Annotated in this window: 53 protein-coding genes (2 of these 53 only partly in view); 25 read left to right on the top strand and 28 right to left on the bottom strand. The window is 66.7% G+C overall.

Features of this window, described 5'->3' with window-relative positions; all coding sequences use genetic code 11:
* From mutM to ASC95_RS26280, 4 genes are all read left to right on the top strand, one after another.
* Positions 1-420, top strand: the 3' portion of a protein-coding gene (mutM, locus tag ASC95_RS26295) for a bifunctional DNA-formamidopyrimidine glycosylase/DNA-(apurinic or apyrimidinic site) lyase (RefSeq protein WP_057300649.1). 399 nt of this gene lie to the left of the window's left edge; 420 of the gene's 819 nt are visible here — the last part of the coding sequence; its start codon lies off the left edge, out of view; the stop codon is at positions 418-420.
* Entirely contained in the window at positions 405-1424 is a 1020-nt protein-coding gene (mutY, locus tag ASC95_RS26290) for an A/G-specific adenine glycosylase (RefSeq protein ID WP_057300648.1), read from the top strand. The genes mutM and mutY overlap by 16 nt, the downstream gene beginning before the upstream one ends.
* 3 nt (positions 1425-1427) lie before the next feature.
* Positions 1428-1730, top strand: coding sequence for a hypothetical protein (locus ASC95_RS26285; RefSeq protein WP_057300647.1), 303 nt, complete (start codon positions 1428-1430; stop codon positions 1728-1730).
* 78 nt (positions 1731-1808) lie between these two features.
* Positions 1809-3566, top strand: coding sequence for a methyl-accepting chemotaxis protein (locus ASC95_RS26280; RefSeq protein WP_235538060.1), 1758 nt, complete (start codon positions 1809-1811; stop codon positions 3564-3566).
* On the opposite strand, the gene ASC95_RS26275 is transcribed toward ASC95_RS26280, so the two are convergent.
* The 6 genes from ASC95_RS26275 to ASC95_RS26250 form a co-directional block, all read right to left on the bottom strand.
* Positions 3563-4690 (bottom strand): FAD-dependent oxidoreductase, encoded by a 1128-nt coding sequence (locus tag ASC95_RS26275; protein ID WP_082568137.1) that lies wholly within the window; start codon positions 4688-4690, stop codon positions 3563-3565. The genes ASC95_RS26280 and ASC95_RS26275 overlap by 4 nt on opposite strands.
* 2 nt (positions 4691-4692) lie before the next feature.
* On the bottom strand, positions 4693-6414 hold the full coding sequence (locus ASC95_RS30210; protein WP_082568136.1) for a M56 family metallopeptidase: 1722 nt from the start codon (positions 6412-6414) through the stop codon (positions 4693-4695).
* Positions 6414-6800 carry a BlaI/MecI/CopY family transcriptional regulator gene (locus ASC95_RS26265; protein ID WP_057300646.1) on the bottom strand — a complete coding sequence of 129 codons (387 nt, stop codon included), beginning with the start codon at positions 6798-6800 and terminating at the stop codon, positions 6414-6416. The genes ASC95_RS30210 and ASC95_RS26265 overlap by 1 nt, the downstream gene beginning before the upstream one ends.
* A gap of 278 nt (positions 6801-7078) precedes the next feature.
* Positions 7079-7993, bottom strand: a complete 915-nt coding sequence (gene rapZ, locus ASC95_RS26260) for an RNase adapter RapZ (RefSeq protein WP_057300645.1) — start codon at positions 7991-7993, stop codon at positions 7079-7081.
* The gene (gene recN / locus ASC95_RS26255) at positions 7990-9684 is read right to left on the bottom strand and encodes a DNA repair protein RecN (RefSeq protein ID WP_056193824.1); all 1695 of its coding nucleotides are present in this window, start codon (positions 9682-9684) and stop codon (positions 7990-7992) included. The genes rapZ and recN overlap by 4 nt, the downstream gene beginning before the upstream one ends.
* Positions 9685-9693: 9 nt before the next feature.
* Positions 9694-10560, bottom strand: coding sequence for an NAD kinase (locus ASC95_RS26250; protein ID WP_057300644.1), 867 nt, complete (start codon positions 10558-10560; stop codon positions 9694-9696).
* 67 nt (positions 10561-10627) lie between these two features.
* On the opposite strand from ASC95_RS26250, the gene hrcA reads away from it, so the two are divergent.
* From hrcA to ASC95_RS26220, 6 genes are all read left to right on the top strand, one after another.
* Entirely contained in the window at positions 10628-11635 is a 1008-nt protein-coding gene (gene hrcA, locus ASC95_RS26245) for a heat-inducible transcriptional repressor HrcA (RefSeq protein ID WP_056193832.1), read from the top strand.
* A 453-nt stretch (positions 11636-12088) separates the two neighbouring features.
* Positions 12089-13240: a YhcG family protein gene (locus tag ASC95_RS26240; protein ID WP_057300643.1), complete on the top strand. Its 1152-nt coding sequence runs from the start codon at positions 12089-12091 to the stop codon at positions 13238-13240.
* 134 nt (positions 13241-13374) lie between these two features.
* Positions 13375-13560: a hypothetical protein gene (locus tag ASC95_RS26235; RefSeq protein WP_157256518.1), complete on the top strand. Its 186-nt coding sequence runs from the start codon at positions 13375-13377 to the stop codon at positions 13558-13560.
* Between the two features lie 42 nt (positions 13561-13602).
* Positions 13603-13989, top strand: coding sequence for a hypothetical protein (locus tag ASC95_RS26230; RefSeq protein ID WP_235538059.1), 387 nt, complete (start codon positions 13603-13605; stop codon positions 13987-13989).
* A complete protein-coding gene (locus ASC95_RS26225; RefSeq protein ID WP_057300641.1) occupies positions 13986-14747 on the top strand; it encodes a DUF1829 domain-containing protein in 762 nt (253 codons plus the stop codon). Before ASC95_RS26230 ends, ASC95_RS26225 begins: the two co-directional genes overlap by 4 nt.
* Positions 14748-14753: 6 nt before the next feature.
* Positions 14754-17258 (top strand): DEAD/DEAH box helicase family protein, encoded by a 2505-nt coding sequence (locus tag ASC95_RS26220; RefSeq protein ID WP_082568135.1) that lies wholly within the window; start codon positions 14754-14756, stop codon positions 17256-17258.
* Between the two features lie 297 nt (positions 17259-17555).
* On the opposite strand, the gene ASC95_RS26215 is transcribed toward ASC95_RS26220, so the two are convergent.
* From ASC95_RS26215 to ASC95_RS26200, 4 genes are all read right to left on the bottom strand, one after another.
* Entirely contained in the window at positions 17556-18113 is a 558-nt protein-coding gene (locus tag ASC95_RS26215; RefSeq protein WP_057300640.1) for a DUF1439 domain-containing protein, read from the bottom strand.
* A 163-nt stretch (positions 18114-18276) separates the two neighbouring features.
* Complete coding sequence (locus ASC95_RS26210; protein WP_157256517.1) at positions 18277-18588, bottom strand: hypothetical protein; 312 nt, start codon at positions 18586-18588, stop codon at positions 18277-18279.
* Positions 18589-18719: 131 nt separating this feature from the next.
* Positions 18720-19532: an exodeoxyribonuclease III gene (locus ASC95_RS26205; RefSeq protein WP_057300638.1), complete on the bottom strand. Its 813-nt coding sequence runs from the start codon at positions 19530-19532 to the stop codon at positions 18720-18722.
* A 4-nt stretch (positions 19533-19536) separates the two neighbouring features.
* A complete protein-coding gene (locus ASC95_RS26200; protein ID WP_057300782.1) occupies positions 19537-19722 on the bottom strand; it encodes a DUF3606 domain-containing protein in 186 nt (61 codons plus the stop codon).
* 204 nt (positions 19723-19926) lie between these two features.
* Between ASC95_RS26200 and ASC95_RS30970 the strand changes: the two genes are divergently transcribed.
* Positions 19927-20142: a hypothetical protein gene (locus ASC95_RS30970; protein WP_157256516.1), complete on the top strand. Its 216-nt coding sequence runs from the start codon at positions 19927-19929 to the stop codon at positions 20140-20142.
* A 9-nt stretch (positions 20143-20151) separates the two neighbouring features.
* Here ASC95_RS30970 and ASC95_RS30965 read toward each other — a convergent pair whose 3' ends face one another.
* The 4 genes from ASC95_RS30965 to ASC95_RS26185 all read right to left on the bottom strand — a co-directional run bounded on the left by ASC95_RS30965 (position 20152) and on the right by ASC95_RS26185 (position 23310).
* Positions 20152-20409, bottom strand: coding sequence for a hypothetical protein (locus ASC95_RS30965; protein WP_157256515.1), 258 nt, complete (start codon positions 20407-20409; stop codon positions 20152-20154).
* A gap of 117 nt (positions 20410-20526) precedes the next feature.
* Positions 20527-21357 (bottom strand): arginase family protein, encoded by an 831-nt coding sequence (locus ASC95_RS26195; protein ID WP_235538058.1) that lies wholly within the window; start codon positions 21355-21357, stop codon positions 20527-20529.
* Positions 21348-22610 (bottom strand): hypothetical protein, encoded by a 1263-nt coding sequence (locus ASC95_RS26190; RefSeq protein WP_057300637.1) that lies wholly within the window; start codon positions 22608-22610, stop codon positions 21348-21350. The genes ASC95_RS26195 and ASC95_RS26190 overlap by 10 nt, the downstream gene beginning before the upstream one ends.
* Positions 22611-22641: 31 nt before the next feature.
* A complete protein-coding gene (locus ASC95_RS26185) occupies positions 22642-23310 on the bottom strand; it encodes a methyltransferase (RefSeq protein ID WP_057300636.1) in 669 nt (222 codons plus the stop codon).
* A gap of 220 nt (positions 23311-23530) precedes the next feature.
* Here ASC95_RS26185 and ASC95_RS26180 point away from each other — a divergent pair, with 220 nt between their 5' ends.
* The 5 genes from ASC95_RS26180 (at position 23531) to ASC95_RS26160 (ending at position 28889) form a co-directional block, all read left to right on the top strand.
* Complete coding sequence (locus tag ASC95_RS26180; RefSeq protein ID WP_162250858.1) at positions 23531-24559, top strand: ABC transporter substrate-binding protein; 1029 nt, start codon at positions 23531-23533, stop codon at positions 24557-24559.
* Positions 24556-26028 (top strand): ATP-binding protein, encoded by a 1473-nt coding sequence (locus ASC95_RS26175; protein ID WP_057300634.1) that lies wholly within the window; start codon positions 24556-24558, stop codon positions 26026-26028. The genes ASC95_RS26180 and ASC95_RS26175 overlap by 4 nt, the downstream gene beginning before the upstream one ends.
* Positions 25994-26449, top strand: coding sequence for a response regulator (locus ASC95_RS26170; RefSeq protein ID WP_057300633.1), 456 nt, complete (start codon positions 25994-25996; stop codon positions 26447-26449). The genes ASC95_RS26175 and ASC95_RS26170 overlap by 35 nt, the downstream gene beginning before the upstream one ends.
* Complete coding sequence (locus ASC95_RS26165) at positions 26446-28035, top strand: hybrid sensor histidine kinase/response regulator (RefSeq protein WP_057300632.1); 1590 nt, start codon at positions 26446-26448, stop codon at positions 28033-28035. Before ASC95_RS26170 ends, ASC95_RS26165 begins: the two co-directional genes overlap by 4 nt.
* 128 nt (positions 28036-28163) lie before the next feature.
* Positions 28164-28889: a hypothetical protein gene (locus tag ASC95_RS26160; RefSeq protein WP_082568133.1), complete on the top strand. Its 726-nt coding sequence runs from the start codon at positions 28164-28166 to the stop codon at positions 28887-28889.
* A 22-nt stretch (positions 28890-28911) separates the two neighbouring features.
* On the opposite strand, the gene chrA is transcribed toward ASC95_RS26160, so the two are convergent.
* The 4 genes from chrA to ASC95_RS26140 form a co-directional block, all read right to left on the bottom strand.
* The gene (chrA, locus tag ASC95_RS26155; protein WP_157256529.1) at positions 28912-30237 is read right to left on the bottom strand and encodes a chromate efflux transporter; all 1326 of its coding nucleotides are present in this window, start codon (positions 30235-30237) and stop codon (positions 28912-28914) included.
* Positions 30238-30407: 170 nt separating this feature from the next.
* A complete protein-coding gene (locus ASC95_RS26150) occupies positions 30408-31112 on the bottom strand; it encodes a hypothetical protein (RefSeq protein ID WP_057300630.1) in 705 nt (234 codons plus the stop codon).
* Between the two features lie 141 nt (positions 31113-31253).
* Positions 31254-32405, bottom strand: a complete 1152-nt coding sequence (locus tag ASC95_RS26145) for a serine hydrolase (RefSeq protein WP_082568132.1) — start codon at positions 32403-32405, stop codon at positions 31254-31256.
* 30 nt (positions 32406-32435) lie between these two features.
* Positions 32436-32915, bottom strand: coding sequence for a VOC family protein (locus ASC95_RS26140; protein ID WP_057300778.1), 480 nt, complete (start codon positions 32913-32915; stop codon positions 32436-32438).
* 84 nt (positions 32916-32999) lie between these two features.
* Here ASC95_RS26140 and ASC95_RS26135 point away from each other — a divergent pair, with 84 nt between their 5' ends.
* Positions 33000-34061 carry a DUF3500 domain-containing protein gene (locus ASC95_RS26135; protein ID WP_162250857.1) on the top strand — a complete coding sequence of 354 codons (1062 nt, stop codon included), beginning with the start codon at positions 33000-33002 and terminating at the stop codon, positions 34059-34061.
* Here the strand turns inward: ASC95_RS26135 and ASC95_RS26130 are convergent.
* From ASC95_RS26130 to ASC95_RS26110, 5 genes are all read right to left on the bottom strand, one after another.
* A complete protein-coding gene (locus tag ASC95_RS26130) occupies positions 34048-35049 on the bottom strand; it encodes an NADP-dependent oxidoreductase (RefSeq protein WP_057300628.1) in 1002 nt (333 codons plus the stop codon). The genes ASC95_RS26135 and ASC95_RS26130 overlap by 14 nt on opposite strands.
* Positions 35046-35882 (bottom strand): oxidoreductase, encoded by an 837-nt coding sequence (locus tag ASC95_RS26125; protein ID WP_057300627.1) that lies wholly within the window; start codon positions 35880-35882, stop codon positions 35046-35048. Before ASC95_RS26125 ends, ASC95_RS26130 begins: the two co-directional genes overlap by 4 nt.
* A gap of 141 nt (positions 35883-36023) precedes the next feature.
* Complete coding sequence (locus ASC95_RS26120) at positions 36024-36629, bottom strand: TetR/AcrR family transcriptional regulator (RefSeq protein WP_057300626.1); 606 nt, start codon at positions 36627-36629, stop codon at positions 36024-36026.
* Between the two features lie 65 nt (positions 36630-36694).
* A complete protein-coding gene (locus ASC95_RS31535) occupies positions 36695-37774 on the bottom strand; it encodes a DUF6081 family protein (protein ID WP_057300625.1) in 1080 nt (359 codons plus the stop codon).
* Between the two features lie 374 nt (positions 37775-38148).
* Entirely contained in the window at positions 38149-40740 is a 2592-nt protein-coding gene (locus tag ASC95_RS26110; RefSeq protein WP_200960208.1) for a carbohydrate-binding protein, read from the bottom strand.
* 195 nt (positions 40741-40935) lie between these two features.
* Between ASC95_RS26110 and ASC95_RS26105 the strand changes: the two genes are divergently transcribed.
* Positions 40936-41394 carry an AAC(3)-I family aminoglycoside N-acetyltransferase gene (locus ASC95_RS26105; protein ID WP_200960211.1) on the top strand — a complete coding sequence of 153 codons (459 nt, stop codon included), beginning with the start codon at positions 40936-40938 and terminating at the stop codon, positions 41392-41394.
* A 42-nt stretch (positions 41395-41436) separates the two neighbouring features.
* On the opposite strand, the gene ASC95_RS26100 is transcribed toward ASC95_RS26105, so the two are convergent.
* Positions 41437-41691 carry a hypothetical protein gene (locus ASC95_RS26100; RefSeq protein WP_057300623.1) on the bottom strand — a complete coding sequence of 85 codons (255 nt, stop codon included), beginning with the start codon at positions 41689-41691 and terminating at the stop codon, positions 41437-41439.
* A 219-nt stretch (positions 41692-41910) separates the two neighbouring features.
* On the opposite strand from ASC95_RS26100, the gene ASC95_RS26095 reads away from it, so the two are divergent.
* Positions 41911-42339, top strand: coding sequence for a VOC family protein (locus tag ASC95_RS26095; protein WP_057300622.1), 429 nt, complete (start codon positions 41911-41913; stop codon positions 42337-42339).
* Here the strand turns inward: ASC95_RS26095 and ASC95_RS26090 are convergent.
* Together ASC95_RS26090 and ASC95_RS26085 are read right to left on the bottom strand one after the other, a co-directional pair.
* Positions 42336-42680 carry a thioredoxin family protein gene (locus tag ASC95_RS26090; RefSeq protein ID WP_057300621.1) on the bottom strand — a complete coding sequence of 115 codons (345 nt, stop codon included), beginning with the start codon at positions 42678-42680 and terminating at the stop codon, positions 42336-42338. The genes ASC95_RS26095 and ASC95_RS26090 overlap by 4 nt on opposite strands.
* Before the next feature lie 47 nt (positions 42681-42727).
* Positions 42728-47542 carry an NAD-glutamate dehydrogenase gene (locus ASC95_RS26085; protein WP_057300620.1) on the bottom strand — a complete coding sequence of 1605 codons (4815 nt, stop codon included), beginning with the start codon at positions 47540-47542 and terminating at the stop codon, positions 42728-42730.
* Between the two features lie 142 nt (positions 47543-47684).
* On the opposite strand from ASC95_RS26085, the gene ASC95_RS26080 reads away from it, so the two are divergent.
* Complete coding sequence (locus ASC95_RS26080) at positions 47685-48041, top strand: DUF2200 domain-containing protein (protein ID WP_057300619.1); 357 nt, start codon at positions 47685-47687, stop codon at positions 48039-48041.
* Positions 48042-48152: 111 nt separating this feature from the next.
* Here ASC95_RS26080 and ASC95_RS30205 read toward each other — a convergent pair whose 3' ends face one another.
* On the bottom strand, positions 48153-49634 hold the full coding sequence (locus tag ASC95_RS30205; protein WP_157256512.1) for a DUF1080 domain-containing protein: 1482 nt from the start codon (positions 49632-49634) through the stop codon (positions 48153-48155).
* A gap of 356 nt (positions 49635-49990) precedes the next feature.
* Between ASC95_RS30205 and ASC95_RS26070 the strand changes: the two genes are divergently transcribed.
* Complete coding sequence (locus ASC95_RS26070) at positions 49991-50806, top strand: ABC transporter substrate-binding protein (RefSeq protein WP_057300618.1); 816 nt, start codon at positions 49991-49993, stop codon at positions 50804-50806.
* A 168-nt stretch (positions 50807-50974) separates the two neighbouring features.
* Here the strand turns inward: ASC95_RS26070 and ASC95_RS26065 are convergent, their stop codons facing one another.
* Entirely contained in the window at positions 50975-51523 is a 549-nt protein-coding gene (locus tag ASC95_RS26065) for a hypothetical protein (protein ID WP_057300617.1), read from the bottom strand.
* Between the two features lie 187 nt (positions 51524-51710).
* Here ASC95_RS26065 and ASC95_RS26060 point away from each other — a divergent pair, with 187 nt between their 5' ends.
* The 4 genes from ASC95_RS26060 to ASC95_RS26045 all read left to right on the top strand — a co-directional run.
* Positions 51711-52454, top strand: coding sequence for a Crp/Fnr family transcriptional regulator (locus ASC95_RS26060; RefSeq protein ID WP_057300616.1), 744 nt, complete (start codon positions 51711-51713; stop codon positions 52452-52454).
* 129 nt (positions 52455-52583) lie between these two features.
* Positions 52584-54275, top strand: coding sequence for a gamma-glutamyltransferase (gene ggt, locus ASC95_RS26055; RefSeq protein ID WP_235538065.1), 1692 nt, complete (start codon positions 52584-52586; stop codon positions 54273-54275).
* An 89-nt stretch (positions 54276-54364) separates the two neighbouring features.
* Positions 54365-54964 (top strand): TVP38/TMEM64 family protein, encoded by a 600-nt coding sequence (locus ASC95_RS26050; protein ID WP_235538057.1) that lies wholly within the window; start codon positions 54365-54367, stop codon positions 54962-54964.
* A gap of 43 nt (positions 54965-55007) precedes the next feature.
* A protein-coding gene (locus tag ASC95_RS26045; RefSeq protein ID WP_162250856.1) for an MFS transporter crosses the window boundary here: on the top strand, positions 55008-55441 show its beginning. Its footprint extends 706 nt past the window's final position; only the first 434 of its 1140 coding nucleotides appear in the window; it begins with the start codon at positions 55008-55010; the stop codon falls past the right edge of the window.

Here is a 55441-nt window from a genome sequence, read left to right as displayed (position 1 = left end):
GAGCCTTTCGACGAGCGATTCGACGGCCTGCACCTGCATTCCGCGCTCAGCGGCCGGCGCGTGTCCATCAAGCAGGCGCTGCTGGCAGGCGACATCGTCGTCGGCGCCGGCAACATCTACGCCTGTGAGGCGCTGTTCATGGCCGGCATCGACCCGCGCCTGCCCGCCGGCAAGCTGAGCCGGCCGCGCGCCGACAAGCTCGCTGCGGCCGTGCGCACGGTGCTCGGCCAGGCGCTGGAGGCCGGTGGCACGACGCTGCGCGACTTTCGCGACGCCCATGGCGTCGCCGGCAGCTTCCAGATGCAGGCGCAGGTCTATGGCCGCGAAGGCGAGAACTGCCGGCGTTGCGGCACTGCCATCCGGCGCATCGTGCAAGGCGCACGTTCCACCTTCTTCTGCCCCCAATGTCAGAAGCGCTGATCAAGGACTTCGGCAAGACCGTCGTCGCCTGGCAGCGCCGCCATGGCCGCAACACGCTGCCGTGGCAGAACACGCGCGACCCGTATCGCGTCTGGCTGTCGGAAGTCATGCTGCAGCAGACCCAGGTCGCGACGGTGCTGGGCTATTACGAACGCTTCCTGGCGCGTTGGCCCAAGGTGACCGACCTGGCCGCGGCGTCGCTGGACGAAGTGCTCGCGCAATGGGCCGGCCTGGGCTACTACAGCCGGGCGCGCAATCTCCACGCCTGCGCCAGGGCCGTGGCCGATCTGCATGGGGGCGAGTTCCCAGGCACGGCTGCAGCCCTGCAGACGCTGCCCGGCATCGGTCGCTCCACGGCTGCGGCCATCGCGGCCTTCTGCTTCGGCGAGCGCGTCGCCATCCTGGACGGCAATGTCAAGCGCGTGCTGTCGCGCGTGTTGGCATTCAGCGGCGATCTTTCCAGCAGCGCCGCCGAGAAGAAGCTGTGGGACCATGCCACCGAGCTGCTGCCCGAGCGCGACGTTGACCGCTACACCCAGGGCCTGATGGACCTCGGCGCGACGATCTGCAGCACGCGCTCGCCCGACTGCCTGCTCTGCCCCGTGCAGCCCATGTGCCTCGGGCAGCAGGAGGGCGATCCGACGCGCTTCCCGGTCAAGACCAGGAAGCTCAAGCGCGGCCGTCGCGAGAACTGGTGGCTGTGGGTCGAGAGCGTCGAGGGCCGGGTCTTGCTGCAGCAGCGACCTGACACCGGTGTCTGGGCGGGCCTGTGGACGCTGCCGATGTTTGACGACGAGGCCAGCGCCCGAGCGGCCCTGCCGGGCGGCGAGTTGGAGACGCTGCCGCGGCTGCAGCACGCGCTGACGCATTTCGACTGGGTGCTGCACACGCTGCGGGCCGGGGCAGTTGAGGGTATGACTCCTGGCGGCACTTGGGTGGCGCGGGAGAAACTGGTTGATTACGCGCTGCCCGCGCCGCTGAAGAAACTGATCGAGGAACGCTGAACCATGAAACCACACATCAAGAGCGGCATCGAGTACGCGGTCATCACCCTGCTCGTCGCCGGCCTGTGCCTGTGGCAGATCATCAGCAGCACCCAGGACGGCGAGCCGCCGGCGTCCCGACTTGTCCTGCTCGGGCTGGGCCTCGTCGTGGCCGGCACCATGCATTGCGTTTTCATGATGCAGCTGGTGCGTCGCACGGGCCGGGCCTTCATGCCATGGTTCATTGCCATCGTCGTTTTCATGCCCATCGGCACCGCCGTGCTGCTCGCCTTGCTACTGGGCGAGGCCGAGCCGTCTGAAAGTTGACAAAACACCGGCTGCACACGCATTGCCTGCCCGCACCGAAACGGGCACAGTCCCCCGAACAACGACGAGGGGACAGCCGTGGATGCACTGAAGAACCTGCGCGTCGGAAAGCGCCTGGCCTTGGCCTTCGCGGTGCTGCTGGCACTGATGCTCGCCATGGCCGGTGTTGGCGCGCTGTTGACGAAATCGATCAACAACTACACCGAGTACTACCCCGAGAACATCCTGCCGTCGCTGCGTGTCATTCACCAGATTGACGGTGCGCTTTCCGATGCGCGGCGGTTCGAGCAGCAGCACATCCTTACAGACGACGACAAGCAGAAGAAGGACGTTGCCGCCCAGATCGTCAAGGCGCGTGACAACGTCCGCCAGCGGTTGAAGGACTATGAGTTGCTGGCCGCCGATGACGAAGACCGCGGGTACATGAAGAAGGTGCGTGAGGGCGCTGAAGCTTATTTCGCGGGGCAGGAGAAGACTCTCAAGGCGTCAGAGGAAAGTGCGGCCGATCCGACCCAGGGTACGGCGGCCCGGGAGTTGAACGGGACTGCCCGCGCCGTCTTTCTGCCGCTGCGTGAGAACGTCAGCAAATGGTGGGATTACAACGAGAAGCTGGCCGCAGCGACAGCGGCTGCCGCCGAGAGTGCCTACCGCCGTGTGTTGTTGATCTTTGGCGTTGCGTCGGCCGCGGCCCTGGTCATCGGCGTGCTGGCTGCCCTGTCCATCACGCGTTCCATCACCGGCCCCGTGCAGCGCGCTTCCGACGCGGTCAGGGCGGTGGCGGCCGGCGACTTGACACAGCGCCTGCAGAGCAGTTCGCGCGATGAGCTCGGCCAGTTGCTGACCATGCTGGACGAGATGACGCAGAACCTGGCGCGCATGGTGTCGGGCGTGCGCCTGGGCTGCGATCAGCTCAGCGTCGCCGCGGCCGAGATCGCCCAGGGCAATGCCGACCTGTCGGCGCGCACCGAGAGCCAAGCATCGAGCCTCGAGCAGACGGCGGCCTCGGTCGAGCAAATGGCCGCGCAGATCAAGGCCAATGCGGACAACGCCCGCCAGGCCGACCAGCTCGCCAACCATGCCTCCGAAGTGGCCGGCGCCGGCGGCACCGCGGTGGGCGAGGTCGTCACGACGATGGACGCCATCTCGACCTCCAGCCGCAAGATCTCCGACATCATCGGCACCATCGACGGCATCGCCTTCCAAACCAACATCCTCGCGCTGAACGCCGCCGTCGAGGCGGCGCGGGCAGGCGAGCAGGGCCGCGGCTTCGCCGTCGTGGCCGGCGAGGTGCGCTTGCTGGCGCAGCGTAGCGCCGAGGCGGCCAAGGAGATCAAGAGCTTGATCGGCGACAGCGTCACCAAGGTCGAGAGCGGCAGCGCCCAGGTGCTGGCCGCGCGCGAGACCATCGGCCAGATGGTCAATGAGGTGCGCAAGGTGACCGACCTGGTCGGCGAGATCACCGTCTCCAGCCGAGAGCAGAGCGAAGGCGTGGGCCAGATCAACGCGGCCGTCAGCCAGCTCGACCAGGCCACGCAGCAGAACGCGGCTCTCGTGGAGCAGACAGCGGCCGCCGCTGAGAGCATGCGCATGCAGACGGCCAAGCTGGCCGAGGCGGTGGCGGCCTTCCGCGTGGACGCGGGCGCTGCGGCGCCGGCGCCGCGCGGCGCGCCCAAGCCGGCAGCGCGGCCCGCCACGGCGCCCCGGGCTGCGACGCCCAAACCTGCGCCGCGCCCCACGGCTCAAGCCAGGCCGGCGCCGGTCAATACGGCGCCCGCACCGAAGCCCGTTTCCGCCCCCGCGCCCAGCCAGGCCGAGGGCGACTGGGAGACCTTCTAAAACAGGCCGGCGAGCCGCTGCACCGCGGCCTCGCTCTGGGCCCTGTCGGGGCGCAGATCGTCATTGCCGAAATCGTGCTCGCCCATGGCCGCGACGAGCAGGCCGTCACGCCGTGGCAGCACGACGAGGTTCTGGCCGCGGTAGATCAGCGCGTAATCCACCTCGGGCTGCGGAATGAGGCGAGCCGTCTGGCCGCGCACCGGCGTCATGCTGGTGTCGCCCAGCAGCTTGCGCGCCCCGTCGCCCGTGCAGTTGACGACGACGCGCTCGGGCAGGCGGGCGAAGTCGCGCGGCTGCCGGAACTCGCGCTGCACCAGTTCGCCGCCATCGCGGGCGAAGTCGTCCAGCAGCAGGCGCTGGTAGGCCGGGATGTTGAAGATGAGCTGCGTGAAGCGGCGCGCGTGCGGTTTGCGGAAAGGATGCTCCGCGGCCGAAAGCGCCTTGCCCTGCGGGCGCAGGTCGGCGATGCGCGACGACAGCTCCGGATAGTCGGGCTCGCCGATATGGCCGGGCAGGGCCTGATCGAAATCCTCGTCGGCGACGACATAGCCGTCATGCCATTCGACCGGTCCGGAGGGCAGGCCGAGATAGCTCTGGTGCACCTTGAAGGACGCCCTCGCCATGGCTTCCCAATCGGTCGTCCAGGCCTCGCTGGCGTTCTCGCTCGTGATGATGCGCGAGTCCGGCGTCCACAGCCCGGTGGCCGCTGAGGAGTGCACGCGGGGTGGGCGGTCCTTGGCGTAGAGCCTGACCTTGTAGCCGGCCTGCTGGGCGGTGCGTGCCGTCGTCAGGCCGATGGCGCCGCAGCCGATGACGGCGATGCGCTCACCCGGGCGAACGCCGCGCGACTGGATCAGCGCCAGCGCGCGCTGGGCCGAACCCCAGGACAGTGACCAACCGCTGCCACCGTGCCCGTAGTGGTGGACGACTGTCTTGCCGAAGCGTTTCTCTGCTTCGATGCGCGGCCCCTGCGCGCGAAAGGGGCGGATGCCGACGGCGATGTCGACGATGCGGTCCACGCTGGCGCGCATCGCAGCCGGTGGATTCGGTGCGGCGAAGTCCAGGCTGTAGCCGGGCAGGGCGAGGGCGGCGCTGCTGGCCGCAAGCAGATGACGGCGCTGCATGATCAGAAAGCCTGGCGGGCCAGCGACTTGCGGATCAGCGCCGCATCGCGCAGGCGATTGGCCGAGCCGTCGGCATCCAGCAGCACCACGGTGACCGGGCGCTTGCCGCTCAGGATGCGCATGGCCAGGCAGCGGCCGGCTTCCTCGGTGTAGCCGGTCTTGGAGACGCGGATGTTCCAGCCCTTGGCACCGACCAGCCGATTGGTATTGCGCACCTCGCGCTGGCGGCCGTCGACTGGCACCTTGGTCTTCTTGACGCTGGTGATGCGTTCAATTTCGCCGTAGCGCGCCGCCGCTGCGGTGATGGCCGCCATCTCGGTGGCCGTCGAGGTATTGGCCGGCGACAGGCCGGTCGGGTCGGTAATGGCCGTGCGCTTCAGGCCAAGGGCGCGGATCTTGGCCTGCATGGCCTTCTCGAAGCCGGCCTCGCCGCCGGGGAAGGTGCGCGCCAGTGCCGCGGCTGCGCGGTTCTCGGACTCCATCAGCGCCAGCTCCAGCGCGGCCTGCCGGCTCATCTGCGTGCCGACGCGAACCCGCGAGCGGCTGTGCTTGAGCGTGTCGACGTCGTCGCTGGTGATGCGCAGCTTCTCGTTCGGGTCCAGCTTGGCGTCGAGCACGACCATGGCCGTCAGCAGCTTGGTCAGCGAGGCGATCGGCACGGCGGTGTCGGCATCACGAGCCATCAGCACCTTGCCCGTGGTGTCGTCGATGACGATGACATGCTTGGCATTGACGGGCAGGCGCAGTTGTTGAACCGGCGGCGCCTCGGCCTCGATGGCCACCGGGCTGGGCGGCGGCTCGACCGGTTCGCGGCCCTTGGCCTGCACGACGAAGCTGGTCGCGGCGATCAGCAGGGCTGGCAGGGCCAGCTTCCAGCCAGTCGCCTGGGGGCGCGGCGCGAGCAGGCGCTCGATGCGGGCAAGCAGGTCGCCGCCGCGAGCGGCGAGCGCAGGGGAGGGGGTCATATCGGAGCAATCCATTTCAGAAAGGGCGTGCAGGGCCAGGGCCAGGCGGCGTGAATCACCGAGCAACTCGGCCGAGATCTCGTCGGCTACCAACTCGCGCTCATGACGCATGCGAGCCGACAGCCACCAGACGACGGGGTGAAAAAAGAGCAGGGCCTCGACGGCGCTCTGCAGCAGGTTGGCCGCGTAGTCCCAGCGCCGCACATGGGCCAGCTCGTGCGCCAGCAGCGCTTCGATCAGGTCAACCGGGAGGCGGGTCAGCAGGGCGGCAGGCAGCAGCACGCAGGGCCTGAACATGCCCAGGGCGATGGGGCCGGCCAGGTCGGGCAGCAGGCGCAGCGGGACGGGCCGCTTGAGGCCCAGGCGTCGAGCGAGGCCGTCCAGCCGCGCCTGCCATTCGGCCGGTGCCGGCGTGCTGCGCCGCCGCGCGCGGCCGACCCAGGCCAGGCCCAGGGCCAACCGCGCCAGCATCAGCGCCGTGCCCAGGGCCCAGGCGCTGACCAGGGCCGGCATCTGCTCAGCCAGTGGCGGCAGCTCGCCGATGAACTCGGTTTCGGCCGGTGCGAGATCCAGGCACTGCGCCAGCGGCAAGCCCAGGCAAAGCGCCAGGCCGGCCGCGCAGACGGCATAGCGCCAGCGTGCCGACGCGCCACGCATCAGCGCCAGCAGCAAGGCCACGGCGGCGCCCACGACGACGCCCTGCCAGACGAAGTTCACGAGGGCCCAGCCCCAGGCAATCATGGCGATGTCAAGGCTCATCAGGCTTCATCCCCCTTCCCGGCCAGCAACTGGCGGATTTCCGCGCGCTCCTTGGCGCTGACGTGGTTCTTCAGGGCGGCCAGCACCAGGGCCTTGCCAGAGCCGGCAAAGGCCTTGCTGATGAAGTCCTTCACCAGGGACTGCTGCAGCTTGTCCTGCGCGTGCACGGGAGCGTAGAGCTGCGGACGCTGGCTCTCGTCGCGGGTCAGCAGGCCCTTGCCGTGCATCACCTGCAGCTGGCGCAGCACGGTGGCGTAGGTGGCGTCGGGCCGATCGGGCAGCAGGGCCTCGTGCACGGCCTTGGCGTCGGCGGGGCCGTGGCGCCACAGCACCTGCAGCAGGTCAAGCTCGGCCGCCGTTGGTTTGGCGGAGGGTGTTTGGCTCATGGATTCAGAATATCTGTTCTAGAACTCATTATCTAGAAGTTTTGTTCTGAATTGTTCATGCGGGGCGAGCGCCGGGCCGCTCCCTAGCCGGCCCGCTCTGGCGATGTGCTCGTGGCTCTATGCCGCGAGCATCGCCGTCCCCTCGGGGGCTGAGGCCGGACACGGCAAGTCCTGTGGACTTGTCGTGCCTGCCGAAGAGCAGCCGCACTGTCGGCTGCGCGGTCTGCAAGACCGACCAGCCGCGCCGGCGTTCAGCGAGCGAGGCTGGGCGAGGGGCTCTACCTTGCATCCAGCTCGCGATGGCGCTTCAGCACATGGCCGTGGTGGCTGAATTGGCGCGCCAACATCTCGACGAGATACACGGAGCGGTGCTGGCCGCCAGTGCAGCCAATGGCCACGGTCAGGTAGCTGCGCTGGTCGGCCGCGAAGTTGGGCAGCCAGCGCGACAGGAAGCCGGCGATCTGGCCCATCATCAGCCCGACCTCGGGCTGGGCTGCGAGGTAAGCCGCCACCGGCGCATCCCGGCCGTTGAGCGGGCGCAGTTCGCGGTCGTAATAGGGGTTGGGCAGCACGCGCACGTCGAAGACGAAGTCTGCGTCGCTGGGTACGCCGTGCTTGAAGGCGAAGCTCTCGAAGACCAGGGTGAGCTTGGCGCCGACGTGCGGGCCGACGAGATCACCGAGCCAGGCACGCAACTGCGCCGGGCGCAGCTGGCTGGTATCGATGACGGTGGACTCGGCCTTGAGCCCGCCGAGCAGTTCGCGCTCCAGCTTGATGGCATCCAGCAACAGGCGGTGGCTGTCATCGGCCGCGCCTTCCAGCGGACCGAAGCCGGTGTCGCGATCCTCGCGCAGCGGGTGAGGCCGGCGTGTCTCGGAGAAGCGCCGCATCAGCGCCTCGTTGTTGGCGTCCAGGAAGATGGAGCGTACCGGCACGCCGGTGGCCCGCAGGTCCTTGAGCAGGGGCAGCAGCAGCGGCAGCGAACTCGCCGAGCGCACGTCCACCGCGATGGCGACACGGCGTTCGCCGCGTTGCTGCTCCAGCCGCAGGAAGTCCAGCAGCAGCTCCGCGGGCAGGTTGTCCACGCAGAAATAGCCCGCGTCTTCCAGCGCATGCATGGCCACCGACTTGCCGCCACCGGACATGCCGGTCAGCAGCACGACGTCGCCCTGCAGATCCGTGTCCGTGCTCATGACTTGGCCTTGCGCGGCTTGGTTGCCGTGGACGCGTCCAGCATCTCCTGCGCATGCGCCAGGCTGGTGGACGACAGGCGCTCGCCGCCCAGCATGCGGGCGATCTCGGCCACGCGGGCTTCGCCGGCCACAGGGCTGACGGAGCTGACGGTGCTCGTGCCCTGCAAGGCCTTGGCGACGACCAGATGACGGTCGGCGCACGCGGCCACCTGGGGCAGGTGGGTGACGGCCAGCACCTGGCGCTCGCCGGTTGCCGAATGGCCGAGCTGCTTCATCAGCCGGCCCACCGTCTCGGCGACGGCGCCGCCGATGCCGACGTCGATTTCGTCAAAGATCAACGTGCCGGGCGCGTTGTCGGTTGCGGCCTGGCTAGCCGTCACCGCAATGGCCAGCGCGATGCGCGACAGCTCGCCGCCCGAGGCCACCTTGGCCAGCGGGCGCGGCGTGCTGCCGGCATGGCCGGCGACCAAGAACTCGGCGGATTCGACGCCAAAGCTCTGCGGGCCGTCGGTGGGGTTCAAGGCGATGTCGAACTGACCGCCCGCCATGCCGAGTTGCTGCATCGCTGCCGTGACGGCGGACGCGAGCTGCGGTGCCGCCTTCTTGCGAGCTCGGCTGGCGGCCTGCGCCTCTGCGTCGAAGGCCTGGCGCGCGGCGGCGAGGGCCGCTTCAAGCAGCGTGGGGTCGCTGGCGGCGTCGAGCTGAGCCAGCTCGGTGCGCCATTGCGAGAGCAGGGCCGGCAGCTCGTGAGGCTGGCGGCGGTAGCGGCGCGCCAGCGTCATCCAGGCCGACACGCGCTCGTCCAGCTCAGCCAGGCGGTTGGGGTCGAGATCGGCCTTGTGCAGATAGGCCGACAGCGTGTGGCTAGCGTCCTGCAGCTGGGCCTGCACATCGCGCAGGGCCTGCACGGCGGGGAGCAGGCGGGCGTCGTGGTCGAGCACGCGTTCGAGCTGGTCCAGCGCACCACCGGCGAGGGACTGGGCGCTGGGCTCGGCCTCGTCCAGCGCATCCAGCGCCGACTTGGCCGCGTCGATGAGGGACTGGCCGTGCGACAGGCGACCATGCTCGGCGTTCAATTCCTCCCACTCGCCCTCGGTGGGCGCCAGGCCGTCCAGCTCGCCGATCTGCCAGGCCAGGCGTTCGCGTTCGCGCAAGGCGTCGGCCTGCTGGCTCTGGGCCTTCTGCAGCGCCTCGGCGGCCTGCTTCCAGGCGGCGTGGGCGCGGCCCAGCGGCGCAGTGTCCAGCCCCGCAAAGCCATCCAGCAGCTCGCGCACGGCGGCGGGGCGGGTCAGGCCCTGCCAGGCATGCTGGCCGTGGATGTCGAGCAGGTGGTCGGCCAGCTCGCGCAGCTGCGTCAGCGTGGCCGCGCCGCCGTTGATCCAGGCGCGGCTTTTTCCCGCGGCGTCGATGACGCGTCGCAGCAGCAGCGTGTCGTCGCAGTCGAAACCGGCCTCGTCCAGCCAGGCGCGCAGATGCGCCGGCGTGTCGAACTCGGCAGTGATCTCGGCCTTGGCCGCGCCTTCGCGCACCACGCCGGCGTCACCGCGGCCACCCAGGGCCAACTGCAGCGCGTCGATCAGAATGGACTTGCCAGCGCCGGTCTCGCCGGTCAGCACGGCAAAGCCGGGCTCGAAGTCGAGCTCCAGCGCGGGGACGATGACGAAATCCTTCAGGCTCAGGTGCCGCAGCATGGTCAGCCTCTAAACATACCAACGCAATTTGCGTCGCAGGGTCGCGTAATAGCTCCAGCCCTTGGGGTGCAGAAAGCGCACCTGGTGCTGGCTGCGCCGCACGGTGATGGTGTCGCCGTGCAGCAGGCTGGCGAGGCTTTGCATGTCGAAGTTCACCGACGCATCGCGCCCGGCGACGATCTCCAGGCGCACCTCTCCGAGGTCGGGCAGCACGATGGGCCGGTTGGACAGCGTGTGGGGCGCGATCGGCACGATCAGCCAGCCGGCAATGCTGGGATGCAGGATGGGCCCGCCCGCTGACAGCGCATAAGCCGTGGAACCCGTGGGGGAGGCCACGATGAGGCCGTCAGCGCGCATGTTGGCGACGAACTGCTCGCCGACTTCGATCTTCAGCTCCACCATGCCGGAGCTGCCGCCGCGGCTCACGACCACGTCATTGAGTGCCAGGCCGGAGAAGATGGATTCGCCGTCGCGCCAGACTGCGCCTTCCAGCATCGCCCGGGGCTCGACTTCGTAGTCGCCCGCCAGCACCGGCGCCAATGACTCGCGCCAGCGCTCGATGGGAATGTCCGTGATGAAGCCCAGCCGCCCCTGGTTGATGCCCACCAGCGGAATGCCGTGGCGGGCCATGTCCCGTGCGAAGCCGAGCATCGTGCCGTCACCGCCGATGACCACCGCCAGGTCGCATTGCCGGCCCAGCTCGTCGTTGGACAGCGCTTCATAGCCTGTCAGGCCGGTGTTGAGCGCGGTGTCCGCTTCCAGCGAGACGTCCAGGCCCTGGCTGCACAAAAATTGGGCAATCTCCTCCAGCACCGGCCCGATGCCAGGCGCTTGATGCTTGCCCACGATGGCGACATGTCTGAAGCGCTCGGCCATGCGGCAAATTACACCACAGGGGTATCGCCTCTCTCTGCAGGAAAAGGGGTGTCCATAGAATGCGGGCATGCTCGACGAGCGATCCAAATCCCTGCTGAAAACCCTGGTCGAACGCTATATCGCGGACGGGCAGCCGGTCGGCTCGCGCACGCTGTCCAAAGCCTCGGGCCTGGAGCTCAGCCCCGCGACCATCCGCAATGTGATGGCCGACCTCGAAGAACTCGGCCTCATCGCCAGCCCGCACACCAGCGCCGGCCGCATCCCGACGGCGCGCGGCTACCGCCTCTTCGTTGACACCATGCTGACGGCCCAGCCCGGCCTCATCGGTGTGGAAACGGCGCAGCTGCAGCCCGACCAGCCCCAGCGCGTCATCGCCAGCGCAGCGCAGATGCTGTCCAACCTTTCCAGCTTCGTCGGCGTCGTCACGGCGCCCAAGAAGCCCAGCGTCTTCCACCACATCGAATTCCTGCGCCTGGGCGAGCGCCGCGTCCTCGTCATCCTCGTCGCACCCGACGGCGACGTGCAGAACCGCGTCGTCTTCACGGCCCAGGATCTCAGCCAGGGCGAACTGCAGGAAGCCAGCAACCGCCTCAACGCCGGCTACGCGGGCCTGACGCTCGAAGCCGTGCGCGAGCGGCTGCGCCACGAGGTCGACGAACTGCGCGGCGAGATCGCCGGCCTGATGAGCGCAGCCGTGCAGGTGGGCAGCGAGGCCATGCAGCAGCAGGAAGAACGCGTCGTCGTCTCCGGCGAGCGCAACCTGCTGACCGTGCAGGACTTCAGCCACGACATGGGCAGCCTGCGCCGCCTGTTCGACCTCTTCGAGCAGAAAACCCAGTTGATGCGCCTGCTCGATACGTCGAGCCGCGCCGAGGGCGTGCGCATCTACATCGGCGGTGAAAGCCAGGTTGTGCCCTACGAGGAGCTGTCCATCGTCAGCGCGCCTTATGAGGTGGATGGCCAGGTGGTCGGCACGCTGGGCGTCATCGGCCCGACCCGCATGGCCTACGACCGCATGATTCAGATCGTCGACATCACGTCGCGGATGGTGGGGCAGGCGCTGAGCCAACGCTGACTAGAATCTGCGCCTTCTCTCCGGGGCATTTGCTCAGTCAGCGGCGGCCGGGAGCGAAATAGAAGTTGTTGTATCAGTGGGCCGTTAGCTCAGTTGGTCAGAGCAGAGGACTCATAACGAAAGTTGTGCACCGGGTGGCGAAAGCGCCTGCGTGAATGGCGTCAAATTCGGCGAACCCTGACGGCCGCAAGGCACAAGGCAACGCCGAGCCAAGCCCCGCGAGGGGAAGGTGTAGAGACTAGACGGCGCCCGCCTACAGGCCTTCACGGTCCATGGCGAAGGCATAGTCCAGGGAGTCCAGAAATGGGCACAAACCGGAATCCTTTGGTCGCAGGTTCAAGCCCTGCACGGCCTACCACTAGACAATAGCCTGGGAGGGCGCATGAGCAGCGGCTGGGACCTGACTCATGAGGTTCTGATCGAGTTTGGCGCGCTGTTGAACGAGGTGCATGCATGAGCGAACTCCTTCCCGGCAGCGACGATGCGGGGCCCAGCTACAACGGCATCCACGGCGACATCGTCGCTCTTCTGGAGGCCGCCCGTCATGCCGCCGCACGCAGCGTCAATGCGCTGATGACGGCCAGCTACTGGGAGATCGGCCGACGCATCGTCGAATTCGAGCAAGGTGGGCGGGGCCGAGCTGCTTACGGCGACGCATTGATCAAGCGCTTGTCTGAAGACCTGACTGCCCGCTTTGGGCGCGGTTTCAGCCGCCAGAACCTCTGGCAAATGCGCTCTTTCTACCTTGCCTGGCCTGCCGAGCAGATTTTGCAGACACTGTCTGCGAAATCCTCTAGCCTGCAGATTCTCCAGACGGTGTCTGGAGAATCGATGGGCCTACCTGCACTGGCCCAAGCCTTCCCGTTGCCCTGGTCGGCCTATGTGCGCCTGCTGTCCGTCAAGTCCGAAGCCGCGCGCGCCTTCTACGAAACCGAGGCCCTGCGTTGTGGCTGGAGCGTGCGTCAGCTCGACCGTCAGGTCAACAGCCAGTTCTATGAGCGCACCGCCCTGTCGCACAACAAGGCGGCCATGCTGCGCAAGGCTGAAGCTGCCGAGCCCGGCGATGTCATCACTCCTGAGCAGGCGCTCAAGGACCCCTTCGTCCTGGAATTCCTCAACCTCAAGGACGAGTACTCGGAGTCAGACCTGGAAGACGCGCTTATCCAGCACCTGGCCGACTTCCTGCTTGAGCTGGGCGACGACTTCGCCTTCGTGGGCCGGCAGCGGCGCCTCCGGCTGGACGACGCCTGGTTCCGTGTCGATCTGCTGTTCTTCCACCGCCGGCTGCACTGTCTGCTTGTCATTGACCTGAAGATCGGTAGATTCAGCCATGCCGACGCGGGCCAGATGCACATGTACCTGAACTACGCCCGCGAACACTGGATGAAGCCCGGCGAGAACCCGCCCGTGGGCCTGGTGTTGTGCGCCAGCAAGGGCAGCAACGAGGCGCACTATGCCCTGGAGGGCCTGCCCAACAAGGTGATGGCCGCCGAGTACCAGACCGTACTGCCGGACGCCAAGCTGCTGGAAGCGGAGCTGGACAAGACGCGGCGGGAACTGGAAGGGCGGGGTGTCAGCCAGGGTGATGTGGAGGCCGGCGAATGAGGGCTTGGACCATGACAACACAGGGTGGCGTTGCGCCCATCATCCGCAGAGCGGTAGACATCCGGCCTGACCGCTCCTATCCCTAATTGGGCATTCGCTCCTTCGGCAACCGCACACTGAGACAGGAGAAGCTTATGACTCTCGAAGTGCCATTGCCGTCCTTGTCTGTTCAGCAAGCATTCAATCAGCTCCATGCCCAGGTCACCACCACCCTGAAGGCCAAGCGCACTGCCATTCGCCAGGAGAGCGCGATATTGCTGCCCGATACGCTTGAGCGACTGTTTAACACATCGACACAGGGCGCGAGCCATGGCCAATGACGCCCTCGCGCAGTCAGATGCGGACGCGCTGCTGAAGAGAAGGTGCCAGCACTGCAGGGCGCTTTCCAATTTCCCGACCTTGGTGGTCGCATCGAAGTGCCCTTGATCTCGCGTGATGAGCGAGAGCAATTCTCCTTGGATATCAACCGCAAGCGCATAGCTCTCACCACCGGCTATCAGGCGCGTGGAAGGCAGGTCGTCGTGCTGGCCCGGCTCGACTTTGCCGCACCGCATCGCAACCCGGATGGCACTGAGGTGGGCGTGCCTCACCTGCACGTTTACCGAGAAGGCTATGGCGACAAGTGGGTCGTGGAGGTTCCGGTCGGAATGCTCAGCCAGCCCGACGATGCGTGGCAGGTTCTCCAGGACTTCATGACCTACTGCGGAGTCGTCGAGCGGCCCAATATCGTGCGAGGGCTGTTCTCATGAAAGCAACTGACGATCTGATCCGCAGCTACTACGACTGGCTGAAGGCCAAGACGGCCTGGCGAGAAATCAACGGTTGGGTGGAGATCACCACGCCGTACCTGGATCGTCACAACGACTACATCCAAATCTATCTGCGTCAGCAGGGTCAAGAGTGGATGCTGACCGATGACGGCTACACGCTGGCTGATCTGGCGCAGTCAGGCTGCGAAATTGACACTCCGCGCCGCAAGGCAATGCTGGCTGCAACGCTGAATGGTTTTGGTGTGCAGCAGAACGCTGACGCGCTGGAAATCAAGGCCACGGAGGATAACTTTCCTCGGCGAAAACACAGCCTGGTACAGGCGATTCTGGCCGTGAACGACCTGTTCTACGTTGCCCGCGCCAACGTCGCGAGCTTCTTCTTTGAGGACGTGGCCTTGTGGCTGGACGCCGCCGATGTGCGCTATACACCTCGAGTGAACTTCGTCGGCCACAGCCGATACAACCACCAGTTCGACTTCGTCGTACCCAAGTCCAGGCGCGCACCTGAACGAATCCTACGTGTCATCAATAATCCCAACAAGGACAACACCCAAAGTGCGGCGTTTGCGTGGGTCGATACCAAGGATGTTCGCCCGGCCGATTCCCTGGCTTTCGCAGTCCTGAATGATCGTGACCATAAGGTGAGCGAGGCCGTCCAGGACGCCCTGCGCAGTTACGACATCACGCCGATAGCTTGGAGCAAGCGAGAAGAGTTCAGGGAGCGCTTGGCAGCGTAAGGCTCGATGAGCAAGCCAGCTGGAAAGTCTTCGCTGTCATGGGCCGATGCCAAGGTCGAGCTGACTGAGCCCGCGGACCTCCATGCGCTGCAAGCCGAGAACGCGCGGCTCGTAGCGCTGCTGGAGTCGCACGGCATTGCGTGGCACGCATCGCCCGCAGCCGCGCCGCAACCGATGCTGACTGCTCCGGTGCCTGCGCCTGCGCCTGCGCCAGAAACCCCGAAGGCTATTCTGTCCACGGCTGAGAAGGTGGCGCTGTTCAGGCGCCTCTTCAGGGGCCGCTCCGACGTCTATCCAGTCCGCTGGGAGGGCAAGACCTCGGGCAAGTCGGGCTACGCACCGGCTTGCGCCAATGAGTGGCGGGCCGGGGTCTGTGAGAAGCCCCGCATCAAGTGCGGCGACTGTGGGTACCGGCTGCTGGTGCCGCTGTCGGACGCTGTGATCTACGACCACCTGGCCGGCAAGCAGACCGTGGGCGTCTACCCGCTGCTGGAGGACGATACCTGCTACTTTCTGGCCGTCGATTTCGACGAGGCAGATTGGCAGCACGACGCCCAGGCGTTCATGCTGTCATGCGACGAGTTGGGCGTGCCGGCCGCGCTGGAGATTTCACGTTCGGGGCAGGGCGCGCATGCATGGGTTTTTTTCGCCGGCCGTGTGTCGGCGCGCGATGCCCGGCGCCTGGGTACCGCCATCATCAGCCACACCTGTGCGCGCACCCGGCAGCTCAGGCTGGCGTCCTACGACCGCTTGTTTCCCAACCAGGACTCGATGCCCAAAGGCGGCTTTGGCAACCTGATCGCGCTGCCTCTGCAGAAGCACCCACGCGAGCGCGGCTGCAGCGTCTTCGTGGATGCCGAGCTGCGGCCGCACACCGACCAGTGGGCGTTTCTCACCAGGGTCCAGCCTATGGCGCCGCACGACATCGAGCCGACTGTTCTGCGCGCCACCGGTGGCGTTCATCCACTGGACGTGACCTTCATCGACGACAAGGACCTGGCAACGCCCTGGAAGCGCCAGGCCAGCTCGACGGGCAAGCTGGCCGGCACCATGCCCCGGGCCTTGACCGTGACGCTGGCCAACCTGGTCTACTTCGAGAAGAGCGCGTTGCCCCAGGCCTTGGCCAACCGCCTGATTCGCTTGGTGGCCTTCCAGAACCCCGAGTTCTACAAGGCACAGGCCATGCGCATGTCGGTGTGGGACAAGCCGCGCGTCATCGGCAACGCAGAGAACTACCCGCAGCACATCGCCTTGCCACGGGGCTGCCTGGACGCTGCATGCGCTTTGCTGAAGGACAACGGCATCCGTTGCGACTTGCAGGACGAACGATTCACGGGCGAGCCTATCCAAGCCGACTTTGTCGGCACCTTGCGCCCCGACCAGGAACTGGCCGTGGCCGCCATGCTGCAGCACGATGCCGGCGTGCTGTGCGCACCCACCGCATTCGGCAAGACGGTGACAGCAGCAGCCATCATCGCCAGGCGCGGCGTTAACACATTGGTGCTGGTTCATCGCACCGAGTTGCTAAAGCAGTGGCAGGAACGCTTGCAGGCCTTTCTGGGCGTCGGGAAAGGCGTGATCGGCGCCATTGGCGGCGGCAAGGCCAAGCCCACCGGCCATATCGATATCGCCGTGATGCAGTCGCTGTCCCGCCAGGGTGAGGTCAATGCACTGGTCGAGAACTATGGGCAGATCGTGGTGGACGAGTGTCACCACGTCGGCGCCACCTCGTTCGACGCCATCCTCAAGCAGACGAAAGCCAGGTTCGTTCTGGGTCTGACTGCCACGCCTATCCGTCGCGACGGCCAGCAGCCCATCATCTTCATGCAGTGTGGGCCGATCCGCCACGCGGCAGCCAGGCCAGCCAGTGCGCCCCACGACCTGGAGGTGATGCCACGGTCTTGCTTTGCGCGCATCGACTTGGCCGCGACAGCAGGCATCCAAGACGTGTTCCGCCACTTGGCCAATGACCTGGCCCGCACGCAGGCCATCGCCGCAGAAGCCGCAACGGCGTTTGAGCAGGGCCGCAAGGTGCTCGTGCTGACCGAGCGCACCGAACACCTCGACGCAATCCTCGTGGCCCTGAACGCGCAGGTGCCGCCGCCGTTCGTGTTGCATGGGCGAATGTCGAAGAAGCAGCGTGCCACCCTCGTTGCCGCGTTGGATGCGCTGCCACCTGACGCGCCGCGCATCCTGTTGGCCACCGGGAAACTTATCGGCGAAGGCTTCGACCATCCGCCGCTGGACACCTTGGTGCTGGCAATGCCGGTTTCTTGGAAAGGCACCTTGCAGCAGTACGCAGGGCGCCTGCACCGCGAGCACGCTAGCAAGGCCGACGTGCGGATCATCGACTTCGTCGATACCGGCCATCCAGCGCTGCTGCGGATGTGGGACAAGCGGCAGCGGGGCTATCGCGCGATGGGGTACCGCATGTGCGTCGAGGGCAGCGGTGATCAGGGCGACTTTATCGATCCCAAGCCCCGTGTACCGGGAGCTTCGGCACTCCGTTAAGTCACTGTCGCTAAAGTACTTCCGGTCTCGAAGTACATCGCTGATTCGCCGCTAAGCATGCCGCTGTTGGGAAAGATCGGCGGTCCGTCGTTCCTTCGGTACTTCGGAGCGCCTGGCAGTCCGATTAGTTGCAGCCGCAGGCAACAGAAGCTCAGTTCATCTGCAACTTCAAGGCTCGGCCTCGAATCCTCATCTGGCTCATGAAGCCGTTGTTGGCCGCCTTCCATCGACATGGAGCGTTTGCGCGCCTTCAAGGCCTGAGCGGAAGGTGAGGGCTGTCCCCACAGCAGCAGCGCGCTATTCCCTCGCCTGCACGAAGCTGACCCTCAGCTTCCCATTCACCACCTTCACATCCCTCACCGCCATCTTCGCCAGCGCGCCCTTGGCCGTGCTCGCATCGATGGTGTAGACGGGGCGAGCCTGCAGCTGTGCGTTGATCATCCCCGGCGCTTGCAACTTCACGATCGCGGCGTACTCCTGCGGCAGGCCGGCGAACTCCAGCGTCGTGATCTGCACGTCATCCAGGAAGAGCTGGCCCTCGGCCGGCATATAGCGCGGCCGGCCTGAAAAGCCGACGCGGCCGGTGCGCTCGCGGGTGCCGAGCACGACCTTGGCGTCTGCCGTGAGGCCGATGCGGTCCTCGCCTTCGGTCAGCACGACGACGGGGTTGGACAGGTCCAGGCAGGCGATGAGGAGCTTGCAGTGATGCGTCGGAAAGCGCGGCGCGATGCGGGCCTGCAGCTCCGCCTGCTCGATGTCGAGATGGCCGTCGGAGATGCGGCTGACGATGCCGCAGGTGGCCAGGGATGCGGCGGCGAGCAGGGCGGTGGTCAGCAGGGCAAGGCGGCGGGTCATGAGGTCAGGTCTTCGGCAAGCCACCAAGTTTGCCTGCTGCGCCCGATATTCCGCGACGCACCGCCGCACGCGCGGCAGCAAGCCGCATCTCCGGGCATGGATGCAGTAACCCGCGGCGGAACTTCCGCCGCCGCTGGCGCGCTGCGATCAAGGCCTCGGAAATTCAGCCGCGGTCCGCACGCGCTGGCAGGGCGTCCATGCGGCTGGTGTCACCCGTTGGCGTGGTGACCGCATTCGCGTCGCTGGGCTCAAGCTCGCCGGCACGCCGGTCACGCAGCACGGAGCGGGCTTCGTAGAGGCAGTCGGCGCGCGACTGGATGGTGTTGCCGGACAGGCAATTGGCGCGTTCCTGTTGGTAGATCTCCGTGGCACTCTGCGTTTGAGCGGTGATGGGCAACACGATCGCGACCACGGCCGCTGCGGCAACAGCCGTGCGGACCGGCGTCTGCCATGAAGTGAATCGGCGGATGTTCATGACGTACTCCTGGTGGATCAGGCACTGATCGGGCTTTGCCAGCCCCGCAGTGCCGATACCGGTGCTGGCTGGGAAGCGGGGCAATCCAAATGCCGGCCTCGCCCGGCGATTGCTGGAACTGGTGCTTCCGGTTACTCGCGATGACTTGTTGACGCCTTTTGCCGCCGCGTGGCCTTCCTGAGCTTCAGTTCCGCCCATACCGGCGCGTGGTCGCTGGGACTTTCCTTGCCTCGCTCCTCACGGTCCACCCCTGCATCAATGACCTCGAGCCGCGCGCTGACGAGGATGTGATCGATGCGTAGCCCCGCGTTGCGCTCCCAGCGCCGGCGGCGGTAGTCCCAGAAAGTGAAGGGCACGTCGCCCGGGTGCATCGCCCGGATCGCGTCCGTCCAGCCCTGGCTCAGCACCTTGGCAAACGCTTCCCGCGGCTCGGGCTGCAGCAGGGCGTCATCGCGCCAGGTGTCCGGCTTGTAGATGTCCTGATCGGTGGGCACGACGTTCCAGTCGCCCATCAGCACGACCGGCTCGCCGGACTTCCAGAGGGCGGCGGCACGCTTGCGCAGGCGCTCGAACCAGCGCAGCTTGTAGTCGAACTTTGGGCCGGGCTGCGGGTTGCCGTTGGGCAGGTAGAGGCCACCGAAGAGCACACCGGCGATGGCTGCTTCCACATAACGCGCCTCCTTGTCCTTCGCATCGCCCGGCAGCGCGGTCGCGACAGGCACGATCTCCTGGCCGCGCGACAGCAGGGCCACGCCGTTCCAGGTGCGCTGGCCGACGACAAGAGATTCGTAGCCGGCCTCTCGCAGCGCATCCGATGGGAAGTTTTCTGTCGGCGCCTTCAGTTCCTGAAGGGCGACGACATCCGGGTGGGTGCGGTCCAGCCAGTCGAGCAGCAGGCCGAGCCGCCTGGTGACGTTGTTGACGTTCCAGGTCGCGACCCGCACGGCATCACCGCTTGCCGGCTTTCAAATGGGCCTCGACGGCTGCGGCATCGTTGCCGACCGCCTTCACGGCCGCCTTGAGCTCGTCCGCAGTCACGCCGAACTTGGTAGCCCAATCGCGCACTTCGTAGTCCTCGCTGAGGCTGATGCGGCTGCGATCCTGACCGCCGGACTTGGTCTTGTCATCTGACATGAAAGTCTCCTGGAATGCCCATGAAGCCGCCATCGTGGTGCCATTGCAGCGAGCTGCATGACGGACGGGTACCCGCCGTGCTGCCAGCATCGACCTACGCAGCGTCCGAAGGTTAGGGGTACGGCGGCGGGACGAGCCAGCGTCCTACAGCCCGGTCGGGACGAGACGCTCACGATGGCATCGCTGCGACTGCCGGAGCGTGCCATGACCCAGAGTTTTGATCGGTCCCGGTTGGCCGAAATTGCCGAAGCGCCGCCGATGCCGCGGGTGTCTTTCCCCGGCCGCGAGGAGATCGCCGCCATGCGGCGGAGCCTGCGGCGGATACAGGAACTGCTGAAACGCAAAGGCCGTGAGTCAGGCGAGTCCCGCAACGAGCGGAAACCGGCCCCATCGGCGCGCCGCCTGGCCTCGGCGGGTTGAGCCTTGACGCTACCGGCGTTCGGCGGGAAACGTCGGCGCTTTCGGCTTGCTGCGATCCCTGGCTGAACGCTCCAAGGTACCAGGCTCCAGGCGGTCCCATCGAACCGCTTCTTCATCGCGCCGCGGCTCGGCGGTTTGAGCCGGGTCGTTCGGTATCGATGCCGGCGCAACCGGCTGGGTTCGCGTGGAGGCGCCCGCGACGGCGCTCGTGGCAACCGTACAGCCGGCGAGCATGCCGAGGGCAAAACCTGGGAGATTGAGTTTCATTGCGGCTCCTTCGCTAAGACTGGCGGGGCATCGCTAGTGAAGGCCATGCTAACGCGACGCCGCCTGAATCGCAGCTTGCATGCATGACGGGGCTGCAGGACGGCTTGGCACTGCGCCTCAGGCCTCAAGCAGCGTGTTCAAGATATCCAGGCAGGCCTGGGCGGTCCGGTTGTCGGCGTCCTGTTCCTCATGCCATGCGGAAACTGAGACGGCGACGATGTTGTAGGCGTGCAGTGCAGCAAAGAAGTCGGCCATGTCCGCGGCGCTGGGACCGCGTTGCACGTGGTATTTGAGCGCAGGCATATGGGCCGGGTCGTCGATGACGTCGGTGTCCCAGTGCAGGTAGATGCGCTCCTGCGGTCGCAGGTGAGCCAGCACTTCGTCGAGCGGGCAGCGCAGGATCCGGGAGCCGAGCAGGGCTTCTCGCTCACCGGGGTCGAGGTCGCGTGCATCGGCGAGAACGATTTGTTGTTGTGGATAGGCCTGCACGCCGATGGTGGCCAGGCAGGCGCGTGCCGCCTGGCTGCGTGGGTCGAAATCGTGGTCGACCCGTCCGACGAACAGGGCCAGGGGCATGCCGCCGATGTACTGGGTCTGGCTGCTGGACCAGGTGTGGAAGTCGCCATGGGCATCCAGCCACAGCACACGTTCAGGCGGCTGGCCGGCTTGCTGCAGCCCCGCCAGCATGCCCAGACTGGAGACGCAGTCGCCGGCGAGGCTGACTGGCCGATAGCCATTGCGGACCAACTTGGCGACGCGGGCCGCCAGCAGGGCGTAGAGGTGCCCCAAGCTGCCCAGCTTGGCGATGGGGTCGTCGATCCGCCTCTCATGCTGCCCGGCAGGCGCCAGTACTTCCCAGGGATGGGTGTCGATGTCGAGCACGCGGCGCAGGCCGTCGCGGCGCTGGCCCATCAGGTAGGGCAGCAGCAGCCTTGAATTCACAGCCATAGGTCGGGCTCCATGGAATAGCCAAGCCGGTCCATCATCTCTCGCACCTCGGCCCGCTGACCCAGTTCCAACAGCAAGGGGCCTCTCTTGTGCCAGCGCTTGGGGCAGGGCGGTTCGGTGGCCATCTTGATGGGCAGTGCACCTGGCAATGCACCTGCTAATGCGCCCGGCAGGGCCATGGCGGGCAGACCGAGATGGTCGGTGATCAATCGCAGCGTCGCGACGGGCTCGTCGACGAAGCCTTCGAAGGACACGCGCAGAGCGCAGACGCCGCTTTGCAGGATGGCTTCGTGGATGGAGTGCCATTGGTTCAAGCAGACCTCCTCCAGCTTCGCATCAGTGAACTTGCGCCAGTTGGGCGGCAGGTCGAACTTCCACCACTTGCGGCCGAAAGCCACGGTGTCGGAATAGCCTCGGATGGCGAGCTCACCACCGATCTTGCTGAGGTCGTGGGAGAAGAATCCCAGCGGATAGAGCCAGCCGTCCATCAGGCCGTTGATGGACTGCGCGAAACCCCGGGTCAGGTGGATATAGGTCACCTCGGCGTTGGGGAACAACTGCTCGTACATGCCGATGCGGTAGGCATCGGCCGGCGACTTGAACAGCAGCACCGAATCCCGCACGTCGGCCGAGCCGAAGGCACGCCGCCTGAGCGTTGGCACCACGAAAGGCGGCTCCTCGATTTTCAAGGGTTCGTCGAAATGCCGGCCGTCGCTGCGGTTGGCCTTGCCGTCGTAGTAGCTGATCCGCCAGGGATCGTCGTTGAACACGGCGGAGAGAACCAATTCCTGGAGTTCGGCCTCGCTGCGCCGCTCGCCGCTTTTGAACTGGCGCAACGCCGCCTCCAGCGACTGATCCAGGCGGCGGCCAGCGCCGGTCTCCAGAAAGTGCGCAGGGAACTGCAGCAGCAGCCGGTTCTTCCACTTCCTGAGCAGCAGGTCGCTATCGAGCAGTTCTGCCGAGGCAAATGACATCTCGTCCAGGATGCTGCTGCCCAACTCCTCCACATTGGCCACCTGCTCGATGGCATCGCTGTCGGAGTTCTGGTTGAAGCCGTTGCCCGACAAGGCCAGCAATGGGTCCAGCTCTCCATCCAGCGAAGCGATGCTGGGATGCTGCGCCAAGGCCTCCTTGAAGAGGCTGGACCCGCCGCGCGAGCCGCACAAGATGACGGCCACCCGGCGGACCCGCGTTCTCAAGTCCGAGCGGGGGACGGCGCGGTGCGACTTGACGGCCAACAGCAAGCTGTCCATGGGAGCCGATGCGTCAGGCTCTTTGAATCGATCAGGACCGGGTCATCTCGTAGACGAAGAATTGCTGGCGCCCGGTTTCGTCGGTGGCTTCGCTGGCCAGCTCCCGGCTCTGCAGGCCCGCCGCTTGCGCCAGGCGCTTCATGGCCTCGATCTCGCCGAAGTTGGATTGCACGAAATAGATGCGCCCCTTGGGCTTCAAATGCCGGCCCACGCCTTCGAAAAAGCGCGTGTTGGTCTTGAAGTCGGTGTCCCACTGGGACATGGCCACCATATCGTGCGCCGGCTTGTTTCGAAACGGCAGGTTGGCGGTGATGACGTCGAACCGCTCATCGCCCAGCGCCTCGAACAAATTGGACTGCAGCACGATCATGGTCCCGGCGAAGCCGTGCATCTGGGCGTTATGGGTGGCGCTCTGGACGGCCGCCGGGTTGATGTCCACGCCCACCACCCGCCCCGCGCCCTGGTAGCAGGCAAAGATGCCGATGACGCCTGAGCCGGTGCCCACGTCCAGCACGGTTTCGCCTGGCGCGACCGTGAAATTCCTGACCAGCGGCAGGCTGTCAGCGAAGGGCCAGAAGGTGTCAGGGTAGACCAGGAACTCCTTGTCCAGATAGTGGACTTTGCGGCCTTCCGGAGGCACGGATTTGAAAAGTTGCTGCCGCTGTGCCTGCCACTGGTCCGTGTAGCTCGTCAGGTCCATCTGCCACCTCCAGGCTCAAGCATTGCCAGATTTGTGTGAACTGGCAACGGAGAAATCTCCTATGCCACAGTTTGGACAAGTTAGGCCATACGTCACGCTACAGGCCTTGCAAGACGCAAGCCCTGCCCGTACTCTTCGTTCGAACGGACTTAGACAACACACTTAATCCGTTATCCATGTGGTCTTCATGGCCTTGGCGTGTTGGGTTCGGGAGGACCAGATGAGCGCTCCGACCCCGGCGGGTCGCGGTCTGAATCGCCGGCATGTGGCAGGTCTGGCCACGCTCGGCGTGCTTGCGGCGGCGTTTGGCCTGAGCCAGCGCCGGACCAGCGCGCCCTTGGTGCCCGAACGGCTTTCGATTGCGCTTCCCCTGGCGCCGCACGCCGGGCTTATTCACATCGCCGCGGCACGGGGCTTCTTCGATGAACGCGGCTTGGCGGTGACGGTGCTGCCGCAAACCCATGGCAAGGCCGCGCTGGCCGAGCTACTGCGAGGCGGTGCCGACCTTGCCGCCGCGGCCGACGTGCCCATCGTCATCGAGGTGCTCAAAGGTGCGCCGCTGAGCATGGCGGCGGCGGTGGCGAGCGCCTCCAATGAACTGGCCGTGCTCGCGCGCCGCGACCGCAAAATCAGCTCGCCGGGCGATCTGCAAGGGCGCCGGGTGGGCGTCACCCTCGGCACCAGCGGCGAATACTTCCTGTGGGCCTTCATGGTGCGCCATCGCCTGGCACCGCAGTCGCTGATCCTTGTGGACCTGCCGCCAACGCGCCTGATCGCCGCATTGCGCGACGGCAGCGTGGACGCGATCGCCGCCTGGCAGCCGGTCCGGCATGAAGCCGAGCTGGCCCTGGGAAGCGCCATCATTTCGTTCAGTGCACCCGATGCCTATGCGCAGAACTATGTGCTTGTCGGTCGCAGCGAATTCATGTCCACCCGCAGGGAGGCCTTGCGCCGACTGCTGCTGGCCCTGCTGGATGCTGAGCGTTTCGTGCAGCTCGACCCCCTGCAGGCGAAGACGCTGCTGGCGGCGGGCCTGAAGCTCGACCCGGAGGCGATCGAGCCGGCCTGGCAGGCCCTGGATCTGGAGGTCGATCAGCAGCAGGCCCAGTTGGTCACCCTCGAAGACGTGGCGGGCTGGGCGATGGCGCGTGGTTATGCGCCTATGCAGCCGATGCCGAACTTCCTGTCCCATCTGAGCCTGGACGCCCTGCTGGCCGCGAGCCCGGGACGGGTGACGGTGGTGCGATGAAGATCAGCAGCAAGGCCCGGATCGCAGCGGCGCTGATGTTTGGTGCCATGGTGCTGATCGCTGTCAGCATCGGCTGGGCGAACACTCAGGTCAGCGCAGCCGTCGAGCAGCGCCGCCACAGCGCGGCGATCGCCAGCGCGCTCAACGACATCCGCATGGTGACCTTCGAATACCTGCTCAACCGGCGCGAACGCGCCCGCTTGCAGGAACAGGCGGTCTGGCAGCGTCTTGAAGGCCTGCTCGCGTTGCCGACTGGCCTTGACGATGCCGCAGCCAGGACCCTGGCCGAGCTGCGTGCGAACGGCGAGGCCAGCCACCGCTTGTTCGGTGAAGTCGTGCCCACCCGAGCTGCCGGTGGCGTCGCCGACGAGGTCCAGCAGCGCTTCGAGGTCCAGATCTCCAGCCGTCTGCTGATCCTGCAGCAACGAAGCCTCGTCGACGCGGCCAAGCTGATTGACGATGCGGGCGTTCGTATCGACGAGACGCAACGGCGTGTGGTCCTCGTGACGGCCGCCGGATTGGTGTTGATGGCCCTGATCACGGCGGCTGCCGTCTGGATGTTCCGGCGCGACGTGCTCCGCCCGATCGCGCGGCTCGAGCAGGCCACTCGCGAGGTGGCGGCCGGCAACTGGTCGTTCGAGCTCGATGTCGGCAGTGCCGATGAACTCGGCGAGATGGCCCGCCACTTTGACGCGATGACGCGCAAGCTGCGGGATTCCTTTGGCCAGCTCGAGCTCAGCAATCGGGAACTCGTCTCGTTGAACAATGAGCTTGAGTCGTTCAGCTATTCGGTCTCGCACGACCTGCGCAGTCCGCTGCGCAGCATGGATGGCTTCTCGCTGGCTTTGATCGAGGACTATGGCGATCAGCTCGACGAGGAGGCCCGTGACAGCCTGCAGCGCATCCGCGCTGCCAGCCAGCGCATGGGTCGTCTGATCGACGAGTTGCTGGGCCTGGCGCGGGTGACGCGAGCCGAGCTGCGCATTCAGGAGGTGGACATCAGCGCCATGGTTCACGAGATGGCGGCCAACCTGGCCCGGAGTCAGCCCGAGCGCCAGGTGCGCTGGGAAATCGACGAAGGCATCAAGGTGCGTGCTGACCGGGAGTTGATGCATATCGCCCTGCAAAACCTGCTCGACAACGCCTGGAAGTTCACGGGCAAGACCACCGATGCCGTCATCCGCGTGGGCATGCGCCAGGAAGGTGGAGACCGCATCTGCTTTGTTGCTGACAACGGTGCCGGCTTCGACATGGCCTACGCCGATCGGCTGTTCGGCGCATTCCAGCGCCTTCATCACGAAAGCGATTTCCCCGGCACTGGCGTTGGCTTGGCCATCGTCCAGCGCGTGCTGCGCCGCCACGGCTGGCCGCTTTGGGCGCAGGCCAGCCTCGGTGGCGGCGCCAGTTTTTTCTTCCGTATCCTGGAGCAAACCGATGAGCGACGAGAGCAAGGTCATCCTGCTGGTTGAGGACAACCCGGACGATGTCGCGCTGACGCTGCGCGCATTCAAGCGCAGCCATCTGATGAATCCGCTGGTTGTTGCCCGTGACGGCGTAGAAGCGCTCGATTTCCTGTTTGCGCGTGGTGCCTATGCCCATCGTGCTGAGGCGGAGCTGCCTACACTGATCATCCTTGACTTGAAGCTGCCGCGACTCGATGGCCTTGGCGTGCTCAAGGCGATGCGCGCCGACCCCCGCACGGCGTTGCTTCCGGCAGTGATCCTGACCTCGTCGAAGGAGGAGCAGGACATCGTCTCGGGCTACAAACTGGGCGCCAACAGCTATGTGCGCAAGCCCGTCGACTTCACCGAGTTTCTCGAGGCGGTCAAGGTGCTCGGTATCTACTGGCTCGCACTCAACCAATTGCCGCCGCGGCCGGCGTCGTCATGAACCAGCGGCCGATCAGGGTTCTTGCCGTCGAGGACTCGGAAAACGACGCCCGCCTGGCGATGCGCCTGCTGCGCCGCGCCGGTTTCGCGCCTGATTTTCACCGGGTCCAGGACCTGGCGGCGCTGCAGTCGGCCCTTGTCCAGGGCCCGTGGGATGCGGTGATCTCCGACTTCAGCATGCCGGGCTTCAGCGGCCTGGAAGCGCTCACCACCTTCCGCGCGAGCGGTCTGGACATCCCCTTCATCTTTGTCTCCGGCACCATCGGCGAGGAAACGGCGGTGGTCGCGATGAAGGCGGGTGCCAACGACTATGTGATGAAGGACAACATGAGCCGGCTCGCGCCCGTGCTCGAGCGCGAGCTCGTCCAGGCCGCCCGCCGGGCCGCGCATCGGGAGGCGGAGGCCGAGCTGAGGCGCTTCGAGGTGCAGCTCGGCGAGGCGCAGAAGATGGAATCCCTCGGGACGCTGGCGGGCGGCATCGCCCACGACTTCAACAACATCCTTGGCGCGATCCTCGGCAATGTCGAACTCGCGCGGGGTGAACTCGAGTCCGGCCATCCTGTGTTGACGATGCTGGGCGAGATCCAGAAGGCCGGCCTGCGCGCGCGCGACCTTGTTCGCCAGATCCTGACCTTCAGCCGCCGCCAGCCGCAGCAATTGCGCAATGTCGCGATGCGGCCGATCGTCGACGAGACCTATGGCTTGCTGCGCGTGACGCTGCCGGCTGGCGTTGAACTCGAGTTGAGCCTGAGCGATGAGGCTCTGCACGTCGACGGCGACGCCACCCAGCTCCAGCAGGTGCTGATGAATCTGAGCACGAATGCCTGGCATGCATTGCGTGGCGAGGTCGGCAAGATCGTCATCGGTCTTGAGGCGGTGCATCTGGACGCAGCCACCGCGCGGGCGCTTTCGGGGCTGGTTGCCGGCCGCTATGCCCATCTTTGGGTGAGCGATACGGGCATGGGCATGGATGCCACGACACGCGAGCGGATCTTCGAGCCCTTCTTCACGACCAAGCCCACGGGTCAGGGCACGGGCCTGGGCCTGTCGGTCGTCCATGGCATCGTCGTTGCGCACCAGGGCAGCATTGCCGTGGACAGTGTGCCGGGCCAGGGCAGCACCTTCCACCTCTACCTGCCTGCCGTCAATCCGCCGCTGCCGGCGATGCGCATCGAGCGCATGGCGGATGCGCCGCCCATGGGGCAGGGCGAACACGTGATCTATCTGGACGACGATGAGACCGTCATGTTGGTCGTCGTGCGCCTGCTGGAGCGTGCCGGCTACCGCTGCAGCGGCTTCACCGATGCTGCCGCTGCGTTGGCGGCTCTGGACAGCGCACCCGACGCGGTGGACCTGTTCGTGACCGACTACAACATGCCGGGCCGCTCGGGCCTGGACGTTGCACGCGAGATCGCTTCCATCCGCCCCAGCTTGCCTGTGGCGATCAGTTCAGGCCTGATCACCGACGAATTGCGCGAACAGGCCGCGGCTGTCGGCGTGCGCGCCGTGCTTGAAAAGGAAGACACGTTCCGCGACCTGACCGCACTGGTTGGGCGGCTCCTGGCCGCTGCCCGAATGGCTCGGTGACGTTTGCGGAGAGAGCAACGGGCTTGCCGGTCAATGCATGGCTCTGGCACGGGTTCACCCCAATGCGAGCGTGGCCGGCGGTTTGCGCGGCGTTGTTGTAGATTTCCCGGCCCACACCGCCCATCGCCATGAATCGCCTGCAGTCTGAGTTGCGTCGCCTGTATCTATTGCCCTCGTCGGCTGCGGATGGGCAGCTGATCGATGAATCCGGCCAGGTTCGGGCGATGGTCATGGAGCTGGCTGGTCCGGCCAACTGGGACGAACTGTCCAAGGTCTGGCGCGGCGTGCAGGCCGACCTTGACCTGCCCGCCCCCGCCATCGCGGTGTCGGGCACCGACGGGCTGCAGCTGTGGTTCTCGCTGCAGCAGCCGATGAGCGCATTGCGTGCCGTGGCGTTTCTCGCCCATCTGCAGTCACGCTATCTGGCCGATGTCACGCCAGCACGCCTGCGGTTGAGCCCTTCGGCGGATGGGCGGAGCTTCGACGCAGCGCTCGTGCCGGCGCAGCAGGAGCCCACGGAAAACTGGTCCGCCTTTGTCGCGCCCGATCTCGCACCGGTATTTGCCGACACACCGTGGCTGGACATCCCGCCGGGCATCGAAGGGCAGGCGGACCTGCTCGCCCGGCTGGAAAGCATCAAGCCGGCCGCTCTGGCCGCCGCGATGCAGCGGCTGCAGCCCGCGGTTTCAGCCGGCTCGCCGCCCGCGACTCAGCCCCCGAGTGCGGGTGTGGACCCGAAGCACTTCCTGCAGCAGGTGCTGAACGACGAGACGGCCGCGCTGGCCTTGCGCGTCGAGGCGGCGAAGGCGCTGCTGCGCCATGCCGAGCAGCCAGGCTCTCGGCAAGACGACTGAGCTGCCGGCAGGGGCCGTCATCTCATAGCAGCGTGGTGGCCAGGCCGATTGCCGCGCACAGGCCCAGCAGCGGCATGACGCCGATCTTGAAGCGGAACAGCGCGATGCCCGCGCCGACAGCGATGAGGGCCGAGACCCCGTCGAAGCGCCCGCCAAACCCCTGGGGCCACAGCACGTGATACGCGAAGAACACGGCCAGGTTCAGGATCACGCCGACGACCCCCGCCGTGATGGCCGTCAGCGGCGCGGTGAAGTGCAGCTTGCCGTGCGTGGACTCGATGACCGGGCCGCCGGCCAGGATGAAGATGAAGGACGGCAGGAAGGTGAAGAAGGTGACGACGCTCGCCGCCGCGGCGCCGGCCAGGAAGAGCGAGTCCGGCCCAAAGAGCTGCTTCACCCAGCCGCCCACGAAGCCGACGAAGGCCACCACCATAATCAGCGGCCCCGGCGTCGTCTCGCCCAGGGCCAGGCCGTCGATCATCTGCGCGCCTGTCAGCCACTGGTGCTGCTCGACGGCCCCTTGGTAGACATACGGCAGTACAGCATAGGCGCCGCCAAAGGTCAGCAGCGCGGCCTTGGTGAAGAACCAGCCCATCTGCGTCAGCGCGCCTTGCAAACCGTGGGCGGCGACCAGGCCGGCCATGGCGGCCAGCCATAGCACGAGGCCGATGACGAGCACGCGGGCCAGGCGGCTGCGGCTGAAGCGGGCATGGGGCGGCGTTGGCGTGTCGTCATCGATCAGCGCCGGGCCGTAGCCCTGCTTGGCCGCACCGTGGCCGCCACCGAGGGTGAAAACCTGCGGCGCCAACCGCCCGCCGAAGTGGCCGATGAGGGCCGCGGCCAGCACGATCAGCGGGAAGGGCGCGTCCAGCGCAAAGATGGCGACGAAGGCCGCGGCAGCGATGCCCCACAGCCAGCCGTTCTTCAGCGCTCGCGTGCCGATGCGGTGGGCCGCATGGACGACCAGGGCCGTCACTGCGGGCTTGAGGCCATAGAACAGGCCGGCGACGATGGGCAGCTTGCCCCAGGCCATGTAGACCCAGGCCAGCGCGATGAGGATGAAGAGGGACGGCAGCACGAACAGCGCGCCGGCCACGATGCCGCCCCAGCTGCGGTGCATCAGCCAGCCGATGTAGGTGGCGAGCTGCTGGGCCTCGGGGCCGGGCAGTACCATGCAGTAGTTCAGCGCATGCAGGAAGCGCTTCTCGCTGATCCAGCGGCGGCGCTCGACCAGCTCGGTGTGCATGATGGCAATCTGGCCGGCCGGCCCGCCGAAGCTGATGAAGCCGAGCTTGAGCCAGAAGCGAAAGGCTTCCCAGAAGCTGACGGGGCGGGGCGGCGAGTCGATGGCAGGGGCTCCGGGCTGAAGACGGTCAGCCTCAATGTAGGCCCTGTTCAACGGGACTGTGCCTTCGCGATGCTGTCGCGTAGCGAGGCAGCGAGGCAGCGAGGCAGCGATGTCGCTGTCTGGTGAAACCCTGCTTCTGGCGCTCAAGCTTCAGGCTTCGGGGCGCGGCATCAAAGTCCGGCGCGCCGCAGCCACGCCTCGGCGTCGGTCGGGTGAATCTCGTCCGCAGACCGCAGGTTGCGCAGCACGCGGTAGCGGCTTTCGATGCCCACCAGCATCAGCACCCGTTTGCCGGCATGCGCGCGCACGGCATCGCGGAGCCGATCGGCGTGGTGCTGATCCCACTGAGCCTGCACTTGGGCAGCCTCCTGGCCCACCAGGCCCTCCTCGATCTCGCGCAGCGCAGCCACCAGCCGGTCCGTCTTCTCGCTGTTCACGTCGGCAGCAGAGCTCCACCCGCTGGCCAGCGCGCGATACGTGGCCTGCTTCAGCTCGTCGAGCGCCTTGGCGCCGGCCGGGTTCCGCTCACCGAAGGCCTTGTAGGCCTGGCCCACCGAACCTGTCAGCTGATTGAACAACGCTTCGTCCGGTTCCGATCCCAGAGCCGGGATGCGGGTGGCATCGAGGTAGGGAAAGATGACGTCGAGGTACTCGACCTTGCCGGGCCAGACCTTGCGGGTGCGCAGTTCCTTGGGCGTGACGTCCAACACCAGCACATCGGGCTTCACGGCCTCGATGACCTGCTGGAGCACGGGCAGCCCATAGGCAGGCACCAGCTTGTGCCGCGAGTACAGCGTGGAGACAACGAACACCTCGCCTGGGGTCGCCAGCGCCGCCCTGGCGGCAGCCGGCGCAGCCGCCAGCACGCCGAGCAAGACCCGTCTCGACCAGTCACGCCTCATCGGGTTCATGCAGGCCCTCTGTCATTGAAAGGCCTGCAATCTAGGGCGGCGAGCGCATGAGGCAGGGCCCATGCGACGAAACGGGCTGTGGCGCGATGGGCTTGGCTTATCCGCCTACAAACCCGCCGCCCGCGCCGCCAGCGTGCCCAGCTCACCATACAGCGGCAGCACATTGGTGCCTGCGGTAGGGTGCACACGGTTGGACAGCAGCACGAAAAAGCTGCGGCTCGTCGGGTCCAGCCAGAAGGCGCAACCGGTGAAGCCGGTGTGGCCAAAACTGGTGGGCGGATAGAGGCTGCCGCGCGGGCGCGCATAGGGCGAGGCGATGTCCCAGCCCATGCCGCGCTGCTCGGCAAGGTCGGGCGGGGACTGCGGCGTCGTCAGCAGGGCCACGCTTTGCTCGGACAGCAGGCGCCGGCCGTCCTCGGCCACGCCACCGGCCAGCAGCATGCGGGCGAAGCGGGCCAGGTCCGCCGTCGTCGTGAACAGGCCTGCATGACCGGCCACGCCGCCCATCTTGCGAGCGGTCGGGTCGTGCACCTCGCCGCGCAGCACCTGTCCATCGGCCATGCGCTCGGTGGGTGCGATGCGTTCCGCGCCCATGCGGTGCAGCGGCAGATAGCCGCTGTCCTTCATGCCCAGGGGCCGGAACAGCCACTGCTCGGCCAGGCGGTCCTGCGTCATGCCGCCGACGCGTTCGACGATGAGTCCGAGCAGGATGTAGTTGACGTCCGAATAGCGGAACTGCGCGCCCGGTGCGGCGGCCAGGGTCAGGCCGCAGGCGATGCGCAGCGCGTCGTCCTTGCCCGCCCAGTCGCCGGCGCCATTGCGAGGCAGGCCTGAGGGCAGGCCCGAGCTGTGCGTCAGCAGCAGGCGCAGCGTGATGCCGGCCTTGTCGGCGCCGCCGCAGCCTGGCAGGTAGCGCTGCAGCGGCGCTTCGACATCGAGTTGGCCACGCTCGCGCAGCAGCTGCACCAGTGTGGCGGTGACGACGGGCTTGGTCAGCGAGGCGGCGTCGAAGACGGTGGCTTCGTCCAGCGGCTCGGGCGTGGGCTCGACGGCACGCTGGCCGTAGGCGCGATGGTGGCTGCCGTGGCCGACGCGCTCGATCCACAACGTGGCGCCCGGCAGTTGCTTCTGCCCGATGAAGCGCTCGACGGCCGCGTCGGCCTCGGCGAGGGGTTCGGGCGCGAGGCTGGAGCGATGGGCGCAACTGGCCAGCAGCGTGGCGGCCAGCAGCCCCGCGGCGGCGAGGGCAGTTCTCATGGCCGGCATTCTCGGGCCGGCCAGCCCCGCTCAGCCGCGCCGCGCCGCCTCGATGGCGGCGATGTCGATCTTCTGCATCTTCATCATGGCGTCGAAGGCCCGCTTGGCAGCGGCGCGATCAGGGTCGCTGATCGCATCGATGAGCGCGCGCGGTGTGATCTGCCAGGACAAGCCCCAGCGGTCCTTGCACCAGCCGCACTGGCTTTCCTGACCACCATGGCTGACGATGGCGTTCCACAGGCGGTCGGTCTCGGCCTGGTCATCGGTGGCGATCTGGAAAGAAAAGGCTTCGCTGTGCTTGAACGTCGGGCCGCCGTTCAAGCCAATGCAGGGAATGCCGGCGACGGTGAACTCCACGGTCAGCACATTGCCCTGCTTGCCGTCGGGATAGTCGCCCGGCGCGCGGTAGACGGCGCCGACCCGGCTGTCGGGGAAGGTCTCGGCATAGAAGCGCGCGGCGGCTTCGGCGTCGCCGTCATACCAGAGGCAGATCGTGTTTTTGGCAGTCATGGGCATCTCCTGGTTGGGCGGCCAGCCTAGGCGGGGCCTGACGGAAAGTTGATCCCTAGGAACAGCCGCGTTATGTTGCGCGCCATGAAACTCCGCCGCGCTCTTCTGGCAGGTTCGATTCTTGCCACGCTGCTGGCCGTCGTGTCCGGTTCATACGCCCAGGCGCCAACGCCAACGCCCACCCAGGCCGCGCGGCAGCTCGCGCAGGCCACGCCCGCACCCCAGCGCGGCGAGCTGCTGCAGCCCTTCACCGACGCCGCCCGCAGCGACTGGCACTACACGCCGCGCCGCCGTGACGGCATCGCCTTGAAGGCGATGTCTCCCGCGCAGCGCGAGGCGACGACGGCACTGCTGCGCACCGCCCTGAACGAAAGCGGGCTGGACAAGGTGAGGGCGCTGATGGCCCTGGAGATCGCTTTGCGCCAGATCGAAGGCTCGGGAAGCTCTCGCGACCCCGAGAACTACGCCGTCGCGCTGTTCGGCGAGCCCGGCGCTGCCGGCTGGGGCTGGCGCGTCGAGGGGCATCACCTGTCGCTGCACTTCAGCCTGGACGGCGACCGCTATGTGTCGACCCTGCCGCAATTCTTTGGCGCCAACCCGGCCGTCGTGGCGCGTGACGTGGTGGGCGCGCCGAAGCAGGGCTTTCGGCTGCTGGGCAGCGAGGAGGATCTGGCGCGGCAGTGGCTGGCCAGCCTTGGCCCGGCGCAGCGTTCGCGGGCGATCTTCAGCACGCGCCCCTTTGGCGACATCGTCAGCGGCAATGCGCCGCACGCCAAGCCGCTGGACGCCGCAGGCCTGCCGTTTGCGGACATGAATGCCGGGCAGCAGGCCCAGGTGCTGAAGCTGATCGGCGTCTTTACCGAACACCTGCAACCCGGGCTGGCCCAGGCCCGCCTGGCCCGCGTGCGCGCCGAGCCGCTCGATGGCATCCGCATTGGCTGGGTGGGTTCAATCCAGCCAAGCGAGCCGCATTACTTCCGCATCCAGGGCGCAGGCTTCCTGATCGAGTTCGACAACTCGGGCGGCAACCACATCCATTCGGTGTGGCGCGACTTCGACGGCGACTTCGGCCGCGATGTGCTGGGCGAGCATTACCGCAAGGCCGAGGGCAGCGCGCATCGCCACCGGTCGCCTACCTCACCTTGATGACCACCTTGCCCTTGGCCCGGCCCGTCTCGACATAGGCCAGCGCTTCGTTGGTCGATTCGAACGGGAAGACGCGATCCACCACCGGTCGTATCGCGCCGGCGTCGACCAGGCGAGTGATCTCGCGCAACTGCTGTCCGCTGGCCCGCATGAAGAGGAAGGCGTAGTTCACCCCCAGGCGCGCCGCCTTTCGCCTGACGCCGGCACTCAACAGGCGCACGACGAGGCGCACGAACCAAGGCGCGCCCAGGCCCTTGGCGAAGACGGGATCTGGCGGGCCGGAGATCGAGATGAGGGTGCCGCCAGGCTTGAGCACGCGCAGGGATTTGTGCAACGCCGCGGTGTCCTGGCTGTGCAGCACGACGTCGTAGCCCTGCAGCACGCGCTCGAAGTCCTCGTTGCGGTAGTCGATGACGACGTCGGCGCCCAGGCGCTTCACCAGCTCGATGTTGGCGCTGCTGGTGGTGGTGGCGACGTTGGCCCCGACCTGCTTGGCCAGCTGGATGGCGAAGGTGCCGACGCCACCGGAGCCGGCCTGGATGAAGACCTTCTGCCCCTTCTTCAGCTTCGCCCTCTCGATGAGGGCCTGCCAGGCGGTCAGACCCACCAGCGGCAGCGATGCGGCCTCTTCCATGCTCAGCGCCTTGGGCTTGAGCGCCAGGGACGCCTCCTTGACGGCCACATATTCGGCGAAGCTGCCGATGCGGAAGTCATCGGGCCGCGCATAGACCTCGTCGCCCGGCTTGAAGCCTTGCACGCGTGACCCGACCTGGGTGACGACGCCGGCCACGTCATGGCCCAGTACCAGGGGCAGGGGGTAGGGCAGGATGAGCTTGAATTCGCCGCTCCTGATCTTGGCGTCCAGCAGGTTCACGCCGGCGGCATGGACCTGGACGAGTACTTCGTCATCGCGCAGCGTCGGGGTCGGCACCTCTGCCGAACGCAATGCGCGGTTCTTGCCATAGCGGTCGAGGAGAAAGGCTTTCATGATGCGCTCGCCGAAGACGCCACGTCGAGCTGCAGATCGCGCCGGATGCCGGCGTCCACCATGCTCGCGGGCGCGAACCGGCGCAGCAGCCGCAGGCGGCTCGCGAGCCCGCCGGCCGTGTAGCGGAGTTTCGGCTGAGCTGCACTGGCGGCTTTCAGGACGACCTCGGCGACGACGTCGGGCTGGTCCGCCGTCGTCATCACCTGCCTCACCCTATCGCTTACCGCCACACGGGCCTCGCGGTATGCATCGAGCTTGGCATCGGGCTCCAGGAAGTTCGCGTCGAACGGCGTCTTGGTGTAAGCCGGTTCGACGACCGAGACGCGGATGCCGCGTGTGCGCAGCTCGTGGTCGAGCGACTCGGAATAGCCTTCGACCGCGTGCTTGGTCGCGGCGTAGAGCGCGCCATAGGGCATGGGCAGGAAGCCCAGCACCGAGCCGATGTTGATGATGCGGCCGCTGCCCTGGCGCCGCATGTGCGGCAGGACGGCCCGCGTCATGCGGACGATGCCGAAGAAGTTGGTGTCGAAGATGGCCTGCGCCTGCTCGATGGAGCTTTCTTCTGCGCCGGCCGGCGCGACGCCAAAGCCGGCGTTGTTGACGAGAAGGTCGATACGACCCGCCAGCGCCAACACCTGCTCCACCGCGGCCTGGACCGAGTCGTCCAGCGTCACGTCCAGGGCCAGCATCTTGAATCCGCGCTGCCCCGCCTGCCGGCCCTGTCGGCTGGTGCCGTACACGGTGTAGCCCGCCTTCGCGAGCCGCTCGGCCGTGGCCTGGCCGATGCCTGAGGAGGCGCCCGTCACGAGGGCGATCTTGTTGTTCGTGTTCATGGTGTTCTTTCGTCCGCGTGTGGAGGTCAGGAACTCGCCGGCGTACGCGGTGCGCGGCGGGTCAAGAAGTGTTGAGGCCTTGTTCGCATGATGTTCGTCATATTTAGGTGCGAGCGAAAGGCCCATTGCATCGGTGAAGGTTCAGGGATGGGTGGGAGCCAGGCGCTTCAGCGCCGCGTCGAGCAGGCTGCTCGACAGTGCAGGTTCGTCAACGGCGCGTGCCAGCAGCAGGGCGCCGACCATGGTCGCCAGGGTCACCAATGCGTGTTCATGAGCCGCGGGTTGCCCCCAGTCGGGCGACTGGCGCGCAATCAGGTCCACCATCGCCTTGATGTGGCGGGTGGTCACCCGGCGCACCTCGGGAGCCTGGCGGGACGTCTCCGAGCCCAGGGCCGCCAATGGGCAGCCGAGTTCCACCTGCTCGACGTGGGCCTTGGAGAGGTAGGCGTGCAGCATCGTCTCCAGCGTCTTGTCGGGCGGCGTGTGGGCCACGACGTCGGCCACGGCGGCGGCGGCCTGGGCGCAGGCCAGCCCCGCCGCCTCGGCCAGCATGGCCTCGCGGGACGGGAAGTGGGCGTAGAAGGCGCCGTGGGTCAGGCCCGCCTCTTTCATGATGTCGGCCACGCCCGTGCCGTCATAGCCGCTGCGGCGGATGGCCCGTGCCGCGGCCGACACGATGCGCTCATGCGAGGCTTCCTTGGCCGCGGCTCTGGCGTTGGTTGTCGTATTTCGCATGACGTTCATCATACGCCATCCGAATCAACGCGGTCGTGATTTTTCTGGCGCAGGGAGGCCGGCGCGCGGCGCTCGCGTCAGGCAGGGGCTGTTCGCCTGCCCCGCAGGGCCGCGCCAACGCCCATCAAACCCGCCGCCAGCATCGCCCAGCTGCCTGGCTCGGGCACTGAAGTGACGGTGAAGTTGTCGAAGGTCGCGTCCATACCCTGGCCGAACAGACGTTCCGGCACCGGGATGGAGACGGCCAGATCGGGCCGGTCGGGGTGCTGGAAGGGGAAAGCGTCGAGCAGGCTGAACAGGCCATGGCCGATGGTCAGGTTGCGGATCTTGCCGCCCAGGGCCTCGCCCGGACCGTAGGACGGATAGACGCCGGACCAGCTCGCACCCTGCCGGTCGAGCGGGATGCCGACGTTGTCGACCTGCGACACCAGCGTGCCGTCCAGGTAGTAGCTGACGCTGCCGGCGTCGCTGTAGCTGATGGACGCCACATGCGGGCCGGGGCCGATGTCGATCTGCTTGATGATTTGCGTGTACATCTTGTCGATGCCGACGTAGCCCAGATCGCCCGGCAACAGCGCCGGGTTGGTGACCGACGACGGCAGGCGCTCGATCAGCGTGAAGGCAGTCGAGCCGGAAATGAACCAGTCGAACAACTGACCCGTGGAGAAGTCGATCATGTTCATCACCGCGCCGGCCTGCTGGCCTTCGAGCGCCATCGCCGAATAGGGCAGGCCACTCTGGGTGTAGCTGCCGCTGATGACACGGCCCGCCGCCAGCGTGTTGTGCGCCGTGGCGCTGATGGTGGAGGTGAAGGTCAGCGCGCCGCCGGTCGGCACGGCGAAACTCTGTGCGCTGGTCGCGATGTATTTGAGGTGGTCGTAGACGCTGAAGTCATAGCCCGTCTGGAAGACTGGCGCCTTGATGGCGAAGTTGCCGCCGGAGAAATCGCGTGTGTCGGCGACGGCCATTTCGCCCAGGCCATAGGGGTTGACCCATTTGGCGCCATAGCTGGCCAGGGAATAGCCAGGCGCATCAAAGCTGTCGTAGACGATGGTGCCCGCCACGGCCGCGGGCACGGACAACGCCCACCCCGCGGCCAGCGCCAACGCCGTGCGCTGCGAGGCGGCGCGTGTCCAGTGAGTCTGGCTTGAGTCCATGAAGTGCCCCTTGGGTCGGGGCGGCATTGCCCCGTGGCCGACCTTCCGGCGGCAGCGCGGTCGGCGGCACTCACGTTTTCCCAGGTTTGCCGCGCCTGCTCCTCACGATTGAGGATGCCGCGGCCCGGTAGCCGCGCGGGTGGCGATGCGGCGGTCCCATCACCGCAGCTCATACCTTGCTGCGTTCTCGTCATCGTTTCAGTCGCGAAGTTGACTGCCGCGATCACCTGGCAAGGGTTAAGGTCGGGCTTGTTTTGTTTGTCTCCTCCTCCCGCAAGGGTGGATTCAGCCCTTCGGGCCGGTATGCCGGCCGAGGGGCTTTTTCTTGGGTGTTCTGCAATCGCTGGGCGAGAGACCGCCTTCGCTTGGAAAACCTACTGCGCGTTCACCTTCAGCCAGTTCAGGTTCCACTCCTTGCCAATCGATTTCAGGCGCAGCGTGTGGTTGCCGGCGGACATGGCGAAGGGGGTGCTGGTCTGGGTGACCCAGATTTGCCAGCCGCCGGTGTTGGGCACGGCCATGGCATCCACCGCTTTGGCACCATCCAACCAGACTTCAAAACCGGTACTGCCATTGGCGGTCGCCAGGCGGTAGTCGATGGTGAAGTTGCCCGCCGCGGCGACGTTGATCTTGAACTCGATGTAATCGTCGGGATCGAAGTAGCCCACGTCCTGCCCGCCACCCGTGTCGCTGCAGCTTTCGAGCTGGACGCCGCTCATGGCGGTGAAAGCTTCGGCCTGCAGGATTGCAGGGACAGGCACCGACTGGATGGTGGTGCTGGCAGCTTCGCTGTAGTAGCTCTCGTCGGCCGCGGTCAGTGAGGTGACGACGTAGAAGTAGGTGCTACCGCTGACCGCCGTGCTGTCCGTGTACTTGTTGGTGGTGACCTTGTCGGCGAGCTTGCTGTAGTTGCCGCTGGCGCCGGTTGCGCGATAGACGCTGTAGCCCGTGACCTTGGCATCGGTGCTCGCGTCCCAGCTGAGGGCGTTGCTGTTGTTGCCCTCGGCCAGCTTCAGGTTGGCAGGGCGCGCCGGCAGTTGGAAGACTTCCGGTGCTGTGGCGCTCACCAGCCATTGCGCCAGGCCCGGGTGAACCTCGTAGGCCTGGGTGGCGTAGCTCTTGAACAGGGTCTCGATTTCAGTGATTGGGGCGACGGTGAAATCCACCTTGCCGTTCATGTCGATCACGTCCTTGCCCTGCACCGGCTCCTTGTCGAGCAGATACATCTCGGCCCAGGTATTGGCGCTGCCGTTGTCCTTGAACACGCCGTTCAACGCATAGGTCTGGCCGCCTTGCAGCGTGATGGCCTGGTAGACACCGCCATTGATCTCACCGGTGATGTCCTCGGGCCGCGTCACTCGGAGGACGGCGCCTTCGCCGCCGTTGGGACTCTTGCCTGCGGCCGAGTAGGCAAAGTCCAGGTTCAACTTGCCACTGATGGTCAGCGCGGTCCAGCCGGTGCTGGAGCCAAAGCTGCCATTGGCGATGACTTCGGCATTGCTGGCGGTGTTGGTGATGCTGATCTTGTCGAACGTCACGTCGGGATTGCTGCCACCTGAAGCCCCGCTCTTGATGACGAAGTAGTAAGTCTTCGAGCCCGTGCCGCCCACTTTGATGGTGGGAGCCTTGACCGCGCAGGCATTGGCGAAACTGGCGTCCCAGCCGGCGCAATCCCAGGTGCTGGCCTTGGCCACCATGCCGACGCCGGTGTCGAAGTTGGCGTTGACGGCGTTGGTGACCATGCCCCAGCTGCCTTTGCCGGAGCCGCCTGCCGGGCTGACCAGTTTGTAGGCCCACGACGTCGACGCCCAGCCATAGCTGGCGTAAGTGTCATAGGTGGCGCGGCCGATCTGGCCGCCCAGGTCCAGGCCGGCGCCCTGCCAGGGTTGGAACTCTCCCACGAGCAGCGGGACCTTCAGGTCGCTGACCTGCTTGTTGTAGGCGCACACCCCGCCGGTGCCGCTCTGGCCGCAGCGCAGCCAGTCGCGGTGGATCATGTAGGGCGAGTCGCCCGGGCGGTCGCCGAACAGGCCAGGGTAGGGGTGGATCTCGAAGGCGACATTGGTGAAGCCTTTGGCGGTCGGGCTGCCATAGGCATCGATGCTGCCGTAGTGGCTGGGCAGCAAGACGATGTGCTTGTCATCGATGGCGCGGATGGTCCTGTACAGATCCTCGACGCGCGCCACCATGGCTTCAGCGGCGGAACCCCAGGGCTCGTTGAGGGGGTCGTAGGCAGCAACCACCGGCTCATCCTTGTACTTCGTCGCGATCTGCTGCCACAGCCACCTGGTGCGCTCCTGAGCCTCGGCGTCCGTCCAGTACTTGTTCTGGCCGGCGCAACCGGTGTGGTCGTTGGGCGTCTGGCCGCCGGCGGCACCATGCAGATCGAGGATCACGTAGATGCCTCGCTTCTTGGCCTCGGCGATGCTCCAGTCCAGGTATTTCCAGGCGTCAGCGCGCAGCGTCTTGGGTTTCTTCTCGTCTTCGATGACGCTCCACAGGATGGGCAGGCGGACGATGTTGAAGCCGAAGGCCTGCAGCTGATCCCAATCGCGTGTGGTGATCCAGCTGTCGCGAAAGAGCTTGATCAGGCGCTCTTTCTCGTCATAGCCGAAGCGCTCGGTCAGCTTGGCTTCGAGGGTGCATTGGTCGGTCACGCCGTTGCCGCCCTGGCCCATCATCCAGAACTCCTGTACCAGCCAGTTGCCGAGGTTGGTCCCTTTGAGCAGGACCTGCTTGCCGCTGGCGTTGACCCACTGGGTGCCGTTGGTTTTCAACAGCGTGAGGCCTTCGCTGGCGACAGGGGGCGTGTTGGGTGATGGATCGGGAGGTACGTTGCTGCCCGAGCCGCCACCGCCACCACAACCGGCCAGCAGCGCCGCGCCCACCAAGCCGCTCAACAAAGCGCCACGCGCATCTCTGCCCAGCCAGGCGGCGCCGCCTTCCATGAACCATCGTTTTGCCACGTCTTGTCTCCATTAAATGATTGGAACCGGTTCCAATTCAGTATCCGAGACGGGCTGCGATCCTGTCAACAATGCGTGGCAGCTTCCCCGGCGAGGCCGGGCGCTTCCAGTATTTTCCCGGGTTGATGAGCGGAATCGGTTCCACTATTTGCGCGACACAGAATGGCGGGACCCCATCTCCAAATGTTCAGCGCCATGGCGATCAGAGTTCTCTGCGCAGACGACCTGCCCCTGATGCGCTGCATGCTTGACCTCTTCGGGCGAGCTTTTGACGACGAGTCCACCTACTCAGGGCGACAACCGGGAGACAGCTATCTCAGGCAACTGCTCGGCAGTCCGACCTTCATCGCGATCTGCGCGCTGGACGGAGAAGAGGTGGTGGGCGGACTGGCTGGCTACGTGCTGCCCAAGTTCGAGCAGCAGCGCTCGGAGTTCTACATCTACGACCTGGCGGTGTCCGAGCACTATCGGCGGCAGGGCATCGCGGCAGCCATGATCCGAGAGCTGCAGCGGCTCGCCGCGGCTCGAGGTTTCTACGCCATCTTTGTGCAGGCCGATCACGGCGATGACCCGGCGATTGCGCTTTACAGCAAGTTGGGCGTCCGGGAAGACGTCCTGCATTTCGACATCGAGCCTGCAAACCAAAAAAAATAAAACCCGCCAGCGGCGGGTGGGTGACTGACAGCAGCGCGGGTTTCAGACAAGCCAGACGGCCGTCTGGGCTGCGGCTACCGTCGTTTCGGCCGGTGCGCTGCGATGCCCTTCGACGACGACGCGTGGCAGCTTGGCGACCACCATCGCATCGGCGCGCTTGCCGACCACAACCACGCGCTCCAGCTTCACGATCTCGGTCGCCGGCGTCGCGGTGTGGTTGGCCAGGCCGACGCCCATGGCGGCAGCGGCGGCCACAGAGGCGATGGCGATGACGAAGGTCTTGGCGGCGGTGTTCATGGTGGGCTCCGGTGGGGTTGGCTGTGTCAGTGATTGCAGTGTCTGCAGACGGGGGCCTTGCTGCGAGCGCCAGGCGATGGACCACCGGCGCAAGCGGATGAACTGCGAATTTGCCGGACGGGCGGGTCGGCTCGACCGGCGCTGAATCCTGTTGAAACACTCTTGGGCGGGCCGGGCTCCTAACATGGCTCTTCCACTCACCCATGGCACGGAGCGCACATGGAAACCCAGGAACTGCATCGCGGCCGGCTGGTCGACCACATCCAACTCGTCGTGCGCGACCTGGCCGCCAGCCAGCGCTTCTACGAGGCGGTCTTCAAGGTGCTAGGCATCCCCGTCGGGGGAACCGGCGACGGCTATTTCTGGGCGGACGAGCTGTTCGTCTCAACGGCCGACAACAAGGCGGCCCAGGGGCAGCTGACTGGACGCGTGCACCTGGCCTTCCAGGCCAAGGACAAGGCCGCCGTCGATGCCTTCCACAAGGCCGCGTTGGCGGCTGGCGGCAAGGACAACGGCGTGCCGGGCGAGCGGCCCTACCACCCCGGCTACTACGCGGCCTTCGTCATCGACCCCGACGGCAACAACATCGAGGCGGTCTTCCACGGTGTGGCCCAGCGTAGCGCGGACTCGGTCAAATTGACTTTCTAGCCGTTCCGGCTGCCGCCAAGCGCTGCCAGCGCATCGGCGATCTCGCGTGTGACGCCGGGCCGCTCGACCCGTGCGACCTCCCGGCCGTCCTGCAGCATCACGAGTGTCGGCCACAGCTTGATGCCGAAGGAGCGGCCCAGCGGCCGCCCGCGGCCGTCCTCGATCTTCAGGTGGCGCAGCGGCGCGCCGGCATGCGCTGCCAGCGCGTCGCCGATGGTGCGCTGGGCCGCCTGGCAAATGCCGCACCAGTTGGCGCCGAATTCGATGACGGTGCTGCCCGCCATGGCATCGACTTCGGCGCGGGGTGGTTCGTCGCTGGAATAGGGGGAGGATGTGCTCATCGGACTCTCCTGTTGGCCGTGTCGATCCGCCACGGCAAACGCGATGCCTACGTTAGCCCGCGCAACTCCCGCAACGCGACCGACAGCATCGCCGCGTCCGGCGCCGGCACCGCGCGCAGCTCACCCAACAGTTGCTCCGCGCGCTCGATGGTGCGGCCATTGCTGGCCTGCCAGGCCTCGACGAGTGCGGCCGGCGATTCGTGGTCGCCGCCACCGGCCAGCACCGTGCCGGTGATGGAGCGTTGCAAGCCCCACAGGTCGTCCAGCATGGCGCCCTTGGCGAGCATCTGCCAGTGCTGGTCGCCGGGCAGGGCTGTGATCTTGTCGCGCAGCCAGGGCATGCCCAGGCGGTTGGCGAGGTCGAAGTAGATGGCGGCCACCAGCTCCACCGGCCAGCGCGCGCTGCCAGCGATCTCCGCGATGTCCAGCGTCGCGTACAGCGTGCCGAAGGTCACCACGCGCTCGGCCAGTTCACGCGGCACGCCACCGGCGATGTAGCTGGCTGCTGCGGCGTCCACGCGGGCCCGCTCGTCGGCGTCCAGCAGCTGCGGCAGGCGCGACGCCAGCTTGGTGACGTTGGACGTGAAGTGCTCGATGGTGGCGCCCATGTCGTCGACCAGCCGGTTGGAGCGCAGGAACCACTTGGTGCCGCGTTCGAGCTGGCGGCTGGTGTCGATCAGCATGCGCGACTGCAGTTCGTCGGCCACCTTGTTGTCCAGCGCCTCGATGCCCTGCCACAGGCTCACCATGCCGAAGATCTCGCGGCTCAGCAGGTAGGCGCGCACGATCTCGAAGGCACGGGCGCCGGTGGTTTCGAGCAGGCGGTGCACGAAGGTGCTGCCCACACGGTTGACCATGCTGTTGGTGACGTGGGTGGCGATGATCTCGCGCTTGAGCGGGTGGCGCTGCATGTAGCCGCTGAACTTGTCCTGCAGCAGCGCGGGAAAGTAGCGCACCAGCGCCGTCGACACCCAGGGGTCGTCGGGCAGGGTGGAGCCGAGCAGCTCGTCATAGAGCCAGATCTTGCTGTAGGCCAACAGCACGGCGCGCTCAGGCGCGGTCAGCCCCAGGCCCTTGCCACGGCGGTCGGCGATCTCTTCGTTGGATGGCAGGTATTCGATCGCGCGGTCCAGCCGCTCGGCCTTCTCCAGGTACTGCATGAAGCGCGCCTGTGCGTCCATCAGCTGCGGCGCCATATGCCCGGTGACCGAGAGCACCTGGGTCTGGAAGACGTTGTCACGCAGCACCAGCGCAGCGACGTCGTCGGTCATCTGCGGCAGCAGCGTGTTCCGCTGCTTCTCGGTCAGCTCGCCCTCGCTGACGGCCAGGCCGAGCAGGATCTTGATGTTGACCTCATGGTCGGACGTGTCGACGCCGGCTGAGTTGTCGATGGCATCGGTGTTGATGCGCCCGCCGGCCAGCGCGTACTCGATGCGCCCCCGCTGCGTGCAACCCAGGTTGCCGCCTTCTGCAAACACCTTGCAGCGCAGCTCGCCGCCGTTGACGCGCAGCGCGTCGTTGGCACGGTCGCCGACCTGGGCGTGGGTCTCGGTCGCGGCCTTCACATAGGTGCCGATGCCGCCGTTGTAGATGAGGTCCACCGGCGCCTTCAGGATGGCGTTGACCAGCTCGGTCGGCGTCATCGCGTCGGCCATGATGCCCAGCGCCTGCTTGACCTCGGGCGTGAGGGGGATGGACTTGGCACTGCGCGGGAAGATGCCGCCGCCGGCCGAGATCAGGCTGGCGTCGTAGTCGGCCCAGGACGATCGCGGCAGCTTGAACATGCGCTCGCGCTCGACGAATGAGCGTTCCGTATCCGGATTGGGGTCCAGAAAGATGTGGCGGTGGTCGAAGGCCGCCAGCAAGCGGATGTGACGCGACAGCAGCATGCCGTTGCCGAACACGTCGCCCGACATGTCGCCCACGCCGGCGACCGTGAAGTCGGTGGTCTGTGTGTCCACGCCCATTTCGCGGAAATGGCGCTTGACGGACTCCCAGGCGCCGCGCGCCGTGATGCCCATGGCCTTGTGGTCGTAGCCCACCGAGCCGCCGGACGCAAAGGCATCGCCCAGCCAGAAGCCGTACTCCTTGCTGATGCCGTTGGCGTAGTCGGAGAAGGTCGCGGTGCCCTTGTCCGCGGCGACGACGAGGTAGGGGTCGTCGCCGTCGTAGCGGCGCACCTGCGGCGGCGGCACGATCTTGTCGCCGACGCGGTTGTCGGTGATGTCCAGCAGGCCGCGCAGGTAGTTCTGGTAGCAGGCCACGCCTTCCTTCATGAAGGCCTCGCGGTCGCTCGACGGCGGTGCCTTCTTCAGCACGAAGCCGCCCTTGGAGCCGACCGGCACGATGACGGTGTTCTTCACCATCTGCGCCTTCACCAGGCCCAGCACCTCGGTGCGGAAATCCTCCGGCCGGTCCGACCAGCGCAGGCCGCCTCGCGCCACCCGGCCACCGCGCAAATGCACGCCCTCGAAACGCGGCGAATAGACAAAGATCTCGAACATCGGCTTCGGAGCGGGCAGGCCCGGCACCTTGGACGAGTCGAACTTGAACGACAGGAAGCTGCGCCGCCGGCCTGCGGCGTCGCGTGTCCAGTAGTTGGTGCGCGTCGTGGCGAGCATCAGCGCCAGGTATTGGCGCAGCACGCGGTCCTCCGACAGGTTCTCGACCTGTTCCAGCGCCGCCGTGATGGTCTTGACCTGCTCCGCGGCCTGGGCCTCGGCATTGCCGCCGCCGGCCGGGTCGAAGCGCAGCTCGAAGAGCCGGGCGAGCTGGGCGGCGATTGGCGCGTGCGCGGCCAGCGTGGCCTCGATGAAGGACTGCGACAGCGCAAAGCCGATCTGCCGCATGTACTTGGCATAGGCGCGCAGCACCACGATCTGTTCGGCCGTCAGGCGCGCGGCGACCACGAGGCGGTTGAAGTCGTCGTCCTCCACATCCCCGCGCAGCACCGCGGCGAAGGCGTTCTCGAACACCTGGTGCAGCGCGGCCACCTCGACCTCGGCGTCGGCGCTGCCCATGAGCCCGAAGTCGTGGATCCAGATCGGCGCCGAGTCCAGCGGCGCGATGCGGTAGGGGTGTTCATCGAGCACCTTCATGCCCATGTGCTCCAGCATCGGCAGGCTGGCCGACAGCGTCAGCGGCTCGCCCCGGCGCAGCAGCTTGAAGCGCAGATGGCCGGGCGGCGCCTCGAGCGGGCGGTACAGGTTCATGCCCAGCGGTTCGGCATCGCTGAGCCGGGTCATCAGCTCGACATCGGGCACCGCGGCGCGGGCCTCGAACTCCTCGCGGTAGGAGGCCGGGAAGGCGCTGCCGAACTGGCGCAGCAACTGGATGCCGCGGGCCTCGCCCGTCGCCTCGATCAATGCCGTCTTCAGGTCGTCGTCCCAGCGCCGCGCCGCGGCGGCCAGGCGCGCTTCCAGCTCACGCACATCGAAGGCGGGGATCTGCCCCGGCCGCGTGCGTATCGTCATCAGGATGCGCGCCAGCACCGATTCCGAAAGGTGGACGTTGAATTCCGACCCGCTGCCGTTGAAGACCTGCAGCAGGATGGCCTGCCATTTCTGGCGCAGCTCGGTCGTGTAGTGCTCGCGCGGTGCGTAGATCAGGCAGGACAGGAAGCGCTGGAAGGGGTCGCGCCGCACGAAGAGGCGAAAGCGCTGGCGCTCGCCCAGGTGCAGGATGCCTACTGCCGTCTGCAGCAGGTCGTCGTTGCTGGTCTGGAACAGTTCGTCACGCGGATAGGTCTCGAGGATGTTGATCAAGGCCTTGCCGGCATGGCCGCCTGGCGTGAAGCCGGCACGCGCGACCACGTCGGCCACCTTGCGCCGCAGCAGCGGAATGTCGGCCGGGTTTGCGCTGTAGGCGGTGGAGGTGAACAGTCCCAGGAAGCGGTCCTCGCCGACGACCGTGCCGTCGGGGCCGAAGCGCTTGACGGCCACATAGTCCAGATAGCCCGGCCGGTGCACGGTGGAACGCGCGGTCGATTTCGTCACCACCAGCAGCTCGGGCCGGCGCACCTGGGCGCGCACCTCGGGCGGCAGGGCGGCAAAAGCGGCCACCGCATCCAGCGATGCCACGTCATGCAGGATGCCCAGGCTCGAATCGGGTACGACGGTCAACACGTCCTGCCCGTCGACGCTGGCCAGGCCGTGGCGGCGGTAGCCCAGGAAGGTGAAATGGTTGTCGCCCAGCCAGCGCAGGAAGTCCAGGCCCTCGGCCAATTCGTCGGCAGGCAGGGGCGGCGCCTGCTGCTCCAGCTCGTCGACGATGTCCTGCATGCGCTGGCGCATGGCGCGCCAGCCCGCCACGGCCGATCGCACGTCGTCGAGCACGCGGCTCACGTCCGCCGCCAGCGCTTCGAGCCGGGCTGGCTCTGGAATGCGGTCGACCTCGACATGGATGAAGGACTCGCGCACACCGTCGGCCGCCAGCCCCTGCAGCGTGCCATCGCCGTCGCGGTTCACCGCCATCAGCGGATGGATGATCAGGTGCAGCGTGAGGCCATGGCGGTTGACCTCCATCGTCACGGAGTCGACGAGGAAGGGCATGTCGTCGTTGACGATCTCGATGACGGTGTGGGTCGACTGCCAGCCGTGCTCGGCGATCGTCGGATTGAAAACCCGCACCCGCGCGTGGCCGGCCTCGCGCTTGCGGGCAAAGCTCCAGTGCGACACCGCCGCGCCGTACAGGTCGGCCACCTGGCGCTCGGCCAGCTCCTGCGGGTCGACCTGGCCGAAGTAGCGCTGCACGAAGTCCGCCAGCGTCTCGCGCTGTTCGGCGCTGGTCTTTGCGCGCACCAGCTTGACGACTTCGTCCATGCGCTCGGCCCGCGGGCCTGAGGGGTTGGTTTGCGCCTGCATGCTTGTCTCCTGCCGCTTTGTTTGCATCAAGTCGCCGGGCATGGTCGCGCGCCTGCCGCGCCGTGCCAAGTGTTGACAAGCGGAGGTTACGCCTGCCTCGTGGCACCATGCTGGGCGCAGTGAATCCGCAGGAGCAAGGACGATGGCCGGCCACCGCATCTTCAGCACGCCTTTTGCCAAGGTCTACCCGCTGTACATCCGCAAGGCCGAGGCCAAGGGCCGGACCAAGGATGAGGTCGACCGCATCATCCATTGGCTCACGGGCTATGACGCGGCTGGCTTGCAGCAGCAACTCGACCGGGCCGCGGACTTCGAGACCTTCTTCGCCCAGGCACCGGCGCTGAATCCCAACTTGGCCCTCATCAAGGGCGTGGTCTGTGGCATCCGCGTGGAGGAGATCGAAGACCCGCTGATGCAAAAGCTGCGCTATCTGGACAAGCTCATCGACGAGCTCGCCAAGGGCAAGGCCATGGAGAAGATCCTTCGGCAGCCGGCGTGACGGTCGCCATCCGGCAAGTCGCTTCCAGCTTGTAGACGAGGACGGCAGTACCGGGCAGGACAGGCCACTTCGAACCGGCCCCCTCTTGTCAGGAAACCAGCAATGTCCCCATCAGAGCTTGCGCGCCCAGATGTTGCGGTACCGGACCAGATGCCCATGATCCTGCAGGCGCAGCGGCATTTCGGCGTGTGCTCGATAGCTGGGCGTACCGATGTAGGTGGTGCCGCCCTTGAGCGCGGAGTTGTTCTGCACCAGCACGCCATTGAACAACACCGTAAGTCGCGCCGGTGAAATGAGCGAGCCGTCAGCCGCGAAGCGCGGCGCGGCGTAGATGATGTCGTAAGTGTTCCAGTTCTCGGCGGGCCAAGTGGCATTGACGAGCGGCGGGAACTGCTTGTAGATCGACCCCACCATGCCGTTCACGTAGGTAGGGTTCTCGAAGTTGTCGAGAATCTGAACCTCGTAGACATCCTGCAGGAATACGCCGCTGTTGGCGCGATCCTGATTCACTTTGTCGGCGGGAAGTTTGGGTGCGCGCCACTCCAGGTGCAGTTGAACGTCACCAAAGGACTGTTTGGTCTGGATGTCGCCGGTGCCCGGGCCGACCTCCAATTCGCCGTTGTCAATTTTCCAGCCCGCGGCTGCCCCGTTGTTCGCGCTTTTCCATGCGTCCAGGCTCTTGCCGTCGAACAGCACGATGGCGTCCGATGGCGCGGCACCTGGCGCCGCGCCAGGCGTCACCTTCGGTGGAACCGGGAACCACACCTCGCTGAGTTCAGGCGCAGGCGGCATGTCATCGGTCTCCGTGAGCGCCCGAACCTTGATGTTGCGATAGAAAACCTCGGCACCTTCAGCTTGAAGCACGATCTTGCCGTGGTCGAGTTTGACCCAGCTGTTCGTGTCGGCATCCCAGGACTTGAGTTCGCTGACGCGCATGTTCACGACGCCGTTGACGACGTGTGTGGCGCGATCGCCGCGCACGATGACTTCGAGCGTGTTCCAGCCCGGACGCTCGTTGACACGACCGTGGCGCGTACGGTGATAGCCCTCGTTCTCGCCACCCGTGATGGGGATACCGCCGTTTTCGGGCTGTGCATAACGGCCGGTCTTCGGATCGACGAAGCTCGAGGCTTGCGTCGATATCGCCCACGAATCTCCGGTGTCGCCTTCCTGGATTTGGGCTTCGGCACTCGCCGGCCAATCTGACGGCCGCACGCGATACACGTGATACAGCAGGCCCGCATCGCGCACTTCGTGAAGCCGCGGCGCAAATTTCTTCTTGCCCCATTTGTATTCGAGGCTGATCACGCAGTCCTTGAAGTCAGCGTCGGTGAGGATGTACGCGAACGGCTGGGGAGTGCCCGCCTCGTGCGTGGGATACGCATGGATCTCGCCATTCTTCACTTCGAAGATGCTGGACGCGGCCGGCGTATCGGCGCTGACCTTGGATGCGTAGTGCGCCGACCAGCCGCTGAGATCCTTGCCGTTGAAGATGAGCTTCCATGTTGCGGGGTTCGCCGCGTTGCCGGCGGCCAAGGCAGTGCCGGCAAACAAACACATGCTGGCGCAGACCAGCCCCGACATCATGTTCATGCTTCACATCCCCGAAAGGTGCGGGCCCTGGAGGGTGGCCCAGAAAGTTGGATTTGAAGCGATTTCCGCTTGGGCCGAGAGCACCCGTTTGACCGCTCGAGCAGCAGAAATTGGCCCTCCCACTTGGATGGCTGCTTCGCCCTCGGCAGCGGTCGCAGCTGCTGCCGCGCCGACGGGTGAGCCGATGACGGCTTCGCGCACTGGACCGTGAATCAGGCACCTGCAGCGGATGACGGCAACCCCTGCAAGCCGCCCTCCACGGCCGCCATCGCAGGCAAACGCAAAGGCAAGGATGTCAGCGAAAGCGGCTCCATGCGCTTGCTTCGCGCCGCCAGCAGATACTTGACCCAGCTTTGATGGGCAGTGAAGGCATGGGCAAGGTCGGGATGTGGATAGCGGCGGTCTGCTTGGTTGCGGCCAATGTGCCGGCACTGGCGCAGCCGACCGTGTGCGGGCCCTATCGCGTGGCTTTGTATGAATATGGCTCGCTGGCCTTTCGGCGTGAGGGGCAGGGCACGGGGGGCATTGACGTCGATATCGTCGATGAAGTGGGCCGCCGGACCGGCTGCAAGTTCGAGACCTTCGTGGACGCCAGGGTCCGCACCTGGGCCGACCTGGCCCATGGCGCCCTCGACATGACGGTGTCGGCCATCGAGACGGACGAGCGCAACGGGTTCGCGCGTTTCGTGATCTACATGAGCGGGCGCAACCGGCTGCTGGTTCGCGAAGGCTTGCCCCGCCCGGTCACCACGTTGGAAGCTTTCGCCGAGCGCAGCGAATTGCGTCTGGCAATCGTCAAGGGATTCAGGCACGGCCCTCAGTGGGACGACTGGATCGCCCAGCTGCGTCAGCAGGGGCGGGTGGACGAGTACGCCGACGCCGGCATGGCGGCCCGGCTCGTCGCGCTGGGGCGTGACGCGGCCTTTCTGTCAGAACCTGTCGTGTGGGGGCGAATTCTTGCGGACAGCAAGCTGAAGGGCCGGGTCACGGTCATCGATGCCTTCCCGGACGACAACTACGCCGCGGGCTTTGCGATTTCCAGGACCAGGGTCCGCGAGAACGACGCCCGCAAGATCCAGAATGCCGTCGCGGCCATGCGGGCGGACGGCACCCTCTACAAGATCTTCAGCGCCTACCTGACCCGTGCCGAGGCGCTGAGTTCCCTGCCCTGAACCGGTCGCTCCATTGAAGAAGGCGATGGCAGGCGTCACCGGCCTTTACATCTTCAGTTGGCCGCGAAGCGGGTTGCTGCTGAGCTGGGCTTGCTCCAGCGTGCCGCCGTGCAGATGGGCTGGCCTGGCGGCGGCTGCATGGAGCCTGGTGTGGGCGTCGGAGCGCTTCTAAGCCAGCGCGCCGCTCAGCACCGCCTGCAGCAGGAGATGGTGGTTGCGGGCCACCGCCTCGGCCGGCAGTGGCTGGACGGGCGCGGCGAGCGGCATCGGCAGCGCCGCATCGCCGCTGAGCTCCTGCCAGGTCATCAGCGCCGCCAGCACCTGCAGCGGGTGGCCCTTCGAGGCGATGCCATTGAAGACCGGCACGCCGGCGTCGCGGTCGAGCTGGCGCAGGTCGGCCTCGGCCACGCCCTGGCATTCGATGGCGTCATAGAGCTGGCCCAGCAGGCCGGCCATGTCGCGCGGGTCGCGGCGGTCGGCGGGGCCGGGGCTGGTCGCGCGAACGCGCGCCACCCGCGCGCCAAGCTCGGTGGCTGCGCGCAGGAAGGCGTCGGCCTCAAGGCTGGCGTGGTCGTCGCTGAGCAACGCCAGGTTCTTGCCGCGCAGCGGCGCACCCGGGCCGGCCCCGCGCTTGAACTGCCGAGCCCGGCCGATCAGCGTCAGCAGGTCGTCGCGTGTCAGCCCTTCCAGTGACCAGAGAGATTTGTGTTTGAGCATGGCATTGGGTGCATGTCCGGCAAGGCTAGGCGGTGCAGCGCGGGGCCGGCCTGACGCAGATCAAGCGCGCACGGCTGTTTACCAACGGTTTACCGAGCGTTACCCAGTGATGTGCACCATTGCTCGGCAGTTGTTGGCCGGTTTCTACGCTGCAGTCCATTGCCACACGCCGCCCAGGACACCCGAAATGCTGACAGCCACGATGACCTCCGCCGCCGCCCACCCCGCCTTGCGCACGTCGGCCCCCGCGCCCCAGCGCATTGCCGACACCTTGCAGGGTCTGCAAGCGCACGTGGACATCAGCCGTCGCGTCCTGCACGCCGGCGATCGCGTCTACCGCACCGGCGACGCGTTCGCCAGCTTGCACGTCATCAACTCGGGCTTCTTCAAGACCCTCAACCTCGCCGCGGACGGTCGCGAGCAGGTCGTTGGCCTGCACTTCAAGGGCGACTGGCTCGGCTTCGACGGCATTGCAACCGGCCGCTACGGTTGCGATGCCATCGCGCTGGACACCGGCGAGGTGTGGAGCGTGCGCTACGACGCGCTGCTCGCTGCCTGCGCCCGCCATGCGCCGCTGCTGGGCCTGCTGCATTCGGCCATGAGCCGCGAGATCAGCCGGGACCGCGACTCCCTGCTGTCGTTGTGCACGTTGTCGGCCGATGCCCGCGTGGCTGACTTCCTGCGCTACTGGGCCGAGGCCATGGCCCAGTGCGGCCTGCGCAGCGACCAGATCACGCTGCGCATGACGCGCGCCGAGATCGGCAACTACCTGGGCATGACGGTCGAAACGGTCAGCCGTGCGCTGACGAGGCTGGCTCGCGAGCAACTGATCGCCTTCACCGAACGCGGCCGCCGCGATATCTGTATCCCCGACGTCGCGGCGCTGGGTGCCTACGTGCAACGCGGCGTCGCCCGGACGCTGCTGCAGTGACTCAGCGCGCCGCGCGAACCAGGGGAGTGGCAAGCGCGCTGTGGCGCAGTAAGGTCGCCGTCATCGAAGGCACCCGGACGGAGCTCCCGCATGACATTGGCGTTGAAACTGCAAACGCGTTCCCTGGTGATGGTGGCCGCACTGCTCACGGCGGGCGTGGCCCAGGCGGCCTCGCAGGCCCCGGTGGCGGCCGAGAACGGCATGGTGGTCACGGCCCAGCGCCTGGCCACCCGCATCGGCGTGGACGTGCTGAAAGACGGTGGCAATGCGGTGGATGCTGCAGTGGCGGTGGGCTACGCGCTGGCGGTGGTCTACCCGGCGGCGGGCAACCTCGGTGGCGGCGGCTTCATGACCGTGCAACTGGCCGACGGTCGCAAGACCTTCCTGGACTTCCGCGAGAAGGCACCGCTGGCCGCCACGGCCAATATGTACCTCGACAAGGACGGTAACGTCATCAAGGGGCTGAGCACGCATGGCCACCTGGCGGTTGGTGTGCCGGGCAGCGTGTCAGGCCTGGAGTACGCACTGGGCAAGTACGGCACGATGAAGCGCGCCGCGGTCATCGCGCCGGCCATCCATTACGCGGAGCAGGGCTTCGTGCTCGACCAGGGCGACATCGACATGCTGCACGCCGCCACCGACGATTTCCGCAAGGATCCGGCCACTGCGGCCATCTTCCTGAACAAGGGCGAGCCCTTCCAGGTCGGCCAGAAGCTCGTGCAGAAGGACCTGGCCGCCACGCTGAAAGCCATCCGCGACAAGGGCGAGGCGGGCTTCTACAAGGGCCCTGTGGCCGCCGCCATCGTCGCCTCCAGCCAGGCGGGCAAGGGCATCCTCAGCCCCGCCGACCTCGACCAGTACAAGACGCGCGAACTGCCGCCCGTGGAATGCGACTACCGCGGCTACCACGTGGTCTCGGCGCCGCCGCCGAGTTCGGGCGGCGTCATCATCTGCGAGATCCTGAACATCCTGGAGGGCTACCCGCTCAAGGAATTGGGCTTTCGCTCCGCGCAGGCGGTGCATTTCCAGATCGAGGCGATGCGCCACGCCTACGTGGACCGCAACAGCTACCTGGGTGACCCGGACTTCGTCAAGAACCCGCTGGACCGGCTGCTCAGCAAGGACTACGCTGCCCAGTTGCGCGCGGTCATCGACCCGCACAAGGCCGGCGTGTCCAAGGACATCAAGCCCGGCGTGTCGCCGCACGAGGGCAGCAACACCACCCACTACTCCATCGTCGACAAGTGGGGCAATGCGGTGTCGGTGACCTACACCTTGAACGACTGGTTCGGCGCCCGCGTCACCGCGGCCAAGACGGGCGTGCTGCTCAATGACGAGATGGATGACTTCACCGCCAAGGTGGGCGTGCCCAACCTCTACGGCCTGGTGCAGGGCGAGGCCAATCGCATCGAGCCCGGCAAGCGGCCGCTGTCGTCCATGAGCCCCACCATCGTCACCAAGGACGGCAAGACGGTGATGGTGGTCGGCACGCCGGGCGGCAGCCGCATCATCACGGCGGTGCTGCACACGATGATCAATGTCATCGACTACGGCATGGACGTGCAGGAGGCGACGGACGCGCCGCGCTTCCACCAGCAGTGGCTGCCCGAAGCGACCAACGTCGAGGCCTTCGCACTGTCGCCAGACACGCGCAAGATCCTCGAGGGCTGGGGCCAGAAGTTCGCCGACCCGCAGCCGGCCAACCACCTCGCCAGCATCCTGGTTGGCGCGCCCAAGCTGGGCGGCAAGCCGGTGGGCAAGAACCGCTACTACGGGGCCAACGATCCGCGGCGCAATTCCGGGCTGGCGGCGGGCTACTGACCGCGCCCCGTCCCGCCGGGCGGCGCTGAACCGCGCCGGCCCGGGCCCGCCGATACTCGTGGCTCCTGCAAGCCGCCCCAGCCCCAGCGTTGAAACCGCCCGATATCGCCACCGCAGCGCCCGCGCACCAGCGCTGGCGATGGCTGGCGGTTCTGCTTTTCGTGGCGCTGCTCTGGGGCGTCGTGGAGGTCAGCGGCGTGCGCCAGCAGATCAGCCTGCACGCCGTACGCGAGGGGTTTGCCCAGCACCGGCTCTGGGGCTTTGCGGCCTTCACGGCGATGTTCGTGCTGGCCAATCTCGCGCACATCCCCGGCGCCTTCTTCCTTGCCGCGGCGGTGCTGGCCCTCGGGCCGGTGTGGGGGGCGCTGACGACCTATGTCGCGGCCTGCATCGCCTGTACGGTGACGTTTGTTGTCGTGCGCGCCCTGGGTGCCGATGCGCTGCGTGAGCTGGACAACCGGCTGGCGCGCCGCCTGTTCGCGAAGCTGGACGCCCATCCCGTGCGCAGTGTCGTGCTGCTGCGCACGGTCTTCCACTCGGTGCCAGCGCTGAACTACACGCTGGCACTGTCCGGCGTGCGGCTGCGCGACTATGTCATCGGCACGTTGCTGGGCCTGCCACTGCCCATCCTGGTCATCACGACGCTGTTCGACACGCTCGCCGTCTGGATGGGGTGGGCCGCACATTGACCCCGGCCCGGCAGGGCCTCGCGCCGCTGGCGATGATGGGGCGATGATCTCGTCCACCTCCCGCCAGCTCTGGCTGCTGGCCCTGGCCAATTTCGCCATCGGCATGGGCGCCTTCGTTGTCGTCGGCGTGTTGTCGCCGGTGGCGCAGGCTTTCGGCGTCGACCGGGCTCAAGCCGGTGCGCTGATGAGCGTCTATGCCGGCACCTATGCGGTCGCCTCGCCGCTGCTCGTGGCGGCGACTGGGAGGCTGGACCGAAGGCGGCTGATGTCCATTGGCCTGGCGTTGTTTGCGATTGGCGCTGTGTTGGCCGCTCTGGCGCCCAGCTTTGCGCTGCTGCTGGCGGCGCGCGCCGTGATGGCCCTGGGCGGCGGCCTGGTCACGCCGGTGGCCGCTTCGGTCGGCGTGGCGCTGGCCGGGCCGGGCCAGCAGGGGCGGGCCCTGGCCATCGTCTTCGGCGGGCTGACGCTGGCCCAGGT

The organism is Pelomonas sp. Root1217, assembly GCF_001425705.1.
Classification (GTDB): Bacteria; Pseudomonadota; Gammaproteobacteria; order Burkholderiales; family Burkholderiaceae_C; genus Pelomonas.
Note: the sequence above shows the minus strand (reverse complement) of the source record. Positions and strands in the feature narration are given on the sequence as shown.

Excerpts from the sequence above, each read along its gene's own strand:
- ASC95_RS26135 (WP_162250857.1), top strand. The coding sequence starts at position 33,000 with ATGAAACTCCGCCGCGCTCTTCTGGCAGGTTCGATTCTTGCCACGCTG.
- ASC95_RS26090 (WP_057300621.1), bottom strand. The coding sequence starts at position 42,680 with ATGAGCACATCCTCCCCCTATTCCAGCGACGAACCACCCCGCGCCGAA.
- ASC95_RS26165 (WP_057300632.1), top strand. The coding sequence starts at position 26,446 with ATGAACCAGCGGCCGATCAGGGTTCTTGCCGTCGAGGACTCGGAAAAC.
- ASC95_RS26240 (WP_057300643.1), top strand. The coding sequence starts at position 12,089 with ATGAGCGAACTCCTTCCCGGCAGCGACGATGCGGGGCCCAGCTACAAC.
- ASC95_RS26070 (WP_057300618.1), top strand. The coding sequence starts at position 49,991 with ATGGGCAGTGAAGGCATGGGCAAGGTCGGGATGTGGATAGCGGCGGTC.
- ASC95_RS26060 (WP_057300616.1), top strand. The coding sequence starts at position 51,711 with ATGCTGACAGCCACGATGACCTCCGCCGCCGCCCACCCCGCCTTGCGC.
- ASC95_RS26130 (WP_057300628.1), bottom strand. The coding sequence starts at position 35,049 with ATGAAAGCCTTTCTCCTCGACCGCTATGGCAAGAACCGCGCATTGCGT.
- ASC95_RS26100 (WP_057300623.1), bottom strand. The coding sequence starts at position 41,691 with ATGAACACCGCCGCCAAGACCTTCGTCATCGCCATCGCCTCTGTGGCC.
- ASC95_RS26215 (WP_057300640.1), bottom strand. The coding sequence starts at position 18,113 with ATGACCCGCCGCCTTGCCCTGCTGACCACCGCCCTGCTCGCCGCCGCA.
- ASC95_RS26170 (WP_057300633.1), top strand. The coding sequence starts at position 25,994 with ATGAGCGACGAGAGCAAGGTCATCCTGCTGGTTGAGGACAACCCGGAC.
- ASC95_RS30210 (WP_082568136.1), bottom strand. The coding sequence starts at position 6,414 with ATGAGCCTTGACATCGCCATGATTGCCTGGGGCTGGGCCCTCGTGAAC.
- ASC95_RS26120 (WP_057300626.1), bottom strand. The coding sequence starts at position 36,629 with ATGATGAACGTCATGCGAAATACGACAACCAACGCCAGAGCCGCGGCC.
- ASC95_RS26180 (WP_162250858.1), top strand. The coding sequence starts at position 23,531 with ATGAGCGCTCCGACCCCGGCGGGTCGCGGTCTGAATCGCCGGCATGTG.
- ASC95_RS26065 (WP_057300617.1), bottom strand. The coding sequence starts at position 51,523 with ATGCTCAAACACAAATCTCTCTGGTCACTGGAAGGGCTGACACGCGAC.
- ASC95_RS26160 (WP_082568133.1), top strand. The coding sequence starts at position 28,164 with ATGAATCGCCTGCAGTCTGAGTTGCGTCGCCTGTATCTATTGCCCTCG.
- ASC95_RS26175 (WP_057300634.1), top strand. The coding sequence starts at position 24,556 with ATGAAGATCAGCAGCAAGGCCCGGATCGCAGCGGCGCTGATGTTTGGT.
- ASC95_RS26085 (WP_057300620.1), bottom strand. The coding sequence starts at position 47,542 with ATGCAGGCGCAAACCAACCCCTCAGGCCCGCGGGCCGAGCGCATGGAC.
- ASC95_RS26190 (WP_057300637.1), bottom strand. The coding sequence starts at position 22,610 with ATGGACAGCTTGCTGTTGGCCGTCAAGTCGCACCGCGCCGTCCCCCGC.
- ASC95_RS26220 (WP_082568135.1), top strand. The coding sequence starts at position 14,754 with ATGAGCAAGCCAGCTGGAAAGTCTTCGCTGTCATGGGCCGATGCCAAG.
- ASC95_RS26265 (WP_057300646.1), bottom strand. The coding sequence starts at position 6,800 with ATGAGCCAAACACCCTCCGCCAAACCAACGGCGGCCGAGCTTGACCTG.
- ASC95_RS26225 (WP_057300641.1), top strand. The coding sequence starts at position 13,986 with ATGAAAGCAACTGACGATCTGATCCGCAGCTACTACGACTGGCTGAAG.
- ASC95_RS30205 (WP_157256512.1), bottom strand. The coding sequence starts at position 49,634 with ATGAACATGATGTCGGGGCTGGTCTGCGCCAGCATGTGTTTGTTTGCC.
- ASC95_RS26095 (WP_057300622.1), top strand. The coding sequence starts at position 41,911 with ATGGAAACCCAGGAACTGCATCGCGGCCGGCTGGTCGACCACATCCAA.
- ASC95_RS26140 (WP_057300778.1), bottom strand. The coding sequence starts at position 32,915 with ATGACTGCCAAAAACACGATCTGCCTCTGGTATGACGGCGACGCCGAA.
- ASC95_RS26125 (WP_057300627.1), bottom strand. The coding sequence starts at position 35,882 with ATGAACACGAACAACAAGATCGCCCTCGTGACGGGCGCCTCCTCAGGC.
- ASC95_RS26275 (WP_082568137.1), bottom strand. The coding sequence starts at position 4,690 with ATGCAGCGCCGTCATCTGCTTGCGGCCAGCAGCGCCGCCCTCGCCCTG.
- ASC95_RS26195 (WP_235538058.1), bottom strand. The coding sequence starts at position 21,357 with ATGGCTGTGAATTCAAGGCTGCTGCTGCCCTACCTGATGGGCCAGCGC.
- ASC95_RS26210 (WP_157256517.1), bottom strand. The coding sequence starts at position 18,588 with ATGAACATCCGCCGATTCACTTCATGGCAGACGCCGGTCCGCACGGCT.
- ASC95_RS26185 (WP_057300636.1), bottom strand. The coding sequence starts at position 23,310 with ATGGACCTGACGAGCTACACGGACCAGTGGCAGGCACAGCGGCAGCAA.
- rapZ (WP_057300645.1), bottom strand. The coding sequence starts at position 7,993 with ATGAGCACGGACACGGATCTGCAGGGCGACGTCGTGCTGCTGACCGGC.
- mutY (WP_057300648.1), top strand. The coding sequence starts at position 405 with ATGTCAGAAGCGCTGATCAAGGACTTCGGCAAGACCGTCGTCGCCTGG.
- ASC95_RS26200 (WP_057300782.1), bottom strand. The coding sequence starts at position 19,722 with ATGTCAGATGACAAGACCAAGTCCGGCGGTCAGGATCGCAGCCGCATC.
- ASC95_RS30970 (WP_157256516.1), top strand. The coding sequence starts at position 19,927 with ATGACCCAGAGTTTTGATCGGTCCCGGTTGGCCGAAATTGCCGAAGCG.
- ASC95_RS30965 (WP_157256515.1), bottom strand. The coding sequence starts at position 20,409 with ATGAAACTCAATCTCCCAGGTTTTGCCCTCGGCATGCTCGCCGGCTGT.
- ASC95_RS26105 (WP_200960211.1), top strand. The coding sequence starts at position 40,936 with ATGGCGATCAGAGTTCTCTGCGCAGACGACCTGCCCCTGATGCGCTGC.
- ASC95_RS31535 (WP_057300625.1), bottom strand. The coding sequence starts at position 37,774 with ATGGACTCAAGCCAGACTCACTGGACACGCGCCGCCTCGCAGCGCACG.
- ASC95_RS26145 (WP_082568132.1), bottom strand. The coding sequence starts at position 32,405 with ATGAGAACTGCCCTCGCCGCCGCGGGGCTGCTGGCCGCCACGCTGCTG.
- ASC95_RS26080 (WP_057300619.1), top strand. The coding sequence starts at position 47,685 with ATGGCCGGCCACCGCATCTTCAGCACGCCTTTTGCCAAGGTCTACCCG.
- hrcA (WP_056193832.1), top strand. The coding sequence starts at position 10,628 with ATGCTCGACGAGCGATCCAAATCCCTGCTGAAAACCCTGGTCGAACGC.
- ASC95_RS26235 (WP_157256518.1), top strand. The coding sequence starts at position 13,375 with ATGACTCTCGAAGTGCCATTGCCGTCCTTGTCTGTTCAGCAAGCATTC.
- ASC95_RS26250 (WP_057300644.1), bottom strand. The coding sequence starts at position 10,560 with ATGGCCGAGCGCTTCAGACATGTCGCCATCGTGGGCAAGCATCAAGCG.
- ASC95_RS26285 (WP_057300647.1), top strand. The coding sequence starts at position 1,428 with ATGAAACCACACATCAAGAGCGGCATCGAGTACGCGGTCATCACCCTG.
- recN (WP_056193824.1), bottom strand. The coding sequence starts at position 9,684 with ATGCTGCGGCACCTGAGCCTGAAGGATTTCGTCATCGTCCCCGCGCTG.
- ggt (WP_235538065.1), top strand. The coding sequence starts at position 52,584 with ATGGTGGCCGCACTGCTCACGGCGGGCGTGGCCCAGGCGGCCTCGCAG.